We start from the raw sequence: 56,210 nt of genomic DNA, 5'->3' as shown, positions 1-56,210 counted from the left end.
AATACCTGATCGTCACTGGCTCCGCACAAACCACACGCGACTTCGACTACATCGAAAAATCGATTCCGCACGACAAGCATTGCACGCTGGTCGATGTGACGGGGCAGTATGCGGTGTTAGCGGTGATGGGGCCGCGCGCTCGCGATCTGCTGCAGAGCGTGTCGAAGGCCGACTGGAGTCACGCGGCTTTTCCGTTCGGCCAGAGCCGCGAAGTCGATATCGGTTACGCAACCGTCCGCGCGACGCGCCTGACCTATGTCGGCGAACTGGGCTGGGAACTCTACGTGCCGGTCGAATTCGCGGCCGGCGTGTACGAAACGCTGCATGCGGCAGGCAAGCCGTTTGGTCTCGTCAACGCGGGCTATTACGCGATCGATTCGCTGCGTATCGAGAAGGGATATCGCGCATGGGGCCGTGAACTCACGCCCGATTACAACCCGTTCGAAGCAGGTCTGTCGTTTGCGTGCAAGCTCAACAAGGACATCCCGTTCCGTGGTCGCGAGGCGCTATTGAAGCTGCGCGACGAACCGCTGCGGCGTCGTATGGTGGTGCTCACCGTCGACGGTGCAAGCGATCGCATGGTGTGGGGCAGCGAAGCGATCCTGCGTGACGGCAAACCGGTCGGCTTCGTGACCTCGGCTGCTTTCGGGCATACGCTCGGCTGCCCGGTAGCAATGGGCTACATTAGCAATCCGGACGGTGTCGCCGATGCCACTTACCTGAACAGCGGTCACTACACGATCGACCTCGCAGGCGAACTGCTGCCCGCAACGGTTCATCTGAAAGCGCCGTACGATCCGCGCTCCGAGCGCGTGAAAAGCTGATCGAACGGAACCCGCTCATGGCCGTGCCTGCAAACAGCTACATCCTGAAACTGTCGTGTCCGGACCAACCCGGTATCGTCAATGCCGTCTCGGCGGCGCTGCTCGAATGCGGCGCGAACATTGTCGATTCCGCGCAATTCGGCGACCGGCGCACTGCGCAATTTTTCATGCGCACGCACTTCCAGCTGCTCGCAAGCGATGCGACGTATGACGATCTATGCGCAAAGTTCGAACCGCTTGCGCAACGGTGGGGGATGCAATGGCAGATTGGCGACGCATCGCACAAGCCACGTGTGCTGCTGATGGTGTCGAGGTTCGGCCACTGTCTGAACGACCTGCTGTTTCGCTATCGCACAGGGCAGCTGAACATCGAAATTCCCGCGATCGTGTCGAATCACAAGGACTTTTATCAGCTGGCTGCGAGCTACAACATTCCCTATCATCACTTCCCGTTGTTGAAGGCGACGCCTGAATCGAAGGCTGCGCAGGAAGCAAAGATCTGGGACGTGATCCAGGACCAGGCGATCGATCTCGTGGTGCTCGCGCGCTATATGCAGGTGCTATCCGCCGATATGTGCGAGAAGCTCGCGGGCCGCGCGATCAATATTCATCATTCGTTTCTGCCGAGCTTCAAGGGGGCAGGGCCGTACCAGCAGGCCTACGATCGCGGCGTCAAGCTGATCGGCGCAACGGCCCACTACGTCACCACCGATCTCGACGAAGGACCGATCATCGAGCAGGCCGTCGAGCGCGTCGACCACGCGATGGACCCCGACGATCTGACGATGATCGGGCGCGACGTCGAATGTGTCGCGCTGTCGCGGGCGGTGAAGTGGCACCTGGAGCATCGGGTGATTATCAACGGGCACCGGACGGTGGTGTTCCGCTGATCTTCAGCATCGTGCTCAGGTCGATGGCCTCGTCGACGTGAGGCCTGTTGGCGGCCCATCTATCGCTGTCCACCCACCGTCGACCGACAACGAACTGCCGGTGATATAGCTCGCCGCGTCGGATGCAAGGAAAGCGATCGCCGCACCCGCTTCAGACGGCTGTCCCCAACGGTTGAACACGGTGTGCGCCGCATAGACGTTGTAGATGTCGGCGCGTTCCTTGATCGGCGCGGTCAGTTTCGTCTCGATGATGCTCGGCATGATTGCGTTCACGCGCACGTTGTAGGGTCCGACTTCCGCAGCAAACGCTCGCACCATCTGCGCGATGCCGCTTTTAGACGCGGCGTAGATGCCCAATCCAGGTTCGATCGTGACCGCGCGCATCGACGAACACGCGATGATGCTGCCAGAACCTTGCTGCTGCATCGGACGTCCAAAAGCGCGCAGAAAGTGGAACGTGCCTTTCAGGTTCAGCGTCATGACACGGTCGTATTCTTCTTCCGTGTAATCCATGATCAGCTTGCGGATGTTCAACGCGGGGGTGCTCACCGCAATGTCGACGACGTGGCGTGCGCGCACGACATTGGCTGCCAGCGCTTCGATCTGCTTGCCATCGGCGGCATCGATCTTGACTGCTTCTGCTTCGCTCACACTGTTGATCTCGTCCGCGGTAGCCTTCGCGCCGTCGATATCCGCATCGGCGCAAACCACATAGGCACCGAGGCTGCCTAGCGCTTCCGCAGCGGCCTTGCCGATACCGGATGCCGCACCGATCACGACCGCCGTCTTACCGCTGAGATCAAACAGTTTTCGATAGTCTTGCATGTTCGGCTCCGAGGTTGCCCGACTCGATCGGGCAATGAGGTAAGCGATGAGCGTTCACAACATCCACGCCAGTACCGGTGTGGATTGCAGATAGACCAGCGCGGCCAGGACCGCCAGTAACGCGATGCTCCAGCCGATTACTTTACGGAAGATCAGACCTTCCTGCCCGATAATGCCCACGGCCGCGGCACCCACCGCCAGACTTTGCGGCGAGATCATCTTGCCGAGTACGCCGCCTGACGCGTTGGCCGCCGCGAGCAGCGCAGCCGATAAGCCGGTTTCGTGTGCCGCTGCAGCCTGCAATGCACCGAATAGCGCGTTCGCCGAGTTGTCCGAACCTGTGACCGCGACACCGAGCCATCCGATCACTGGCGAGAGAAACGCAAATCCCGAACCGGTACCTGCCAGCCATCGTCCTAGCGTAGTCGTTTGCCCAGAATAGTTCATCACAAACGCAAGAGCCATGACACCGAGCACGGTTGGAAAAGCCCATCGCAGTTGCACGAGGGTTCGACGATAGATATCGATAGAAGCGCGCGGAGGGATTTTCAGCACGAATGCCGAGAGAATTCCCGACAACAGCAGCAGCGAGCCGGCGGCAGAAAGCGTGTTGAGTGTGAAGACCGCGCTAATCGCGGTGTCGTCCTCTGTCGTAATCGCAAGACCGGGCCACGCAAATTTCAGCGTGCCCGTCGCCAGGATTCTTTGCACGACGGGAAACTGTGCGATAGCGAAAATGACGACGATCAGGGCATACGGCACATACGCTGTCATCAACTCCTTGCGCGAATGCCTGAGCGCAACGCCGACGGGTGCCGTGGTTACCGCATTCTCGAATGCACCGGCGGGCAACCTGACAGGTGACCACGCTTTCAGAAACATCACGATGGCGCCGGCGGAAGCCAGTGCAGCGATAACGTCGGCAAGGACAATCGAAAAGTAACTGGCGCTAAGCCATTGCGTAATAGCAAACGCAAACCCGGACACGATCGCGGCCGGCCAGACCTGGCGTAAGCCGCGTTTGCCGTCCATGATCCAGATCAGCACCAGCGGCACGATCGCAGCGACGACAGGCGTCTGCCGCCCAACGTGCTTGCCGATCTCTTCGAAGGAAATGCCGGTGACCTGGGCGAGCGTCGTGATCGGTACGGCGAGCGCGCCGAATGCAACCGGTGCGGTGTCCGCTACCAGTGCAATCGTCGCGGCCTTGACCGGTTTGACACCGATCGCGACCAGCATCGCGCCGGCAATGGCAACGGGCGTACCGGCACCGGCGAGCGCCTCGATCAAGGCACCGAAGCAGAAGGCGATCAGGATGGCCTGGATGCGCGGATCGTCGCTGACAAGAGCAAAGCTATCGCGCAGGATCGCGAAGTGGCCCGACTGGACAGTGAGGTTGTACAGCCAGATCGCGTTGACGATGATCCAGCACACGGTCAGCAGACCAAAAACCGCGCCGTATGCCGCGACGTCGAGAATCGTCAATACCGGCATGCCGTAGACAAAGCCGGCAACCAGCCCACCGAACACAAGCGCAATCACCGCCGATAGATGCGGCGAGATTCTCAACCACCCGAGCATCAGGAACATCGAAGCGAGGGGCAGCGCCGCGAATAACGACGACACCAGGAGCGACCCGTAAGCGGGGTTGTAGGTTTGATGGAACATTGTCTCCTCCAGTTTTTATCGTCTTTGCCGGCGTGCTATCTCCTCATGGTCGTCGGTCCCTTGCGGCGTCGGTCATGTGCGTGGACTGCAATGAAAGTCAACGCGGTAGCGGCGCGAATTTAGCCGGCGTCATCAACTGGTTTTCCTGTGCGACCAGATAACCCGCCTGCGCACTTCTTTCCAGGTAGGCGATCCAGTCCGGATCGGCCTGAAGCTGTGCGCGACGCGCGCTGCGATCTGCCGCGTCCTGAAACACCCAGATATGCGTGTAGCAGTTCAGACGGCCGGACTCGGCAACCATATAGGCGAGCGGTTCCCCGAGATGTTTGCGCTGAATGTCGAAGCCGTGCTCGGCATAGAGCGCGAGATGCTTGTGCAGTGCGCCAGGCCTTGCGGTGTAGGTGCGAACATCGAGTAGCATGAATGAGCTCGTATCAGGGTAAACGGGAGGGCGCGAACGCCGCGGCAACGCTATCGTCGTAGACGTGAGTGCCTTCGCGCGCGCTTCGATGTGAAGAAAATGCTACTGAGCGTAGCGCTCGGCGCGGTAGGACTTAACGTACTTTCTATTGGATTTTTCTTCGCGAGACAGACATGAAAGCGGGGCGCCAACCTGAAGCTACTCCAAACTTCGAGGTCTCCGACTTTGGCGGGACGGGTAGCGACTTCCTGTTCGACCTGGTGAAGCTGGAGGGGCGCAACGAACTACCGCGAGCCTTCCTGCATCGGCATAGCTACTATCACATTCTCTGGATGTGCAATGCGCAAGGCCGGCATGTGCTCGACTTCGACAGTTACGAAATCAAGCCGTATTCGGTCTTCTTCATTTCACCGGGGCAGATCCACGGATGGACGTCGACGATCGACGCCAGTGGTTACGCGATCAATTTCAGCGCGGAGTTTTTCCTGCAACTATTTCCGCGTGCGGAAGAGCCCGCCGATTCTCCTTTCTTCCATATCGCCCACACCGACCCGGTTCTGTATCTCACGCCCGAGCAGCATGCCGAGCTGTTTCCGCTCTTGCTCGAACTCGAGAAAGAGTTCAAGAACCAGCAGCGCTGGCGCTACGATGTCGTGCGCTCGTTCTTGCAGATTCTGTTGATCCGGTTGCGTCGACTGCATCGGCCGCACGGCACGGAGTCGGTACTGCCGCGCAGCTATAGTTTGACGCGCAGCTTCAAGGTGTTGATCGAAGACCACTACCTCGAATTCGGCTCGGTGCAGGACTACGCGTCGCTGCTGTTCGTCACCGATCGAAAACTCAACGAAGCAGTCAAGGCGACGACGGGACGCACGGCGACCCAGTTGATCCACGACCGGGTGCTCATGGAAGCAAAGCGCTTGCTGGCGCAGTCGGAATTGAACGTCGCCGAAATTGCCTATCAGCTCAACTTCGACGACTTCGCGTATTTCTGCCGCTTCTTTAAAAAGAATGTGCAGTTGACGCCTAGCGAGTTCAAGAAGAAATTCTCGGTTGCGTTTTCGTGAGCGCGCATTCTTCGAGCAGCTCGGCATACTCTCGCGCAAAGCGATGCACGTCGCCAGGCCAGCGCGCCGATACATAGCGGCCGTCGCGCACGACGAAGGCGGGCCGTTCGTCGCTGTCGCTATCGCGTGCAATGCCATCGGTCTTGCTGCGATAGTCGGGGGCATCGCGTGGTACGTCGAGAAAATCTTCGGGGCGGGCCAGCTCGCGCGTCACCTCCTGCTGAACCGACATGTAGCCGGCGGGCTGACCAGGCGACTCACTGTAGGTGCGGTAATAGTCGGGATCCCAGAAGCGGGTGAATCGCGTGAGCGATGCGGCCTTGTGTTCCAGTGCCCACGTCAAGGCGGTCGTGCGCAATCCGTACAGTACCGATCGTCCGTCGGGGCGACGGCTGCGAGCGGCCAGCAGTACGCCGTGACAGATCGCAGCAATTGGCATCTCCGCAGCAAAGCACGCGGCGGTGACAGCCTGCAACTGTCCACTCTCGAGATACTCGCGCATGCCGCGCGCCCGGTGACCGCCCGCCAGCAGCAGGCCATCGAAGTCCGCGATGTCGATTGCATCCCAGCGTAGTGGGTTTTGAAACGCGGTGTCTGCGCGGAGTTGCGCGTAAGCGTCGCGTGCATCGCGCCGTGCCCGCAGTATCAAACCGACCAGCGGCAGGCACCGTAACCCCGGAATCCAGCCCCACGGGTCGAGGCCGCGGCCATTGATCATCAACGGATCGCATTCGGCAGGGCGGCCATCCGGCGTGGCGAAACTGACGCGGTGTCCACGCGCCCGCAGAATCTGCCAGCTCACGGCGACTTCGCTCGGATCGGAATCGCGGGAAGGGAGCGGCATCAGGATATGTGCCGTGGTGCATTGCGCGGCATTGGCCGTCATAAGAATTTTTCCTCTCAGGATTTTGAATGCGCCGCGCATGCCGGTAAGGCGATGGCGGCGCTACCGATCCGGGTTCGCGCGTCGGTTCTCACGCCGATTGTGCCTGAGTCTTCTGGTGGCTTACCAGTAGGCCGGCGGATCGATACGGAGTGTTCCCTGCGTTGAGTTTTGCGCGTAGGCCGGGCACGGGGCACGAGGATTGCTGATGACCGGGGAGAGCGGCGATGGGTTGCTCGAACAACGAACCGGAAGGAGGCACGTCATGTTGGGAACAATCTTGATTGTCGTATTGATACTGGTATTGATCGGTGCATTCCCGACCTGGCCGCACAGTCGTTCCTGGGGCTATGCGCCTAGCGGCACCTTAGGCGTGGTGCTGATCGTCCTGATTGTGTTGCTGCTGTTGGGGCGGATATAAGCAGACCTGGCGCGCCGCTGGGAGGTGTGATTGCGGATCTCGACGAGAGACGAGACCGCGGTCAACCGGCGGCGCGTCGTTGCGCCAGTTGATCGAGGATGCGTGCATGCGCGGACCGATCGAGCCGGTACAGCAGCATGAGCAGCACGCCGGCGATGGAAAGGAGCGCGGCGCCGGGGCCGTAGGCTAATCCGAGTACCGCGACTGTCTCCGGGCGCAACGCGACCTCGACACTCGCTTGAGCACCCGCCTGCGCCGCAGCGCCACTCGGCAATCCGCTGAACTCCAGCACCAGACCTGCTATCAACGCACCGCCACCAGTCGCGACTTTGCTGGCGAACGACCAGCCCGCAAAGTAGAGTCCTTCGCGACGGTGACCGAACAGGTACTCGTGTTCGTCGGCGGCGTCGGCGAGCATCGACGAAGCGGCAATCGCCGCAGCCGTCAGAGCGAGTCCACCGATCGCGGCATTCGCGACGAGCAGCAGCACGAGCGGCGGGCCCTCCAGCGCAAGCAACCCGACGAGTCGCAGCGTGGCAGGTAACGTCTGCGTGGCGATCAGGACGCACACACTGAGCAGCAGCATCCGTTTCTTGTCGAAGCGCGCCGCGACGAGGCCGATCAGTGGCGCACCGATCAGCAGCCCGCAAAAATACGCGACCGTGACGAGCTTGATGCTATCGGCATGAAGTCGCCAGAAATAGGTATTCGCATGCAGGCCGAGCGACATCGCGACGCCCTGCGCCGCAAAGAACAGCACCGACGCACCGAACAGGATGCGAAACGACCGGTTGCGGAAAATCTCGGCGACGCCTGCGAGCAATGCACGCAGCCAGTCCGAACGATCTTCGGTAACGACATGTGCACGATGCCGCAGCTTGAAGCTGCCCCATATCGCGACTAGCGCACCGAGCGTTGCCACGGTGGCGCACGTCAAGGCGAATGGCGAATACGCGTCACGATGCGAAAGGCCACCCGCACCCTTGAAGAAGAAACCGAAACCGATCAGCACGGCGGCGAGTGCACCGACCATGCCGAGACCCCAGCGCCACGCGGCGACCTTCGAGCGTTCCGCGTAGTCGTCGGTCAGTTCCGCGCCGAGCGCGAGGTACGGCAGATTGAACAGCGACACTGACAGCCGCAGCATCACCGACAACAGAAGCAGCATCACGAACAGCGTCGTGGCAGATACGCCGGCGGGCAGCGAGAAAATCAGCACGAACGCAATCATTGCCAGCGGCAGACCGAGCAACATGAACGGCAGGCGCCTGCCGAGCCGGGAGCGCCATCGGTCGGAAACGGAACCGATCAGCGGGTCGAGCACCGCATCGACGACCAATCCTGCCGATAATGCGAGTCCCGCGGAGCCGCCAGCCACGCCGCATACGCTAGTGAAGTAGAACAGCCCGAACACGGTCAAACCGTTGTTGGTCACCGTGTCGACAAACGAGCCTGCGCCATACGCAATTTTATGGGCGAGCGGCAGCGGAGCGTGCCGTGCCGCGGTGGAATCGAGCGTGGCGTCGACGGGGACGTTCTGGGTGGTCTCGGTGGTGCTCATGAGAAATGTCGACCCTTCACTCGATACGCAGGCGCGATGGCCCGCAGTGGCACGCAGATGGGGCGAATGTCTGTAGCAGTCGGCACGATCGGGTTAGATGCAGTGGATAGAGTCGTTTGGACGGGAGTGCTCTTCGTGACGGAATGAGACTGTCAGGCAGATCTTTTACAGTACGTTCGTGGCAAACGACACATACCTTGGCGATGATACGGATAAACCGTGAAGCGACGGAGGTTTCTCGTTTGCACTGCGCCCGCCGCTTCTTCTTTGACGCCATCACAGAGCTTTGGTCTTTAGCCAGGAACGAATAGCCTGAATGTGCTCTGCCTTGCACTCAAGGGGCAGCCAATGCCCGGCGGGCAAATCGATCACGGAGAGGTCTGTGCTGGCGGTCCGCATGGGTTCGCCCTGACGATTGCCGACGATGGTACAGATCTGGTCGAAATGACCATTGACGAAGAGCACCGGCTGCGACAGACGGCCGCCATCGGCTGCTTTGCGAGCATAGGCAATATTGGTGTCATCATTCAAGTACCACGCGCATGCGGGACGGAAGCCGTGTGCGTTGAACCGTTCGACGAGCACATCGAAGTCCGCTGGCGGCCAGATGTCCGGGTCAGGTCGAGTCGGCGGGGCACGATGCGCTGCGCCGAAGCGTCCCCCCTTTCTCGTGACTTCCGCGTTGGGCGATATCTTGCCAACGCCGTCTGGTTTTCCCTTTTGAAAAATAGAAGCCAACGATGCGACCCGGTCTGCATCGAGGTCGGCGACCGCGGCTTCGAAGTGGTTCATGTAATAGCGGTAATAGTCCCATTGACCATCCGGATACTGCTCAGTGGGATAGATCGCGCGGTCGATCAGAGGCACAACGGTGCTTAGGGCATGTCCTTCGGGTTGATAGGCGAGCGAAGTCAATACGATGCCGCGGCTACGTCGAGGCTCATGAGCGGCTAGCTCGGCGGCGACCACGCTGCCCCAATCGTGACCGACCCAGACAGCGGGCTCGCCGCCAAGGTGGTCGTGGAGCGCCACCATGTCTGCCACGATTGCCTCTATGGTGTAGGCAGTGTTTACCAAAGGAACTGACGAGCCACCATAGCCGCGCAAATCGGGCGCGATGCAGTGCCATCCATCGGCGGCGAAAGCGTCCAGCTGCGCCCGCCACATCAAGCCGATACTCGGCCAGCCGTGAAGAAAAATCATCAGCGGTCCGCTAGCCGGCCCGCACTCGAGGAAGTGCGTCGTTTGATCACTCATGCTGAACGTACGCGAAACTAGCGTGGTTCGATTCGAGTTCGTCATGGTTGAATCCTCCGGTTTAGTCGCTGCATTACACGCGCTTCGTGCCACCAATCATTAGCGCGACGCCGATCAAGGCTATCGCGCCCGAAACCAGCTTCACCAGGGTCAAAGGCTCGTGTAGCAGGACCGTCGAGAGACCCAGCGCGACCACGGGTGCGGCGTAGTTGAAGGTGTTTGCAAGGGTTGATGAAACTTCTGCATTGAGCTTGAGGAACACGGCGTAGCCAATGAGCGTGCTGGCTACGACGAGAAACGCAATCGCGGCCCACGCGGACGCTGGAACATTCGCGAGGTGAGTTGTAGCTGCGATGCCCGACACCGTGACGATTCCGCTGAGGACCACGCTGGCCGACACGAGTTGTACTGTGAGACTGAGCACGGGGTCGCGAGGCAAAGCCACGTGAGAGGCCAGCAGTGAACCTGCTGCCCATGCCGCACATGCTGTCAGTGCAAGCGCTGCGCCCATTGGGCGGAAGTCGCTGCCGGTTGCGGATGTCCAGCCCATCAGTGCGAGGCCGACAATACCGACGGCGACTCCGGCTACCTGGCGAGCCGCCAGGGGCCGATGAAAAACGGCCCATGCGAAGAGCGCCAGAAAGAGCGGTGAAGATGAGCCGAAGATCGCAGCCACGCCGGCCGGCAGAAAATGGGTTCCCCAGACGGCGAGCGCCTGACTTGCAACCAGCATCGTGATGCCGATGAGTGCGGCACCCGCCACCTCGCGTGCTGACGCAGGCACGCGCCGCCAGCGCGTAATTCCGAACGGAAGCATGATGAGCGCCGCGAACGAGAAGCGAAGCGTTGCCACCATCAAGGGATGCATGGCGTTCCCGGCGACCTTGAACGCGAGGAAGTTCGCGCCGTTGTAGAACCACTGATAGCCGACAGCGAGGGCGACCAACCCGCGATGCGTGCGCCAGTCCATCGGTGTCGTGGTCGCGAGACTCATTTCCTGCCCGCCGGCAGAGCGAAACGATGTTCGATTGTGGCGTTCGGTCGATGGGACGCGTCGCCGTGAAGGAGGGGCGTGCGATACGCGTGGACCGGGTTCATGGTTCGTCTCTTGATGCGGAGTAGATTCGATACTAGCGATCCGACAGTTATCCGGATAATGCTGAAGCGGAATACGCGTTATCCAATTTTCGGGTAATAAGGATCGAGGTTGGTCGACTCAGGACTTAGGGAGGCGGCAGTGGAATCGCAGTTCATCGAGTACTTCCTGCGTGTTGCGGAACTTGGCAGCATCAACAAGGCCGCAGCGGACTTACGACTGTCGCAGCCGGCGTTGTCGCGCCACATCGGGCAGCTTGAGCATCAGCTGCGTGCGACCCTCTTCACGCGCACCAAGGGCGGTGTCCGGCTAACCGAGGCCGGTGAATTACTGCAGGAACGCGCGCGACCGATTATTCGGCAACTGTCGTCCCTGGTTGAACAGGTGGGTGACCGCGCGGCCGGACAGCTCTCTCTAGGCGTTGCGCCGTCCTGGCGACATCTCTTCACAACGAAATTTATCCAGCGACTTGTCGCCCAATACCCGGGCGTACGATTGCGCATCCACGAGGGTGTAAGCCATGAGTTGCGTGAAGCCATGCATGCCGGAATGCTCGACCTTGCGATAGTCCCGTTTGAAGGTTCACCACCGCAGGGCTATGTTCATAAGCCACTGGTACGGGAGCCACTCATTCTTGTTGGAGCGAAAGACAGCGGCTTACGGCCAGACAAGCCCGTGCCGCTATCGCGACTCGACAATCGCAAACTCGCTCTTGCCAGCAGGCAGAACGTCATCAGAACAACCATTGAGAATTCGATGGCTCGTCGCAATCTCCAGTTCAACTTGCTGTTCGAACTGGACGCGATGCATCTGTCGATGGAGCTGGCGAGTCAAGGTATCGCGGACACGGTGTCGCCGTGCTGTGCAGTCAGTGGCAATGCATACTGGGAAGATTCGATTTCGTGGAGCCCCATTCGAGGCCTCCACATGACGTGGGCGCTCTGCGAAAATTCTGCGCGCTCACACTCGCCAGCGGTTAGTGAGGGTCGGCGGCTCGTGCTCGATGTGGTCGACGAAATTATCCAGAGCAACAGCTGGTTTGACGCCGAGCGGCTTAAGAAATTGTAGAGATGGTCAATCTCAATGGCCTGCGTGCCGCGTCCACCGCCAGATGCAGCCTGGTGCTCACTCCACCTCGGGGAAGCCTGGGCGCTGTTGTATATGTCATCACTCGACAGCGTTCGAATCATCCGGTCCAGCTCGCGCAAAACACAAGGTGTAAACGCATTCCAGAAAATGTACACCGCACCTCGTGCACATACCTCACTTCGCACGCTTAGGTTTCGCCTTTGCACCGGATGCATTGAGCGCGACCGCAGCAAGAATGAGCGCCTTGAACGCCTTCGCGTCGATCTCTTCTCCTTCATGGATATCGATCGCTCGTCTCGTGTTCCCATCGAGACTCGAGTTGAAGAGCCCGGCCGGGTCCTTCAACGAAGCGCCCTTGGCGAAGGTCAATTTGACGACCGCCTTGTAGGACTCACCGGTGCAGATGATTCCGTCGTGCGACCAGACCGGCGTGCCGCGCCATTTCCATTCTTCGACGACATCCGGGACCGCGTCTTTGATGAGCTCGCGCATCCGGCTCAAGGTCGCTCCACGCCAGTCGCCGAGCTCGACGATTTTCTGGTCGATCAGCTCAGATGCAGGTTGACTCCCGGTTGAATCCGGCTGTGTCATGTCTCCTCCTTGAAGCGTGTCAGTCGTCGCCTTTTGCCACGATTGCGCCTGCAATCCGATTACGCGCCAGCGACGCCGCGACAAACCCCGATGCTTTCATCTCTTCGACAAACCCGGACAGATACGCGGCCGCTTCTTCGCCTCTTGCCTTAGGCACGCCCATCGCCTGGCGAATCACCATGAACCGTTGATCGAGTATGCGTAACCCACCGGTCTTTGCGGCATCGCTTTCCAGCTGTTGCTTGACCCCTGCGGCCACGTCGAGATGCTGATCGAGAAATCCCTGCACCACAGCGGGCGAGAGCGGTATTCGCACGATCTTCGCGTGATGCAATTCGCGCGTGAGGAACAGATCGTACGCGCTGTCCGTGCCAACCGCGACCGTTATGCCTGGTTGATCGACCTGATCGTTGGTCGTAATCGGCGACGTGTCACGTACCAGATAAAAACCTTCGATCAACACGTACGGCTTCGTGAAACTGATTTCCTGGCCGCGCTTCGGATCGACGGCGAAGAAGCCGACGTCGGCGTTGCCTTGATTGACGTTATCGACGGACGCGCCCGCCGACTTGACCACGACGAGTTGCAGCGGCACACCGAGGCGGCTGGCGAGTTCGGTGGCAAGATCAACCGATACGCCAACCGCTTTGCCGGTTGCCGGGTCGAGACTGGCCAGTACCGGATTCCCGAGATTGATCGACGCGCGTAGCGTGCCGTGTGGCGCAAATACTTTCGTCATGGATTCACCTGCGTGCTGTGTGGTTTGTGCGAATGCGGAACTGGGCAGGGTGGTACCGACTGTCAGCGAGACGGACAGCATCGCCACGAGAGTCACCCAGCGTTTCATTGTAGAAAGCTTTGTCATCTTCGTATGCCCTCTATTTGGCGGACCCGCATGGCCTTCGGCAGGCGCCAGCCGGATCGATTGCCGTATCTTCCTTGAAAAGCGTCGCGCGTGACGACAAAGTGTCGTTGCCCGTTTCACGGGAATATCCGGCAACGAACCCGTGTCTCCTCAGGGCATGTCGTACCATACGCCGCTCCAGAGTCGGTATTCTCCCCACACGCACCGCCAGGAGGAAACGCAAGTGCAACTGATACTGCGCCGTTTGCAGCTCACCTCCGGTGTGGTGATGCTGGTCTATGTGTTTCTCCATCTGGTCAACCACGCGCTCGGCATCTGGTCGCTCGAACTTGCCGGGCAGGGTCTCACGCTTGCCATACGACTCTGGCACAGCGTGCCCGGAACGATCCTGCTGTACGGCTCAGCTGCTCTGCATTTTTCACTGGCTATGCATACGCTGTACGGGCGTCGCCACTGGACACTGCCGCTCACCGACTGGATCCGTCTTTGGGCCGGCCTCAGTCTTCCGCTTCTGCTCATTGGCCATGCGGTGTCGACGCGTCTTGCTGCCTCGCTCTATGGCTTCGAACCGAACTATGAACGGATCGTGATATCGCTGATTACGGGCGGCACGCAAGGCTTGCAACTTGCGCTGCTCGCCCCGGGCTGGGTGCATGGTTGCCTCGGACTGTGGCTGCGCTTTCGACACCACGAGACGGTGCGTCGCGCGAAGCCGATACTGCTTGCTGTACTGATTCTTCTGCCGCTATTGTCGGCAGTCGGGTTCATTCAGATGACTCGCGCGGTCGAAGCAGCGCATGTCATCCTTCCGCGGCCCGATGCGGTACTGGTCGAGCATCGACTCTCTCTCGATGCCTGGCGTCACAATCTTCTTGTACTCTACGTGTCGCTGATCATCGGTGCTGTTCTGGCCGGCCACTTGCGTAACTGGATCGAGCGTCGAGCAGCGTAGCCGCATTCAAAGACCCGATACGCCAACCTTCCCGACACTCTCCGGCTCGACCATCCGGTCGTCCTCACCCGACATCGGCCCAAAACCCGTCGGCACGACGACGAGAGGGTGCGCGGTCGCGTCATGCCTGTCGTCGTGCTTGTCGGCCAGCGCAAATGCCTCGGAAATGATCTTCTGCACGTCCTGACGCATCATGGTCACCTCAAACGGCAGATGCGCAGCAAAAGGATCCCAGTCGAAGCAGCCGACCACCGTCGATTGCCACGCATCACGCGACAGACTCGACGCGAACTGCACCAACCCTTCAAACGCGGTAATCGAATTCATCAGCAAGCCGGCGGGAAGCCGGCCCAGGCTCTCATACCGACGAGCGAGCGCAAGCCTCGCCGACGACGCGGCATAACCGAAGCATTCCACCGCATCGGCGGCTGGGCTGATGCCGCGCGCTTCGAACGCATCGCGATAGCCGGCGATACGCATATCCGTCGCGTACTCGTCGGTCACGCCGCCAAGAAAGAGCAGTTCGTCTGGCGCGTTGCCGCGCGCCTTCATCTTGTCCATCAACACGTCAGCCAGCGCACGGGCGCCGCCGCGATTGTCGGACACCACCGAAGGCGCACCCTCGCCAGGCAGATCGACGTTGATGCAGGGAATCCCCGCTGCCGAGCAGAGCGCATCGAGCGGCGTCGGATTTCGCACACCGGCGATAAACAGCAACTCCACCTGCTGCGAAATCAGCGTCTCGGTCACGCTCGCTTCCACAGCAGGATCGCGCTGAGTACTGACCACGATCGGGCACAACCCGCGGTTGCGCGCATGGTCTTCGAAAGTCTCGGCAAGCCCCGCAAAAAAACGATTGCGATAGTGCGGAAGAATCATGCCGGCCAGTCCGGAACGCGAGAGTCGCAACCCGCGCGCTTTCATGTTCACGTTGTAGCCGAGCTGCGCCGCGCTCGCGAGGATGCGCTGCGCAGTTTCCTCCTTGATGCGATAGCGCGCCCAGGTGCCGTTCAGCACCATGCTCACCGCGGATATCGAAGAACCCGTCGCCTTCGCGATGTCGTAGATCGTGGACTTGCGGTTCGTGGGGTTGCGGGCCATCGGCGGTTCACTCCAAAGATCGATCTCGTTCTTGTCCGGCAGACGGTAGCGCTTCTGCCGGATCAATCCATTTCGGGTATTCACCTGGTTGACGTACTTGCTGAATGGATACAGCATGCACTTCAGCCGATTGCTGAATGGATTCAGCAAGTTTACAGCAACGAGCTGACGGTACGTTTTCATAACCCCTACTTGGACGGCCGGCGAGCGTAGCGCGTGGTCCGTGGTCCAGCGGAGGAGACATGTCAAAGAATCTCGTGCGCATTCTGTGCGCAGGCGTCGTTGCATTTGCGACATTTGCGTTAAGCACCGGCGTGGCAAGCGCTTCGCCCGATCACCCGGTCATCGGCATCGTCGTCAAGATCGGCGGAATTCCATGGTTCAACGCGATGGAAGCGGGGATCAAGAAGCGCGCCGATCAGCTCGGCGTCAAGGCGTTCATGGTCGGGCCGACCAGTGCGGACCCGGCGTTGCAGGTGCGGGCCATTCAGGATCTGATCGCGCAACACGTCGACGTGATCGGTGTCGTGCCTAACGATGCGCAAGTGCTGGAGCCGGTCTTGCAACGTGCCCGTGCAGCCGGCATCAAGGTCATCACACACGAGTCTCCGAAGCAGCAGAACACCGACTGGGATTTCGAACTTGCGTCGGTGAAGGGCTTTGGTGAAGCGTATGGCAAGCGCCTTGCCGCTGCGTTGGGAGGCAAGGGCGAGTACGCAGTCTTCGTTGGCTCGCTGACGGTGCCGTTGCACAACGCATGGGCCGATGCCGCTATTGCGTACCTCAAGGCTAACTATCCCGACATGAAACCGGTCGGCGACCGCTATGGCGTGGCAGAAGATGTCGACGCATCGCGCAAGACCGCACTCGATCTGATGCGCGCCCATCCCGACCTGAAGGGCATTCTTGCCTTCGGCAGCCAGGGTCCGATTGGCGCGGCTCGCGCAGTGGCAGAAAACCACCAGCAAGGAAAGATCGTTGTGCTTGGGCCGTTCTCGCCGGGGCAGGGCAAGCGTCTCGTACACGATGGGGTGTTGACCGGTGGCTTTATGTGGAACCCCGAGCTGGCAGGTGAAGTGTTCGTGACGTTGGGCGTGATGGTGGCGAAGGGGCAACCGATCAAGGACGGCATGACGATCCCCGGTCTCGGCGTCGTCCATCCCGATGGTCATAACCTGATCGTCGACCAACTGGTGGAACTCAACGCGAACACCATCGACGCGCTCGCCAAGTCGGGCCTTTGATCGGGTCGCCCGAGCGGAATCAATCGATGAATTCAATAGCTTCCACGGCACCTCGCTCGTCTGAGCGAGGTCATGCGAGCGACGTACCGGCGGTGGTCGACACTGCCCCTGCTGAAGGCACCGCGTTGCTCAAGCTCGAGAACATTTCGAAGCTATTCGGCGGCGTGAAAGCGTTGCAGGACGTGAAGTTCGACGTGATGCCCGGCGAGGTGCTGTGCCTTGCCGGAGAAAACGGTTGTGGCAAGAGCACGCTGATCAAGGTGATCAGCGGCGTCTATCAACCCGAGCCCGATGCGGTGATGCTGATGGACGGCCAATCGATCGAAGGACTGGATCCGGCGAAAGCACGGGAACTCGGCATTCAGGTGATCTGGCAGGACCTCGCGTTATTTCCCGAGATGACGGTTGCCGAGAATATCGCCTTCGAACAGAACCTCGGTCCGCGTCCGCGCCTCGTTAACTACAGCCGGATGAAGATTGCGGCGCACCGCATCCTCGAGCGGCTAGGTGTCGATATAGCGCTCAACCGGTCGGTGCGCTCGTTGTCGATTGCCCAGCGCCAGGTCGTGGCGATCGCCCGCGCACTCGTTGCCGACGCGCGACTGGTCTTCATGGACGAGCCGACCGCATCGCTGAGTCACGCCGAAACTGAAGCGCTGCTCAAGATCGTCCGGCGTCTGTCCGCCGATGGCATCGCTGTCGTGTTCGTCAGTCACCGGCTCGCGGAAGTGCTCGATGTCTGTACGCGTGTGACGGTGCTGCGCAACGGCCGTTACGTCGGCACGTTCCCGACCGCGGGTATGACACAAACGCGGCTGACGGAACTCATGACCGGCCGCACCTTCGACTACGCGGTACGCACGACGGATCTGTCGGCGGCACCGGTCGTATTGCGGGTCGACAATCTGTCGCGGCGCGGCGAATACGATGCGGTGTCGCTCGATGTGAAGCGAGGCGAGATCGTCGGCGTGACGGGCCGCCTCGGCGCAGGGCGCACCGAACTCGCGATGTCGCTGTTCGGCATGACGCGGCCTGATGCGGGCACGATCGCTCTCGACGGGAAGCCGCTAGCGCTGCGCTCTAATCGCGACGCGATTCAGGCGGGCATCGCTTACGTTTCCGAGGATCGTTTGCAGCTCGGCCTGGTGCAACAGCAATCGATTGGCGACAACACCGTGGCTGCGGTACTGGACGACCTGCTCGATGCCACGCATCTGATCGCACCGCGCAAACGTGACGATCTGATTCGCGGCTGGATAGAGCGGCTGGCGATCAAGATCGGCAAACCGGACGACGCCGTGTCGACACTATCCGGCGGCAACCAGCAGCGCGTCGTGCTTGCCAAGTGGCTCGCGACCAACCCGAAGCTGTTGATCCTCGACTCGCCGACAGTCGGTGTGGACGTGGGCGCGCGGGCCGGCATCTTCGCGATCATTCACAAACTTGCGGAACAGGGCATGGCCATCCTGCTGATCTCCGACGAGATCCCCGAAGTCTATTTCAACGCCGACCGTGTGCTGCATATGCGCAATGGCCAGATCGTCGCGCACTACGCGCCGGGCGCTACGACCATCGATCAGATCGAGCGAGACGTCCATGCCTGATTTGCGCAAATGGGGGATCGGCTCAACCGAGGCTCTGCTGATTCTCGTCATCGCCGTCATGTCGATCGGACTCGGCGTTTCGACGACGACCTTCCTTACGCTGCCCAACCTGTTCGATCTGCTCAACCAGAGTGCGGTCAACCTGATCTTCGCTGTTGGGCTGCTGGTGGTGTTGATCGCCGGTGGGATCGATATTTCGTTTGCGGTGGGTGCGTCTGTGGTTCAGTACCTCACGGCGTTGACCGTTATGCATCTCGGCGGCGGCAACTGGGCGATTGGTTTTGTGGCGGCCGCCGGCTTCGGCTTTCTGCTGGGCGCGATCAACGCTACCTTCATCTATCGCTTTCGTATCGTCTCGATCGTGGTGACGATTGCCACCTTCAATGTGTTTTTCGGCGGTCTGATGTTCGTCACCGGCGGCGTGTCGATCTACGATCTGCCCGACTGGTGGATGAACCGCGTGTCGCTCGTGCAGGTGAAGACCGCCAGCGGTGTGGCGGACCTTGCGCTTCCTGTCGCAGTGATGGCCGTCATGGTCGCGGCCACGTGGTTCCTGCTTCGACGCACGACCACGGGGCGGCAACTCTACGCGATGGGCGACAACCCCGAAGCTGCGCGCCGTGTCGGGATCAACCTCGGCACGATGCACTACGTGGCCTTCGGCTGGCTCGGCATGATGGCCGGTGTGGCTGGGTTGATGCAGGCTCACTATGTGCAGGAAGTCGTGCCTAACGCGTTGTACGGACGTGAGCTCGAGGTGCTTGCAGCGGTGGTGCTCGGCGGTGCCCGACTGGGGGGCGGGCGAGGCACGATCCTCGGCGCGATTCTTGGCATTCTGCTCACCGCGATCACCGCGAACGGGCTGAACCTTCTTGGCATCTCGCCTTACGCGTTCAAGATGATCATCGGCGCCATCATCCTGATTGCGATCACCTTGTCGAGCGACGGTTTTGCGAAGCTCGCGGGATCGCGGTTCATGTCGTCGCGAGCAAAGGCATCGTCATGAGTACCTCTTCGTCGCGACGCTCCTTCGTGCCGCACGTGCCTGCGGATGTCGTCGGTTTGCTCGGCTTTCTCGTCTTCGTCGTGGTGGCGATGAGTCTTGCCTCGCCGCGCTTTTTCTCTATCGATACCTTCACCTCGGTGGCTTTTCAACTACCGGAGCTGGGGCTATTCACGCTGGCGATGTTGATGCCGCTGGTTTCCGGCGGTTTCAATTTAGCGGTGACCTTTACCGCCAACATCGCCGGTCTGGCGATGGCGTGGGTGCTGCACTCGCATGGCGGAGTGAATGCGGGCGCGGGCGCCATCGTGCTCGGCATCGCCGCTGCGCTTGCAACCGGTGCGGCTTCAGGATGGATGATGGGCGCGATCATCGCGCGGACCGGCGCAAGTCCGATTCTCGTTTCGCTATCGATGATGATCTTCCTGCGCGGCCTCGGTGAATTTCTCACGCACGGTGGCGACATTTCGGGTTTTCCGCCGTTCGTGCTGTCGCTGGGCAACGGGTTGGTGCTCGGCGTCCCGGTGCCGCTATGGATCTTCGCCGGTTGCGCAGCGCTCTGGCACGTCGTCATGACACGCACACGCCTCGGCTTCGCTACGCGAATGATCGGCTCGAATCTTGAGGCCACGCGTTACTCGGGTATTGCGACAACGCGCGCGGTCACGCGCATCTACATGCTCTCGGGTTTGATGTGTGGCATCGCCGGCGTCGTGATGCTCGGCAGCTTCAACTCGGTGCGGGTCGGCCATGGTGAGGCGTTCCTGCTGATTTCCGTACTTGCGTGTTTTCTCGGGCGCGTGGACCCGTTCGGCGGCTTCGGGCGTGTCGTGCCGGTGGTGATTGCGCTGGTCATCCTGCAGGCGATCGCGTCCGGCCTCAATTTGCTTGGTGCCAGCCAGCATCTTGCTACGGCCCTATGGGGTGTGTTTTTGCTTGCCGTGATGCTCATCCGTTGGGCGTGGGCGCACGGTTCTATTCAATTCATGGTCCGCCGACGCGTGACCGCATCAGGAGGAAAGACTCAATGAATACGCTAGGCGTGCATGCATTGGTATGGTCCGGCGATCTGACGCCGGAGTCGACGCGCAAGGTGATCAGCCAGACTAAAGCCGCGGGGTTCGATCTCGTCGAACTGTCGTTACACGGGCCGAAGGTCATGGATCTCGCGCTCACGCGCGATCTGCTGCAGGAGTACGGTCTACAGCTTGGCTGCTCGCGCGGCCTGACCTTCGATGCCGACGTATCCAGCGACGATCCCGCTTCCGTCGCACGTGGGCTGGCGTTGCTCGAAGAAGGCATCGGCATTACCGCCGAACTCGGCGGCAACTACTTCGGCGGCATTCTGTACGGCGCGATGGGGAAGTATTCCGCGCCGCTTACCGCGCAAGGGCGACGCAATGCAGTCGATGCGTTAAAGCGCGTGGCGGACTTCGCGCACAAGAGAAACGTCACGCTCGGTCTCGAAGTGGTGAACCGTTACGAGAGCAATCTGCTGAACACTGCGTCGCAAGCGCTTGCGATGCTCGATGAAGTCGGTGCACCGAACGTCGTCGTGCATCTCGACACCTATCACATGAACATCGAGGAATCCGACTTCATGCAACCGGTTCTCGCGTGCGGAAAACGCCTTGGTTATGTCCATATCGGCGAGAGCAACCGGGGCTATCTGGGTTCGGGTACCATCGACTTTACGCAGTTTTTCCATGCGCTCGCGATGATCGACTACCAGGGCGTGATCACGTTCGAGAGTTTTTCGTCGAGCGTCGTGAACGAGCAGTTGTCCAACGCGCTGGCGATCTGGCGGAACCTGTGGGACGACGGCATGGATCTGGCCACGCATGCACGGGCATTTATCGCTGGCGGCGTGAATGCTGCGGCTAAAGCGAGGGCGCACCATTAGGACGATGCGCCGGTTTTTCAACACGACACCCCATTGTCTCGATGATCGAAGATCGTTTTATTGCAAGACTGGAACAGCTTATCGCCCACGGCAAGCGCCGTATTCTTGGGCTGGTTGGCGCACCGGGTGCCGGCAAATCGACGGTGGCGCAGGCCATTCTCGAAGCTTTTCCTGATCGCGCGGTCATAGTGCCGATGGATGGGTTTCATCTTGCGAACGTCGAACTTGAACGGCTTGGCCGCGCTGCTCGTAAAGGCGCGGAAGATACCTTCGACAGTGCGGGTTATGTTGCGCTGCTGGGTCGTCTGCGCGCCCAGCGCTCCGATGAAGTGATTTACGCGCCTACGTTTCGTCGTGAGATCGAAGAGCCGATCGCCGGAGCGATTCCCGTCATGCCGGATACGCCGCTCGTGATTACCGAAGGCAACTATCTGTTGCTCGATCGCGGCCACTGGAAAGATGTTCGGCCGCTGCTCGATGAAGCGTGGTATGTCGATGTCGATCCGGAGCTGCGCAGGCAGCGGCTCGTTGAGCGTCATATGCGGTTTGGTCGCGATGAAGTTGCGGCGAGAAACTGGGTTCAGCACACTGACGAGGTTAACGCGGTGCTGATCGAGTCGACGCGGGCGCGTGCGGATCTGGTTTTTCCGTTGGCTTAGTAGAGCACGGGTAGCGTAGCGTTGCATACGATCGCCCGGGTTTAATTCCTGACCTTCAGAGGTAGACACCATGAAGAACACTGCTACCGGTCAGGTCCCTGCCGTCGATCTACCGGAATGGGCCGCGAGCGCGTGCCGTGAATTGCAGGCGGTCGTCGCAGCAGTCGCGGTAGAGGACGTCGATGCATTGTGCGGTCTGCTCGCGCAAGCGGGCGTTATCGCGCTACATGGACTCGGCAGGGAAGGGCTCATGATGCGGGCGTTCAGCATGCGGCTTTTTCATCTGGGGCTGCGCGCGACGCCTGTTGGCGATATGGCGTTGCCTGCCGTAGGGGGCGGAGACCTCTTCATCGCGAGCGCCGGTCCTGGACACTTCGACACCGTCGCTGCTTTGATGCGGATCGCACAGACCGCAGGCGCGAAGACTGTACTGTTCACCGCGGAACCTGATGCACCGTTGCGGCATTGCGCGGACCTAACGATTCTTTTGCCTGCCCGGACTATGGCGCGTCCGGTGGCGCATACGTCGGGACCGCTGGCGCTTCTGATGGGTAGTGCCTACGAAGGTGGCCTGTTCCTGCTATGTGAGTACATCGTTGCGCAGCTTGCAGGCCGTCTTGATGTCGATGAGGCGTCCATGCGTGCGCGGCATACGAATCTGGAATGATGAGTTGAATCTCTAATGCGCATCACTGTTGTGGACGCCCTGGTAGCGGTGCGATGTTCTGAGCCCACGAAAGTGCTGAGTCACACCATCCTTGTTTGAGTGCCGGGATTTCCGCGCGCTGCGCCACTGCGCCGAGTCGCAGATTGTATTGAGTGGGATTCTCGGCGGCTGACGCGTAGATTGGCGTGCCGCATTCAACGCAAAACGCCTGAGCGCGTCTCGCCCCGGATGCCGCTGTCTTGATGTAGATCTTCGGGTGGCCGCGCAGGAGATGAAAGTCTGCGGCCAAGGCGGGCACGCTTGCGCGAAACGGTGCGCCCGATAATGTCTGGCAATCGGTGCAATGGCAAAGCCCTGCTTTTTGCGGATCGACGTTGGCCTCGTAGGCGATTGCGCCGCAGTGGCAGCTACCGGTGATTTTCATGTTCTCCTCCAGGCCGTAAGACGCTTATTCATTTTATAGGCCGTCGTGCGGGCCGCTCAAGCTCGATCGCCTACCAGGGCTCTCGCCGAAGATTTTTCCTCATTTAAGAAGTCAGGTTGGGCCAATAGCACCTTTCGATTCGGCGACGTTCTAGCCGAATGGTGACAGAATCTGTCCAGCTCACCCCCTATCCTCAATACCGGACTAAATGGAGTGAACTGTCATGGTCGGTAACGAGGTAGTGCAACGATTGATTAGTATCGAAGGCGGCGACTCCGCCATACAGCGGATCCGGGTCACCATCCCGGATGAAGTGCTCACCGACCTGCAAACGCGTCTGGGCCAGACACGTTGGCCCGACGAGATCGACGGACAAGCCTGGGAGCTGGGCACCGATCTGTCCTTCCTTCGACGTCTTTGCGAACACTGGAGGGAACGCTTCGACTGGCGCGCGGCCGAGGCGCGCCTCAATGAACTGCCGCAATTCCGTGCGACGCTGGACGGCATTTGCCTGTACTTCGTGCACGCACGTGCCACAACGGGAAAGGGCGTGCCCCTGCTGCTGGTGAACGGTTGGCCGAGTTCGATCTTCGAATATCTCGATGTCATCCCCCGCCTGACGGCCGCCGGTTTCGATGTCGTTGCACCGGCGCTGCCCGGTTATGGTTTCTCAGATCGACCGCCGCGACTGGGTATGGACGCGAGGCGTACCGCGGATATGTTCGCCAGGCTCATGAGTGAGCTCGGCTATGAGCGGTTTCTGGCGCATGGCAGTGACGTCGGACAGCAGGTGATTGAAGCGTTACGTGGCAATCACAAGGAACGGCTCTTGGGTGCTCATTACAGCAACGTCTTCTGGGGTTACCCACACCCCGAGGATCCCACGCCGGAGGAGCAGGACTATTTCAGGCGCTCGCAGCATTGGCAGTTTGCCGAGGGCGGCTATGTGATGATTCAGGGCACCAAGCCTCAGACCCTGAGCTACGGGCTTAACGACAGTCCGGCAGGGCTCGCAGCCTGGATCCTCGAGAAATTCCACTGTTGGAGTGATGGGGACATCGAGAAGATCTACGGTCTGGACGGTCTGTGTGCAAACCTCATGGTCTACTGGGCAACGCAGACGTTCAATTCCTCGGCCCGGATGTACGTTGAAACCGTTCGCGACATGCGGACACCGCCGCCTGAGCGCGGCACTGTACCGGTCGGAGTGGCAATCTTTCCGTCCGACATCGTGCCTGCGCCACGGGTTCGTGCTGAGCGCTGGCTCAACATCGTCCACTGGACTGAAATGCCGCGTGGCGGGCACTTCGGTGCATGGGAAGAACCCGAGCTGTTCGTCAACGATTTGCGCGTGTTCGCCGACCGGATACTGGTGACGCGAAATAGTATCGATGGAAGTGTCTGAAGCCAGATCGGGATACAGTTGACGAATGTCCAGAAGCCATCGCCTGTTCGATCTCATGCAGATACTGCGCCGGCACCATCTGCCGGTGCCGGGGGCTCAGCTTGCTCGCGAAGCAGATGTCTCGCTGCGGACGATCCGTCGTGATATCGCAAGTCTGCAAGCGATAGGTGCGGACATCGAAGGAGAGCCCGGAGTCGGCTATGTGCTGAAACCAGGCTTCCTGCTTCCCCCCTTGATGTTTACCGAAGAAGAGCTCCACGCGCTCATGCTTGGAGCTCAATGGGTTCGTCAGCAGACCGATGGCAACCTTGCCTCGGCAGCGCAGAATTTACTCGCCAAGATTGAAGCCGTGCTTCCGTCGGAATTGCAGCGGCAACTGTACGACGACCCCTTTTACGTCAGCGACCAGCAGTCGCCGCCTGACGTGATCGATCTGGTCACGCTGCGTCAAGCCATACGTGAGCAGAAGAAATTAGCGATCTCATATCGTGACGTCAACGATGCGGATACGGGGCGAACCATCTGGCCATTCTTGCTGGGTTTTGACGGACCCAAACGTTATCTGGCTGCCTGGTGCGAGCTACGTCAGGATTTTCGCGTATTCCGCACCGATCGCATCCAGCACGCGGAATTGCTGTCAGATCGCTATCCCGGCCGCCGTCGAGATTTGTATAAACGGTGGCGTTCTCAGGTTGAAAGAGCCGAAGGGCTTCAAAGCGGATAGTTTTACGCGCATTCGCGACGACATCAAAGGTCCCATGCAAGAGGGCGCCAGACCATCACCCCCCACGCGCAAGAAACACCCGCACCTCATCAGCCAGCCAGTCCCGCAACGCGCACACCTTCGCATCATCCCGACTACCGATCCGATAAAGAAGATCATGACCGCGCTCCGCCTTGAGCCGAAACTGCGGAAAAGGCGCAACCAGATATCCCGCCGCAATATCGTCAGCCACGATCACGCTACGTCCAAGCGCGATACCTTCGCCGCGAATCGCCGCCTCGATAGCGAGACTTCCGTGACTGTAGGCCGAACCGCGATCGCTACGAATGCTGTCCACGTTCGCCAGTGCAAACCATTGCTCCCAGTTGGCCAGCATGCGGTCCTCGTGTAGCAACGTACACCGCGCAAGACTCGCGACAGAAGTCAGCCCGCCCATCTTCGCCTGATAAGCCGGGCTGCAAACCGGCGTCACGGTTTCTTCCAGAATCCGCTCGGCAAGAACCCGCGGATAGCGACCACTTCCATAACGGATAGCGACATCGACGTCGCTGTCGTTCAGATCGATATGCGTGTCGGTCACATCGAGGTGCACATCGAGTTCCGGATGAAGCGCCTTCAATCGATGCAATCGCGGCGCGAGCCACTTGTTTGCAAATGACACGCTGGCGTTGATCTTCAGGCGCGCAACATTGTCGTGGGCACGAAGGCGTTCGGATTCCTTCGTCAGTTCTCCCAGCACACGAGTCACCGCCAGCAGGAATTCGGCGCCCGCTTCGGTCAGGACGATGCGCCGCGTCAGGCGCTGGAACAACGCGGTGCCGAGATGACTTTCGAGGGTCTTGATATGCCGGCTCACCGCGCCGTGAGTGACATGCAGCTCGTCCGCTGCGAGCGTCATGCTCAACAGCCGGCCGGTTGCTTCAAAGGCGCGCAGCGTTTGCAGGGGTGGAAGTCGATCGAACACAATAGCCATATGCGTGAGTCGTACTCACGCATTGTATGACGACAAATGGTTTGTCAGCCGAAGGCGCTGTCCTCAATATCGAAGCGTAGCCACTCCGAAGCAGCTACCGACCCGCGTACGTTGCCCTACGCCGACATCCTCTGAGTTGTGCCGTCATTCATGAATCTTCTTGTTCTCAAGCTCGCTGTTACGCCGCTGTTGCTGTTGGCCGCATCCCTTGCGGTGCGTCGCTGGGGCGAAGCGATCGGTGGGTTGCTGGTGGGATTGCCGCTCACATCGGGGCCGATTTCCGTGTTCCTCGCTCTCGAGCATGGACCTGCCTTTGCAGCGCAAGCTACAGCGGGCTCGCTCGTCGCAACGGCTGCGCAAGCGGTCTTCTGTTTTGCGTACTACAGGCTGGCGCCGCGCGGATGGCTCGCGGCGCTCGCGGGCGCATGCGCGACGTTTTGCGTCGTGGCCGGTCTTCTGCAATGGAGCGCGCTGCCGCAAATGGTCCTGTTTCTGATCGCCATTCTGACCGTTACGCTCGCGCTCAACCTCATTCCCAACCACACCGTTAGAACCGTCAGGCTCGATCCACCGTGGTGGGATTTGCCTTCCCGCATGGTGCTGATCGCTGCGCTGGTGGTCGGGGTGACGTTGATCGCACCTTATGTCGGGCCTAAAACGAGCGGTGTGCTCGCGTCGTTTCCGTTCATGGTCATCATCCTCGCGGTATTCGGTCACCGCATGATCGGTCACGCAGCCGTGCGGCCGTTGATGCGCGGTGTCGTGACGGCACTGCTGGGCTTCGCCGTGTTCTTCTACGTACTAAGCCTGACGTTGACACGGCTGAATCTGCTTGCCGCTTATGGCAGTGCGATTCTTTGCGCGCTCGCCATACAGGTCTTTTCCTTGTACAGGATGCGTGTCCCGGTTGCGTTGCCTGTGGAGTAATCGCTGCGATAATCGTGCGCGCTCAATAATCTGCCGCACGATTTAATCGGTTGAAGAAACCATCCCATCGACTAGACTGGTCGATGACCTCTCGCTGCATGCATATCCAGTTTCCCGCACAAGAAGACGCAATTCCCCGTCGACCCCACGCGACATCGCGTCACAAGCCATACCGCTTTGTGCAGCCCATGAACCGGCGTCGTATCGCGGTCCATGGCACACCCCAGGAAAGGAGATCGCCGTGCAAACCGCATGCAAGCCAATGATCCGTATGCATTACGTTCACCGCACGCTAACTGCTTTCATTCTGCTCACAATCGCTGCATTCCAGCCAGCCGCAGCTCACCCGAGTTACGTTATCAAGGACCTCGGCACACTGCCCGGTAGCGACCTCAGCACGGCGGGTCCCATCAACGAGCGCGGCCAGACGGTCGGTTACTCGATTCTCGCAAGCGGGGAGCAGCACGCCACGCTGTATGAACACGGCAAGGTGATCGACCTCGGCCTGTTCGATGGCGGCACCAGCGCCGGCGCCTACGGGATTAACGAACGTGGTCAGGCGGTCGGCTACTCGTTCATCGCAACGGAGTACCCGCACGCGGCGCTATTCGACAAAGCTACCGTGACCGACCTCGGTCTGCTCCCTGGTGGCGACAACAGTACCGCTTACGGCATCAACAATCGCGGCGCGGCCGTCGGCTATTCGTTCGATTCGACCCGGGCGTCGCACGCCGTTCTGTTCGAGAAAGGTGTGGTGACCAATCTGGGCACGCTCCCCGGCGGCTTCTACAGCTCGGCTAACTCAATCAACGATCGCGGGCAGATAGTCGGCTGGTCCACGACAAGCGACAACAACCAGCACGCGTTTCTATTCGAGAAGGGCGTGATGACCAGCCTGGGCGCATTGCCCGGCGGTAACAGCAGTGCCGCTTACGCGATCAACAATCGAGGTCAGGTGGTTGGTTCGTCGTCTACTGCTGGCGGCAACGACCACGCGTTTCTGTACGAGAAGGGCGTGATGATCGACCTCGGCACGCTGCCCGGCGGCAACAGCAGTACGGCTCACTCGATCAACGAGCGCGGTCAGATAGTCGGATCGTCGTCCATCGCCAGTGGAAACTCGCACGCGTTTCTGTACGAGAGAGGCGTGATGACCGATCTGGGCACGCTTCCTGGTGGCGACGGAAGTAATGCTAGCGGGATCAACGATCTCGGCGAAATCTCGGGTTCGTCTGCAACGGCTTACTCGCCGTCGCATGCTGTTCTCTGGTCGACGGAGCGCCGATAACTGTCGATCTCTAACAGCTCGCAGTGCAGCGGGCCGAAACGTCGAGATCCGAACGCAGGGGCAGGCGCCACTTAGTCCGCATCCGCCTTGCCGATCATCTCGACGCTCCACCCACCACCCATCGCTTGATACAGCGTCACGCGTGCCGCAAGCGTATCGGCGCGCAACTGCACCACACCGAGTTCCGCCGAAAGCAGATTGCGCTGCGCATCGAGCTGATCCAGATAACCCGCGTAGCCTTCTCGATAGCGATTGGTGGCAATCCGCAACTGCTCGGACAGGGAGTCGCGTTGGGCGATGGCCAGCACCAGTTGCTCATCCAGACGCTGAACTGCTGCCAGCGCTTTCTCGGCCTCGCTGATCGCAGTCAACGCCGTGCCGCGATAGGCGAAGGCGGCCTGATCGCGCTGCGCGCCGGCCTTGTCGGCGAGCGCAGTCAGCTTGCCGCCTTCGAACAGTGGCGCAAGAATGCTCCCGCCTATCGACCAGATGTTGAACGGGTAGATCTGCTCGGTACCAAAGGAGCGACCAAACGAGGCCGCCAGATTGAACTGCGGCAGGAAGTTCTTGCGCGCCGCGGCGAGAGATTTGTCTGCGGCGGCGAGCTGATATTCAGCTGCTGCGACGTCGGGGCGCCGCCGTAATAATCCGGATGGCAAGGTCTGCGGAATGACCGGCTCGGTCAGCTTGTCGAGCGCGCCGCCGCGTGGGATATCGCCGGGGAGATCGTCGATGAGCACGCTCAACGAATTTTCGGCGCGCGTGATCGCGAGCTTGGTCTGCGGGATGAGCTGCGCGGTCGAATCGTATTCCGACTGCGCCTGTTGCAATTCCAGCCGCGACGAATAGCCGTTCGCGAATTCCGTTTTGGCGAGGCGCAGCGAATTCGCGCGCGCGGTTAGCGTGGCCTCGGCAATTTTCAACTGTGCGTCGAGGCTTAGCAGCGTGATATAGCTGCTCGCCGTCGAACTCGCGACCGACAGTCGCGTGGCGTCGCGTGCTGCCGCGCTGGCGAGGTACGCGTCACGCGCGGCGGCGCGTTGATCCGCCAGCCGGCCGAACAGATCCACCTCCCATGCAGCGTCGAGCTCCCACTGTGCGGTGTTGAGCAGGAGCGGCGTACCAAACGGGCTGACGATCTGCGAGCGCCCGGCGTTGTCGAAGCCGGCGTTGAGTGTCGGCAGCAACGCGGCACGCGCGATCCTTGCGTCTGCGCGCGCCTCGCGCACGCGGCCGACTGCCTTGCCGATGTCGCTATTGTTGGCGAGCGCTTTCTCGACGAGAGCGGTCAATACCGGATCGCCGAATTGCCGCCACCAGTCTTTGTCCAGCGACATCGTCTGCGCGGCATCGCCTTGCCATGTTGCCGGCTCGACGACAGCAGGTACGGTGGCGACTTTGACCGGTGGTCCCGCGCAGGCGGATAGCAGCAATGCAACGCCGAGGCCAGGGACGCAGCTAGAAACGCAACGAAGAACGCGGCGCTTCATTTGTCACCATCGCGCGTATCGACCGCGGTTTCGACCGACATGCCGGGCCGCAACCGCTTCGCGAGTTCCTGTCCCGGATCGACGCTGATGCGGATAGCAATGCGCTGCGCGACCTTGACGAAATTGCCGGTCGCGTTGTCGGGTTTGATCGCCGCGAACTCCGATCCCGTTGCCGGCGAAATTCTTTCGACATGACCATGCAGCTTCGCGTCGCCGAGCGCATCGACGCGGAACGTCACGGGCTGGCCGGGGCGCATGCGATGCGTCTGCGCTTCCTTGTAGTTGGCCACGATCCATACAAAGTGCGGGACCAGCGACATCATCTGCGTGCCCGCCGTGACGTAGTCGCCGTTGCGCACCCCGACTTCGGACAGCTGTCCATCGACTGGCGCGCGAATCACCGTGTTCTCCAGATCGACCTGTGCGCTGCGCAGCGCCGCCTTGGCGGAATCGATCGCCGCCTTCAATCCCGGCCGCGCGACCAGCACGGTGCGCACGTCTTCGGTACCGATCGAACGGCCCGCGACGGCCTGTTGCAGCGCGGCCTGCGCTGCGAGCAATGTGGCGCGGGTCTGGTCGTACTCGCGTTTCGAAAGCGAGCCGTCCTTGACGAGTGCATCTGCGCGGCGCATGTCGGCTTCGGCGCGGACCTGCTGTGCGCGCGCCGCGGCAATGTTCGCGTCCTGGCTGCGTGTCGCCAGTTCGCGCGAGCGTTGCGATTGCGCGGAATTATCGAATGCGGCCTGCTGCGCCTCAAGATTGGCCTGCGCTTGCGCGACTCTCGCCGCATAGATGCGGTCGTCGACGGTGACGAGAATCTGGCCGGCCTTTACTTCGAGGAAATCGTCGACCGGCACGCTCGTGACATAGCCGCTCACCTGCGAACTGATGGTCGTCACGAACCCGCGTACATAGGCGTTGTCGGTATCCTCGACAGGCCCGGCAAAGGGCGGCAGACGCCACGCGCGCAGGACCACGCCGATCGCACACAGCGCGAGTACTACGATGATGATGATCGTCAGCAGGCTTTTCTTCGGCGGATGCCAGCCGCTGGGCTCGGCCGCCGCAGCGGGCGGGGCAGCAGGTTGCGTTTGAGTGTTGCTTGCCGGCAGTTCTTTCTTAGGCTCGTTCATTCCGGGCTCTTCCTGTTAGCTTGCGCCTGTTGTGCTTTCATCACTTGCTGCTGGAGAAGGATGAGCGGCGAGACCTCGCGACGTCGCCACATCGACCACTGGATTACCACACCCCAAAGAACAGTCATGCTGGCCAGCACACCTACTAGCAAGAAAACGTCGTTGTAGGCCAGAATATTGGCTTCGCGTGCCACGCGTTGCGACAGTTGTCCGGCACCCGCGTGCATCTGCGCGGCGACCACCGGATTGCTCATGACGATCGACTGAACGAGTTCGTTCGAATGGAACCGTTCGCGAATCGTCTGAAACGTGCCGAGCAAGGTACTGCCGACAACACCCCCCACGCTCTGGCTGATGTTGAACACGACGATGAAGCTCACCAGATAATTCTGGCTGCCGCCCACGACCATTCGCGCCGCGCCGATCACCATTGCGCGCCCGAGGAACAGCAGCGAGGCAAAGCCGATCAACCCCTGGCTGAGATAGAAATTTTCCGGCCGCGACAGGTTGGTTGCGCCCGCATCCATGAAGGCGCCAATCGCAATCAGCACGGCTGCCACGGCGATCGGTTTGCCGGGATTCTTTGGATCGAGCGTCAGTGCGCTGAAGACGATGCCGGCGATCGATGCCACGAGGATGATCGTATTGAGCGTGATCATCTGGTCGTTGAGCATGCCGAACAGCGTCAGCAGACCGACCGAGCCAAAGGTTTGCTCGGAGAGCAGGATGCGGATCGCCGCTGCGATCAGCATGATGCGGGCGACTTCGCGGGTACCCAGCCAGCGCGTATTGATCAGTGGATTGGCGCGAAAGTGCTCGATGATCAGGCCCACGGTGATCAGCGCGATGCTGCCGACGAGCGCCCAGCCCAACCAGACGCGCTCGGTCCACCATTCGATCCGGCCTTCGGAGAATATCGCCACGAATAGTGCGAGCCCTGTCCCTAGCACGGCGAGAGTCAGAAAGTCGGCCGGTTCGAAGACCTTGCGACGTTCGCTGGGCGGCAAGGGCAGGGCCATCACGGCTGCCAGCGTCGCCAGCGCCATGCCCAGCTCGAACCAGTTGAGCCGATGCCAGTTGCCTGTTTCCAGCAGCCCGGGCGACAGGACGCGCGCGAGCGGCGTCGCAAGCTGAGGCACGCTGATGCCGATCAGCATCCCGAGCATCTTCTTCGGCCCTGGGAACGACTGCATCATGTAGTAAATGCCCGTCGACGAAAGGCCCGCTGCGGAGATAGCACTGACGGCCCGCACCACGACGGCCGAGGCAAATCCTCGCGTGAACACATGCAGCATCGCGAACACGACGTAGGTGACGAGCAGGGAGATGACAAAGCGCCGCAGACCGAACTGCTGGCGAAATTTCACGAGGATCAGGTTGGAGGTCGCATAGACCATGAAATAGGCGGCGGTGAGCCAGGTCGCTTCATCGCTGTAGAGGCCGAGCGTGCCCTGCGCGTAATTCAGGTTCACCGAGACCAGCCCGTTGCCGAGGCCCTGGGTGATGCAGATCAGGCAGCCGATTGCGAAGTAGGCATAGCGTCTTCCCGCCGGATGATCGGGGCTGGCAGGGCCGCCCAGTACCAACGGCCGCTCATGCGGCTTTAACGTGTAGTCGCTTTCTTCTTCGAAGCGGGGAGCGTTGTCCATCCGGTCCTGTCGATGTGTGGGGCTCTGCGCCGCGTTTCGGTTGATCGGGTGTCACTGCCTGGGGCAACGCGTGCTGCGGTCGGTCGCTTGCGACTTTCGTTCTGCGGCCTTGCCAGAATAATGCGGAACATAAAGGTCAGCTATAGGTCTGCCGCTACTTGCTCGACGGACACGGTTGTGCGACCCGGTATGGTGCCCGGTCTATGTTTTCTGATTATGTATTAAGGGATTTCCCTGGGAGTGGCGCGATGGCGCCACTCCCAGTTCATCGGTTCGGTTGCTGCCGGGATGCGTTATTGACTCGCTGCTTGAGCTGCGTTTGCCTTTTTCTCAGCGTTTTGCAGGTTCTGCGGATAGTTCGGATCGTTCTGGGCCGGGTTGTATCCGTTGCTCTCCAGCTTTTTCAGTTCGGCAGAATTCTTCGCACGAGCCTGCTTGCGGGCCGCCTTTCGCGCTGCTTTTTTCTGTGCTCTTTGCTGCGCTTTTGTAGCAGGGGCCGAGGCGGACGTGCTGTCGGTGGCGGCACTGTCGCTGGCCTGGGCTTGCGCGAGCCCGGCGAGACCCAGCATCAATGCGCCCGAGGTGAGCAGAACTGCCAGCTTTCTTGTATTCGATGACGTCATATTGTTCTCCATTTGAGTGTTGGCAAACAGAGATTACCAGCATAAAAAGTCAAACCAGAAGTGAGCCGTTTCAACACGGACGCCGATGACTGCACGGGTCATGACGATAGCGTGACCGCAGAACGACAAATGCCGACGGCGGATCAAGCCGTAAATACTTGCCGCAATGGGCCGGCAAGCCCGGCTAGTGCCGAGCTCGCGTCACGCAAGCAACTCCGGACCAACGTCCGCAAGGCGTTCGATACCGCATAGCTGCAACGTTCGCCGCAGTTCATCGGTAAGAATATCGAGCGCCCGCATGGCTCCCGCTTCACCGCCTGCGCATGCACCGTACAGGGTGGCGCGACCGACCAGCACCGCTTTTGCTCCAAGCGCCAGTGCGATCACGATGTCCGAGCCGCGACGAATGCCACCGTCGACCAGGACATCGACGCGTGTACCGGCCGCTGCGACGACACCCGGCAGTGCATCCAGTGTCGCGGGTCCCACGTCAAGCTGACGACCACCGTGATTCGATACGACAATCGCGTCCACACCGAGATCGACAGCGCGGCGTGCATCGTCGGGATGCACGATGCCTTTGACGATCAGTTTGCCCTGCCACATGCGGCGAATCTCAGCGAGATCGCGCCAGTCGAATGAAGGGTCGTAGCTGCGTCCAACCGACGACGCGAGCGACGTCGCGCCACTTTGCTTCGCGGCGATGCATTGCAGGTTCGGCATCTGCGGTACGCCACGCACGAGCATCGGTATCGACCATGCGGGCCGTGAGGCGAAGTCGAGCAGATTGCGCGCGGTGTAGCGAAACGGTATCGAGAAGTGGTTGCGCAGGTCGCGCTCGCGTTTTCCGCCCACCGGCAGATCGACGGTGATCATCAGCGCTTCATAGCCGCTCGCGGCGGCACGCTCGATCAAAGCCAGCGTCGCCGCACGGTCCTTCAGGATGTACGCCTGAAACCAACGGCGTTTCGCGACCTGGGCGATCTCTTCGATCGATGCGGTTGCCGACGTCGACAGCGCATAGGGGATATCGTGCCGCGCGGCGGCGCTGGCAATCGCGATATCGCCACCGCGCCAGCCGAAGCCGACTGCGCCCGTGGGCGCGATCGCTAACGGCAGCGCTGAGGGGGCGCCGAGTATCGATGTGTCGAGCGACGGTGCGTTGACGTCACGCAGCACGCGCGGCATCAGCACGTGCTTACCGAACGCTTCACGGTTCGCGCGTAACGCCCGTTCGTCTTCGGCGCCGCCATCGAAGAAGTCGAATACCGCACGTGGCAAACGGCGTCGGGCGAGCGCACGCAGCGCCTCGATCGAAAAGGCGTCGGCGCAGCGCGAGGTGTGTCGTGTCATACGATCGTGTGCTCAAGCACACCGACCTGAGCGACTTCAAGCCGCAATGCGTCGCCGGGCTGCAGAAAGCGCGGAGGAGAGCGGAACGCACCGATGCCCGACGGTGTGCCGGTTGCGAGCACGTCGCCGGCTTCGAGCACGCAGTACTGCGAGAGGTATTCGATCAGCACGTCCACCGGAAACAGCAAGTCGCGGGTGTTGCCGTGCTGCATCTGTTCGCCGTTCAGATGTAGCGTGAGGTCCAGCGCACAAGGGTCGTCGATTTCGTCGGGCGTGACGAGCCACGGGCCCATCGGCGCGAATCCGTCGCCGCTCTTGGCGTAGGTCGTCTGTGCGGGATTCACGTCGAACTGAAACTCGCGTGCACTGAGATCGTTGAGGACCATGTAGCCCGCGATGTGCCGTCTCGCCTGTTCGCGCGACACGCGATACGCGGGCTCGCCGATGATGACTGCGAGCTCGACTTCGAAGTCGAGCTTCGCGATGCCAGGAGGTCGTTCGATTGCCGCGCGATGTCCGCGCACCGAAGAGGCGAACTTGCTGATGATGCGCGGCTTCTCGAATGGGGCGACGCCGGTTTCCTTCGCATGATCGGCGTAGTTGCGGCCAATCGCGACGATCTTGCCCGGGTTCGGCACGGGCGCGTACAGCTGCACGTCGTCAATCGCGATGCCCGTGCGAGCGGAAAGTGTGTCGAGATGACGCGCGAGTGCTTCATACGCCGCTGTACCGCCCTGCAGCCAGCGCAGCAGGCCGCGCCCGGCGAGCGGGGCGCCGGTGACGAGACTGCGCGCACGACTCGCTTCGCCGGGCGATACGGTCGCGATCCAGTCGTCGAGGTTGACGATACGACCATCGAGCACCGCGCCACATGCGATCTCCTGGTCGCGCGTTCGATAGGTGACGAGCTTCATGCGAGCGCTCCGAATACACGATCGGCCATCACCTGGCAGCGCTTGATGAGACGCGGCTCGTCCGCGCGATAGTCGGCGACCGCGTTGTGGATCGTGCCGATGTTGTCCCACATCAGCACGTCGCCGACTTTCCAGTCGTGCGCATAGCGGTAACGCGGCTGCGTCTGATGCTCGAACAGGAACGCAAGCATGTCTTCGCTTTCGTCTTCGGACAACTCGTTGATACGCATTGCGTAACCGGGATTCGCATACAGTACCTTGTGTCCGGTCAACGGATGCGTGAGAAACACCGGATGACGAACAGGCGGTTTGGCCGCGCGTTGCGCATCGGTCAGCGGCGCTCGCGTACTACCGCGCTCACGACGCATCATTTCCCAGAACTTGTTGAAGTCGTGTGTGATCGTCATCGATGCAAGCCGCGTCTTGATGTGGTTCGGCAGATCGTCGTAGGCGGCGTGCATGTTGCAGAACTCGGTATTGCCGAGCGAGCGGCCATTGCGCTGTGGAATCTGGATGCCGTACAGGATGTTCGTGAACGCGATCGTGCTGCTGTACGACATGTCGGTGTGCCAGCTCTGACCGGCATCGGCAAGCCCCAACGGCTTGCCGTCGCGCACGATGTTCGACAGGACCATCACCTCGGGGATGCCCGGTTCCTGATAGCTGTTCGCAACGTTCACTTCGAGCGTACCGAAGCGTTCGGCGAAGCGCTTCAGATCGATGGCTTCGAGTTGCTGGTGCGGATACCAGAGCACACCGCACTGGCCGAGCGCCTGCTGAAGCGTCGCAAAGGTCGTGTCATCGAGTGGCTGCGACAAGTCGAGATCGTCGATACGGGCGCCGAGTGTCTGACCGCTGTGTGTGATTCTCATGTCGATGTCCCGAGTCGATGCAAAAAGGAACGTAAGCGCGCGAGCGATGGTGGTGGCATCAATGCGCGTCGGTCGTGCCGAACTGGAAGAGCGGTGCAATGACCTGCTCGGCGATACGCCAGCCGGCGTTGTTCCGGTCGCCGGCTTCGAAGCGTGTAGTGACGCGCGAGAGGCGCAGCGGGCCGGCGATGGTCGCGGGGCCTTCGAGTGGCCGGCCATCGTCGAAGCGATAGGCGGTCATGTATGCGCCGAGCGTGGTGTTGCCGGGCTGTTCGTCTTCGACCGCGACGTTGGTGATCACGTGGGCAACGCGTTGCGTCACGGCGCGCTGGTTGAGTGCGGCGTGCACGTCGTCGTGGCCGTCGAGCATCTTGCCTTGCCGATGCCAGCGGAAGTGCGCGTGGGTAAGTGCGAGCAGCGCCGCGTAATTGGAGCGATCAAGATGCAGGAAGAATTGCGTGAGCGTGTGCGCGAGTTCGGTTGCCGAAGGCACGACGTGCTGTACTTCGATTGACGGCGACACGGATTCTCCTTGCTGTCGGTAAGCCTTAGATTTGCACCGCCTTGTTTCCAGACTAGGAACAAACGTGGTTCGATCGGTGCAGCGCTGTTGGCAAAACATTACTGCAATTCAGGCGTGTCTCGACCGTCTTTGCGTTTCCAATGTGGAAACAACCTGTTTCGTCTTTCCGGTGCGGGTACTGCCGTTTGACCTTCTAGAATGGTGATCCATAACCCAACCACCCGATGCGCCGACGTGCGACATCGACGCTGCCATGCAGCACATGGAGGACGACACCATGCCTGACATCCGGAGGGCGCGCTGCTATTCCACGGTGCGCGTATCGACATTCGCGGGCAGTACACGAGCATGAGCGACGTCGCGCGAATCCCCTCACACGCCAACGCGTCCGATATACAGACGCCCGCCGAACCCAGTGCCGTACAGCGACGCCGCGCAATCATTGCGACGACGATCGGCAACGGCCTCGAATGGTTCGATTTCACGGTCTACACGGCGTTTGCGGTCATTCTGTCGACGCAATTCTTCCCGACCGGCAATCCACTTAGCTCGCTGCTCCTGACGGTCGGCGTGTACGGCGCCGCGTTCATCATGCGACCGCTTGGCGCGGTCGTGTTCGGCATCTACGCAGACAAGGTGGGTCGCAAGCCGGCACTGTCGCTGTCGGTGCTGATGATGGCGTTCGGCACCGCGCTGATCGGACTTGCGCCGCCATATCGCGTAGCGGGCTGGTTTGGACCGTCGATGTTGATATTCGCGCGGCTATTGCAAGGCTTTTCGGCGGGCGGCGAAATGGGCAGCGCGAGCGCCTTCCTCGTCGAATATGCGCCGCCAGGTCAGCGTGCGTTCTATACGAGCTGGATCCAGTCGAGCATCGCACTCAACATCGTGCTCGGCACGCTGATCGGTGCAATCGCAACGATCGTGCTCACACACGACCAGCTGTATGCATGGGGTTGGCGGATTCCGTTTCTTTTCGGTGTGGTCATCGGTCCAGTCGGGTTCTATATTCGCAACCGCATCGAAGAGAGTCCTCGTGGGCCGCAGCAAGAAGCGCGCTCCGCGTCACCTTTCGTCGAGGTCTTGCGCGCATTTCCGATGCAGACGTTTGCGAGCTTCGCACTGGTTGCGCTATGGACGACATGCACTTACGTGTACATGCACTACATGCCGACCTACGTCGTCACCGAACTGCATCAACCACAGAAACTCGCGTTTCTGTCGGTCACGATAGGTGGCAGTGTATTCATGGTGCTGTCGCCGGTCGTCGGGCGGTTATCCGACCGCTGGGGGCATCGGCGATTCCTGATGGGGTCCGCGGCCGTCATCTTCGTCACCGCATATCCGATGTTCTCGTACATCCTGCACACACCGACGCTCGCCGCATTGACTGCGTTCTCCGTGCTGGCGGGAATTTTCAGTGCCTGCTATACGGGGCCGCTCCTTGCGGCGCTTGCTGAACTGTTTCCATCGCGCGTACTGTCGACGGGTATTTCGGTGTCTTACAATCTGTCGGTCACGGTGTTTGGCGGCTTCGCGGCGTTTTTCATCACGTTGATGATTTCAGTGACGCATTCATCCTTGTCGCCGGCGTTCTACATGATGCTTGCAGCGGCGCTCAGTTTTATTGGAAGTTTCGCCGTCAAGACCTGATTGTGAATGATGCCGTTCACTCTGCGCGGAACCCTCGCTTATGGATCGCTTGCGCTGTATCGAAGTGTTCATCGAGGTCGCGCACACGGCGAGCTTTTCCGCCGCCGCGCAGCATCTTGGCATGTCGAAGGGCAACGTAACGAAGCATGTTGCGTGGCTCGAGGAACGCCTTGGCGCGCAACTTCTCACCCGGACTACCAAGAGCGTGAGTCTTACCGAGGCCGGACTCGCACTGCTCGAAAGCGGGCAGCGCATGCTCGAGCAGATGTCCGGGATCGAGGCGCAGATGCGCAACACCGTCGGGGAAACGCGCGGCATCCTGCGCGTGGGCACACCGCCGTCGTTCGGCGCGTATCATCTCGTGCCGGTGGTGACGGCGTTTGCCGAACGCTATCCGGACATGCAGGTCCTGCTGTATCTCGACGACGGCAGCGCCGACCTGGTCGCCGAACGGCTCGATCTGACAATCCGCATCGCGCCTGCGCTCAAGGACACGAGCTACGTGGCGTTGAAACTCGCGCGGGTGCCGCAGGTGCTGGTCGCGTCGCCCGCCTATCTCGAACAGCGAGGCGAACCGCAGAGCATTGAAGACCTGCAACAGCACGACTGCCTTGTCAACATCAACAAATCGCCGAACGGGGTGTGGATGTTCGGCGATGCGAACGGCAGCGGCTCGGTGCGCGCACGCGGCCGCGTGCGTGCGAACTTCGGCGAGGCATTGCTGCGTGCGGCAATCCTCGGGCACGGTATTTCGATGCACCCGCGCTACATGGTCGACGATCATCTGCAACGCGGTGCGCTACGCATCGTGCTGCCTCATTCATCGCCGACCGAACTGGACATCTATGCGATGTATCCGAGCCGTCGACATCTGCCGTCGCGCGTGCGCACGTTTCTCGAGTTCGTGCGCGACTGGTTCGCCGAGGGACAGGCGTGGGCGTTGCCGCGCACGCCACGCCCGCGGCGCACGTGGCCGACGTAGAACGCTTTCTGCGTTTTATCGCATCGCTAGCTACGGAACAGGCGAAGCGCGACAACGGAATGTTGCCTGCGTGAACATCATCGAGCCGGCTTGCTCGCGATCCCGGCCGCGAGCGATAGAAAAAACTGATCACAGCCTATTTGTTTTCTTGTTGGACTGACGTCCCCCGATTCTGGAAACTGCGCTGCCCGATTCAATACGCGGGAGCACGCGCTTTACGTCAACAGCGCGCTCGTCGTCCGCTGCAGGACTGACCGTCATCCCGGTCCCGCCTCAAGAAACACATGCATATGATCTGAATGCCGGTTGGCTTCGACCGGCGCGGTATGACATCACGCAGCCGCAATGTCGTGCGTGAGCGCACAACAACCTGCTGCAAACCGTTCGAAGAAAATACCCCTGGAGACGACTGACATGAGCTGGACCCGCGAACAGCGCAATGTGACGATCGCAGCCTACCTCGGCTGGACGCTCGATGCCTTCGATTTCTTCCTGATGGTGTTCGTCCTCAAGGACATCGCGACGGAATTCAATACCGGCATCCCGGCGGTCGCGTTGGCGGTGACGCTGACGCTCGCGATGCGGCCGATCGGTGCCCTGATCTTCGGTTACCTCGCGGACCGCTTCGGCCGACGTCCCACACTGATGATCAATGTCGCGTGCTTCTCGTTGCTGGAATTTGCTTCTGGCTTCGCACCGAGCCTGACCGCGCTGCTCGTGCTTCGTGCGTTGTTCGGGGTCGCGATGGGCGGCGAATGGGGCGTGGGCTCAGCACTGACAATGGAAACCGTGCCGACCCGTTCGCGCGGCCTCGTGTCGGGTATCTTGCAGGCCGGCTATCCGAGCGGTTATCTGCTTGCATCCGTTGTGTTTGGTGTTTTGTATCAACACATCGGCTGGCGCGGCATGTTCATGGTCGGCGTATTGCCTGCGTTGCTGGTCCTCTATGTGCGCTCGAACGTGCCGGAGTCGCCAGGCTGGAAGCAGATGGCCAAGCGGCCGCGCCCGAGCCTCATGTCGACACTCAAGCACAACTGGAAGCTGTCGATCTACGCGGTCGTGCTGATGACCGCGTTCAATTTCTTCTCGCACGGTACGCAGGACATGTACCCCACGTTTCTGCGTGAGCAGCATCATTTCGATCCGCATACGGTGACCTGGATCTCGATCGCGCTGAACCTCGGTGCGATCGCCGGAGGTCTTGCTTTCGGTTGGGGATCGGAAAAGATCGGTCGCCGTCGGGCGATTTTCATCGCGGCGCTGATGGCGCTGCCGGTATTGCCGCTGTGGGCGTTCTCGAGTGGCGCGGTTGCACTCGCTATCGGGGCGGTCCTGATGCAGATCTTCGAGCAGGGCGCATGGAGCGTGATACCGGTTCACCTGAACGAAATTTCTCCCGAGGAAGTCCGCGCGACGTTCCCCGGTTTCGTCTACCAGCTCGGTAATCTGCTGGCGAGCGGGAACGCCGCGCTGCAGGCGCAAATCGCGGTGAATCACGGTGGCAACTACGGTTTGGCGCTGGCACTCGTCACTGGAATCGTCGCGGTAGTTATCGCTGTGCTGATTCTGTTTAGCCCTGAACGGCGCGGCATCGATATGACGCGAACGAGCGCCGGGAACGCTGCGGCGAGTTGATCTCAGGCGTTTTTCATACGAGCCCGATACGCTCGGCCCGTTGCGAGGCGCTGTTCGGTAATGCCCCGCGCTCGCTCCGTGACAGTATCGAGAACCGCTGCCGGCGCCGTGGCGGGTGACCCCGCCTGAAACGGCGGCTTCGGATCGTAAGCCATATACAGCTGAAGCTCCTGAGCAATCGTCTCGCCACGCAGCAGCGACACGACGATCAACGAGCCGTCGATGCCGGAGGTCACGCCACCGGCGCTGATGAACTGACCGTCGATCACCACACGCTCGTCACTCGGAATCGCACCGTACAGCGGCAGTACGTTCATGGCGGTCCAGTGCGTCGTAGCACGCTTTCCTTGCAACAGCCCCGCTGCGCCGTATAGCAGCGCACCGGTACAGACCGAATACACGTAGCGTGCGCCGGCGGCCTGCCGGCGGATGAACGACAGCACGGCTTCGTCGCGCATCAGGGTTTCCTGGCCGTGCCCGCCGGGCACGAGCAGCACATCGAGCTGCGGTGCTTCGTCGATTGTCGTGTCGGGCAGCAGCTTCATGCCGGCAAGATCGCGCACCGGTTCTATCTCTTTCCAGATCGTGAAGAACGTCGAGTTCGGCACGCGTGCGAGTGCCTCGAACGGACCGGTGAAGTCGCACTGATCCATGTTCGGGAAGATGAGGGCGCCGATTTTCAGGGGGATGTCTAATGGAATAGGCATGGTGGTTACCTCTGCGTCCTGGTCGAATCAATGTTTCGGGGCGTGTGTTCCTTGAGAAGCTATGTTGGAGAAGACGCTATCGCATGTCCATTACCTGCGATGTAATCATGATGCCTCCCCCGGTAATTGCAGCATGCGCAGTAAGGGCGGCTATTACCTCGCGCGTAATTGTTGAGCCTGACGTGGCTCACTAAAGTGTGCGTGTCGTTTGATGATTCTCATCGACACACCCAACTTTCAAGGAAACGTCATGACTCAATTTCCCATCTACGCGCTCGACTCCGCGCCCGAACAATCGAAGCCCGCGCTGAATGGTCTCGCTCAGGCATTCGGCATGGTGCCTAACATCGCCGGCGCGATTGCTGGGTCACCGAGGTTGATCAACGGGCTGGTCGCGGTGTTCCAGCAGGCGCACAGCGGCATCTTCACGGAAGCGGAAGTTCAGACGCTGCTGCTGACCAATGCGGTGACAAATGCCGCAACGTGGCCGGTCGCTTTCCACTCGTTTCTCGCACTCAAGGAAGGTTTGAGCGAGGTCGACGTGCAGGCTATCCGTGAGCGTCGACTGCCGCAGGACGACAAACTCGCCGCCCTGTCACGCCTTGCACGAACGCTGATTGAAAAGCGCGGCCGTGTCAGTGATGAGGACGTTGCTGCGTTTACCGCAGCAGGCTTCGAAGCATCGCGTGTACTCGATGTGATTCTCGTGGTCGCCGCATCGACGATGACGAATTACACGGCGAGCGTCACGCAGCCGCCGCTGGAAGAACTGTTCCAGTCTCACGCGTGGCAGGACTAAGGGGTAAAAGAGCGGCCGGCCTCCACGCTTTACACCAGGCTGGCCGGCCGCTATCTTGTATCCGTGTCGCCTGGAACCAACGATGGCGCCCATTCGTACGGCGTCCGCTAGTTGCTCACCCCGATCAGTACCTTGCCACGCGCGTGTCCGGTGGCCACCTTCTCTAGCGCGGAACGCGCTTCGTCAAACGGAAAAACCGAGTCGACAATGATCTGTAGCTGGTCCGCCTCGAACAGGCGCACGGCGTCCCGCAGATACGAAGCTGCTTCCGCAAAGAACACGGACTCGCCTGCATGACCGTTTCTGGCTTGAATCCCGAACTCCACCAGAGTCGCGATACGTCCGCCCGCAGCGAGTACCGACCACGACCTTTCCAGCGTCTCGCCACCGATGGTGTCGAGTACAAGATCGATGTCGCGTATCGTCGTGAAATCCTGCGTGCGATAGTCGATGACCTCGTTCGCACCGAGACTCTTGACCAGCTCCACGTTGCGGCCCGAGGCTGTCGCAACGACGTAGGCACCCGCGTGATGGGCCAGTTGGACCGCCATGCTACCTACTCCACCGGCCGCGGCATGAATCAGTACCCGTTGCCTCGGTTGCAACTGACCGATGTCGAAAAGACTCTGGCTGGCCGTGCCGAAAGCGGTAGGTAGAGCCGCTGCCTGCTCGAAGCTCATCTCCATTGGGATGAGGCACAGCTGGGCGGCAGAGACTACGAGTGCCTTCGCAAATGCGCCGCCTGCGCCTGGCGCAGTGCGGCCAACTACACGACCACCCGGTGTGAAACCGGTCACCTGATCGCCAGCAGCCTGGACCACGCCGCTGAAATCCGTACCAGGTGTATACGGAAACGGGACGGGAAATACCTGCTGCATGTAGCCAGCGATGATCTTCAGGTCGAGCGGGTTAACGCTCGCGGCTTCGACACGGACAACAACTTCGTGGGGTTGCGGGTCGCGTAGAGTGGCTTCGCCAGGCGTGACGACGTCCGGGCCACCGAACGCGTTGATGAAGACTGTCTTCATAGTTCGTTCCAGAAAATAGTTTGATCAGGCTTGCGAAGGGAATTGGCCAAGCTGAAGGAACAGGGCGAACCAGTCTTCCATATGCCACGTGGTGGTGATGTGCTTTCCGTCGAGTGTATGAAACTCATGAAGGCGGAACTTCACTTCCTTCCCCGTCGATGCGATGCCGAATATTTCGCCGCGATGGGTACCGCTGATCTCGGCGCGAACGCCAATCCTGCCGGGCTCCTGGATCATGTCGTGAATCGCGATCTGAAGATCGGGAAACGCCTGCGTGAAACTGCGAATAATGACTTTGATGCCCTCGGGTCCCGGCTGCTGACCGGGCGCGAGCGGAATGTCGTCCCAGTCGGAAGCGAGCACTTCGTCGACGAGATCGGGATTCTTCTCGCTGAATGCGCGATAAAGGGTTTCCACCGCAGCGCGTTCCATGCGGAGCCGTGTAGAGAGGTCGGTACCTGATGCGTTCATGGTGTTGTCATCGATTGGGTGAGAGGAGAGCCCATTGTGCGAACTGCGTTAAAATCCGTCCAACAAATAACCGATATATATCTCTATTCGTTTTATGGATTTTCACGGAATCGATCTGAACCTGCTCGTCGCATTCGATGCCTTGATGGGCGAGCTGAACGTGACCCGCGCGGCGGTCCAGGTCGGCGTCAGCCAGCCGGCGATGAGCGCAGCCCTGTCGAGGCTGCGCAAACTGCTGGGCGATCCGCTTTTTCTCCGCGGTGCGGACGGGCTGCGGCCGACGCCACGTGCGCGTGATCTGGCCGGGCCGATCGCGCACGCCCTGCGCGAGATCGAGGCCACACTCGTGAGCAAGCCCGAGTTCTTGCCCGAAAGTGCATCGTTGACTTTCAGCCTTGGCATGTCGGAGTACCCGGCGTTTGTCTTGTTACCTTCTTTACTGCAGTCGCTTGAGCAAGAGGCGCCCGGTATCACGATCACCGTACATGCATTTAGCGACCGGGATCATGCGGTTGATCTGCTGGATGCGGGGACCATCGATGCCGCTATCGGCGTGCCGCCAACGCGTTCAGACGGGCGAATCAAGACACGCCCCATCCTGCGTGACGAATTCGTGACGATCATCGCCAGGCGCCATTCGTCGGCGCGCCGAGCGATGAGCATGAAAGCCTACCTGGCGCTATCGCATGTGCTTGCGTCTCCGGAAGGAGACCGGCATGGTCTTGTTGATCAGGTTCTGGCGCAGCAAGGCAAGAAGCGTCGTCTCGCACTTACGTTGCCGCACATGTTTGCGGTGCCCGGGGTCGTAGCGCGCACGAGCATGGCCGCTACCGTGATGAAGCGGGTCGCGCTGAGTTCGCCGGCCAGCCGCAACCTGGTGTTGTTTCCTCCGCCGGTTGCATTGCCGGAGATAGTGTTCGACCTCATCTGGCATCGTCGCAGCGACCATCATCCCGCGCAGATCTGGATGAGAGAGTACATAGCGCAGCAGGCTGCCTCGCTGTAGCCATTACGGTATCGACGGCATATTTGAATGTCGTTGCCAATTGATGCTGATGCGCTTCACCGCACCGCATTGTCAAGCGAGCCTGTACCTGCTCCCTGTCATGATCCTCCACCGTGACTGCAAGGCGCGGTGGAGGTGATTTCGTCGAGAGCGAACCCGAACTCGGAACGACGGCCGTGGAGAACGACCGGGAGCCCTACGGGAAGGTCCTGAATGGCGCACTCGCGGTTGACAAGGACCGTATAGCCCGTGAGCCACGAGTGAATCGACCGGTAGGATCTGGCGGTGACTTCGTCGCTTCCGTCTAGCGGGGCGATGTCGGCGTAGTAAGCGTTGGTGACTTTGCCGACGTGACGCAGCCCGGCGCGAGTCACGGTGCCGGCAATGGTCTCAGGTTTTGTGGCCACATGGAAAAGGACGACGCACGTCGCGGAATAGAGCGGAATCCCGGTGAAGAAGATCACCGGCAGCATCCCAAAGCAGTCGATGCCGATACGTTTCAGGCGATCCACGAAAGAGCGTGGTTTGCGATTTTTGAGCTGGAGCCAGAGGATTCCGGCCAGCAACATGAGGGCGCACTCCAGCAACAAAATGCGCATGATGCGAAGCTCCTGGGCACGAGAGGTGATGAGACGTGCCGCGAGATCGTCGAGCCAGAAGAAGACGTAGAAGTAACTGAGGCAAGCAGCGCCTTGGAGTAAATAGGTGAGCTGCAGCGCTCGGTTGCCTGCGCGATCCGCTTTTTTCTGCGCCTCCAGGTGCGCTTTGTGTCGCGCCATACGTTCGGGCGGAAGGGTCGCCAGAAATTGCCTGTTATAGGCCCGCTGCTGGGCACGCAGCAGTCTCGCCGCGCGCCATTGCCTCAGACCAGGCAGAGCGAGCGCGATCGTGACAAACAGGATGCCTGCCAGCAGGCTGAGGAGTAAGGCCATGGCGCATTCTAGTTGACTATGCCCCATCACCCTCACGTGTGCGGCGCTCGCGAACGGCGTCGAGCCTATCGCACCAGCGCCGAATCGTTTCATAACTGACGCTCAACCTACGCTCGAATGTGAGGCGTGGGATCTCCTCGTCTGCTCATAGAACGATCACTTATTCCAAGATCTTACCCATTCAACTTAATCGATTGACTTGGGATGGAGCGCATGCAAAATTTGTATACACGGAGATTGCAGTAGAACTAACAAATACGTAATTAATTTTAAGAATTTCAGATCGTCGGGGAGCGAGCGATATATGACACTTTGAAGCACTTTTGCAGGCATCGACATTACACCCATGAGAAGAAATCGTAAGATATTGTGCGGCCTGTCCTCGATGTTGTTCGTAGCTGGTCTGATTACCGCGCAAAGCGGACACGCACAGGTGACACTCAATTTCGTCAACGCCGACATTGACCAGGTGGCGAAAGCAATTGGTGCGGCGACTGGTAAAACGATCATTGTCGATCCACGCGTGAAGGGTCAACTCAATCTCGTTTCGGAAAACCCGGTGCCTGAAGAGCAGGCACTCAAGACATTGCAATCCGCGTTGCGGATGCAAGGGTTCTCTCTGGTTCAGGATCACGGCGTATTGAAGGTGTTGCCGGAAGCCGATGCGAAGCTGCAGGGGGTACCGACTTATGTCGGTAATGTGCCTGCTGCACGCGGCGACCAGGTGATCACGCAGGTGTTCCAACTGAAGAACGAATCGGCTAACAATCTGTTGCCCGTGCTGCGACCGTTGATCTCGCCGAACAATACGGTAGCCGCCTATCCTGCGAACAACACGCTCGTCGTGACCGACTATGCGGATAACGTGCGACGTATCGCGCAGATCATCGCGGGCATAGATTCGGCAGCGGGTCAGCAGATGGATGTTGTACCGCTGCATAACGCGAACGCACTCGACACCGCACAGTCGCTGTCGAAGATGCTCGATCCGGGTGCGATCGGTAGCACGGATACGACGTTGAAGGTTTCCGTCACGGCCGACGTCCGCACTAACTCGCTGCTATTGCGCGCGTCGAATGCGGCGCGGCTCAATGCAGCGGAGCTGCTCGCAAAAAAGCTCGATGCGCCGACCGCGCAGCCCGGCAACATTCACGTCGTACCGTTGCGCAACGCGGATGCAGTGAAACTCGCGAAGACCTTGCACGGCATGCTGGGCAAGGGCGGCGACAGCGGTTCGTCGGCCAGTTCCAACGATGCGAACTCGTTTAATCAGAACGGCAACTCGTCGTCGGGCGGCGGCAGTTTCTCGACAGGAACGTCGGGCACGCCGCCGCTGCCTTCGGGGCTGAGTAGCTCGTCGTCTTCATCGAGTGGCTCATCGAGTTCGACCACCGGCGGCGGCACGGCTGCCGCGGGGCTGCTTGGCGGCGACAAGGACAAGGGTGACGACAACCAGCAGGGTGGCATGATCCAGGCCGATGCGGCCACCAACTCGCTGATCATCACGGCGCCGGACGCGGTGTACCGCAACCTGCGGGCAGTGATCGACCAGCTCGACGCGCGGCGTCCACAGGTGTACATCGAAGCGCTGATCGTCGAACTGGCGGCGAACAACAATGCCGACCTCGGGATCCAGTGGCAGATCGGCAACAACTCTCTCGTTGCCGGCACCAATCTCTCGGCGAGCGGCACCAACAGCATCATCAATCTGACGTCGGCCGCGGCAACGGCGACCACCGGTGGTCTTGCGTCGTCGTTGGGGAGCCTGTCTCAGGGGCTCAACGTCGGTTGGGTGCACAACTTTCTCGGCGTCCAGGGGCTCGGGGCGTTGTTGCAGGCACTGTCCCAGTCCAGCGACGTCAATGTGCTGTCCACCCCTAACCTCGTCACGCTCGACAACGAAGAAGCCAAGATTGTGGTTGGCCAGAATGTGCCGATCACCACCGGGTCGTATTCGAATCTCACCAGCGGTAGCACAGCCTCGGCGTTCAACACGGTCGATCGCGTGGACGTCGGCCTGACGCTCGATATCAAACCGCAGATCACCGACGGCGGGATCCTCAAGTTGCAGCTTGCGACTGAAGACTCGTCGGTTGTGAGCGGCACGACCGATCCGACGAGCAATCCGAACGGTCCGACGTTCAACAAGCGCTCGATCCAGTCGACGGTGCTTGCCGACGATGGCGAGATCATCGTGCTCGGTGGCCTGATGCAGGACAGCTACGCGGTCAGCAACAGCAAGGTGCCGCTGCTAGGCGACATTCCGTGGGTCGGCCAGCTGTTCCGCTCGGAATCGAAGACCCGCTCGAAGACCAATCTGCTGGTGTTCCTGCGTCCGGTGATCATCAACGACAGCGCGACTGCGCGGGCGGTGACGCAGAACCGTTACGACTACATCCAGGGTGTGCAGGGCGCGTACAAGTCGGACAACAACCTGATCAAGGACAAGGACGATCCGGTCGTTCCGCCGATGCCGCTCGGTCCTGCCGAGGGCGGCTCGCCCGCCATGAATCTGTTCAACCTGGATCAGATGCGTCGTCAGCAGGCGGCGCCAAAGCTAGCGACTCCCGTTCCTGCTCCGGCAAGCGGGGTAGGTTCGACGAATATCGAATCGCCGGGAGACCATCCTTGACTGGTCTGCTCACCGTGAAGTCATGCCTGCAAGCAAGATAAAGGAAACGCCCCGTGAACGATCGATCTGGTGAAGTGATGGCAGTAATGTGGGGCTATCTCGCTCTCGCGAAGGCGCTCGACTGCAATGGAGTCTTGCCCGTTTCGGAACTGGTCAAACATCTGGAGACGGGCTACGGCTATGGCGTGGCGACCCGGCAGATTGCGCAAACCACCGAAGTCGACTCGCTTATCGAAGCGCTGCGGCAGATTGGTGATGCGCTTCATAAAGCGGGGAGCGCATAAACGGTTCGTTCCGATGCGAGAGCAGGGCATCGACATCGACACCGCCAACCCGTACCCGCGTTCCGGGCCAGGCGTCGATGCGTTCCTACTACCCGATGCGCGTTTTACGAGAGCGACGTCTACGTCGCCGCTAGCTGGACGCTTAAGACGGAAATTCGCATTGTGCGTGTTCACATGTTTGTTCAACCTACGTCTGCGGCGTCGGAAAATACACGCCAGCGCGCTGCGCCGCATTCTTGATGTGCGTCTCGATCGCCTGACCCGCAGCGGCGCCGTCGCGGGCCTTTAGCGTGTCCAGAATCTCGCGATGCTCGTGGAACGTCGAGAGCACGAGTTCGCGCCGGTAGAACGGCATGCGTTGGCTTTCCTTCATGATGTCGGCGCTGCTGCGCAGAATCGATTCGATAGACGCATTGCCGGCAATCGCGACGATGCGCATGTGGAAGTCGAAATCGAGCTGGGCTGCTTCGTCGAGCTCGTTGTTCGACAGCGCAACCTGTAGCGCGGCGAGATTCTCTTCGAGCCATTCGATGTCGGCGTCGCTGATCGCGAGTGCCGCCATCCGCGCGGCGAAGCCTTCGAGCGCAAAGCGCATCTGATAGGTGTCCGGCGGCGACGACTGCTGTGCGAAACGCCACGTGTGCGCGTTCGACACCTGCGTGCTTTGCACGTACACCCCTTTGCCGGGCCGGATTGTCAGTAGCCCAAGCGCTTCGAGCGCCGTCAGCGCTTCGCGCAACGACGCGCGGCTGATCTCCAGTTCCTCGGACAGCTGACGCTGCGCAGGCAACAGGCTGTCGACCGGATACACGCCGGCCTCGATCCGTTCTCGGATCCTTGCGACGGCGGCGTCGGTCACGGTGTGCGGGACGTTTCTCATCATCTCGATGGCCTTTACTGGTCTGACCAGTATTGTAGTGCGCATTTCCCGCAAGCCCGTTGCGCATCGCCGCAAAAAGAGCTGCGATGCGCAGTACCCTGGGTAAACACGGTGTTTTTCATCCTTGACTCGACTATATCGGCTTTCTACTATCCAGCATAACGGGTCTGGTCAGACCAGTATGAACAGATGGATCCGAAACCGGGAGAAGGCCGTGTTGAAGTTTTTCAATTCACTGTTTGGCCGGGTGGTGATCGCGCTTGTGGCGGGGATCGTAATCGGCGCGCTGTTTCCTCACTTCGCGCAATCGCTGCGGCCGCTCGGCGACGGTTTTCTGAAGCTCATCAAGATGGTGATCGGTCCGATCGTGTTCTGCGTGGTGGTGAGCGGAATCGCGCACGCCGGTGACCTGAAGAAAGTGGGGCGGGTCGGTCTGAAGGCAGTCGTGTACTTCGAGGCGATGACGACTATCGCGCTGCTGATCGGCGCCGTGCTCGCGTACGCGACGCGACCGGGTGCCGGCATGAACGTAGATCTGCATTCGCTCGACGCCGCGTCACTCGCGACCTACACCGAAAACGCGAAGAGCCTGAAAGATACCGCGGCCTTTCTGCTGAAGATCATCCCCGACACGGCTATCGATGCGTTCGCGAAGGGCGATATCCTGCAGATTCTCGTGTTTTCCGTGCTGTTCGGCTCGGCGTTGTCGTTGCTCGGTCCGAAAGCACAGCGCGTCAATCATCTGATCGACGAGCTGGCACAGGTGTTTTTCCGCGTGATGGGTTTCATCATCAAGCTCGCGCCGCTCGGCGTGCTCGGTGCGATCGCGTTCACGACGGGGACATATGGTGTCGCGTCGCTGAAGCAGCTCGGCATGCTCGTCATCGTTTTCTACGCGAGCTGCATCGTGTTCGTCGCGGTGGTGCTCGGCGTTGTGATGCGCATGGCCGGTTTCAGCGTCTTCAAACTGATCCGCTATCTGCGCGAGGAACTCTCGATCGTACTCGGTACGGCTTCATCCGATGCCGTGCTGCCGCAGATCATGCGCAAGCTCGAATGGATGGGCGTGAAGGACTCGACGGTCGGGCTCGTCATCCCCACCGGTTATTCGTTCAATCTCGACGGCTTCTCGATCTATCTGACGCTCGCGGTGATCTTCATCGCGCAGGCGACCAACACGCCGCTTTCCATTCACGATCTGATCGTGGTGGTACTGGTATCGCTGGTGACGTCGAAGGGCGCGCATGGCATTCCTGGCTCGGCGATCGTGATTCTTGCCGCGACGCTCTCCGCGATTCCGGCGATTCCCGTGCTCGGCTTGGTCCTGATCCTGCCGGTCGACTGGTTCGTCGGGATTGCGCGTGCGCTGACCAACCTGATCGGCAACTGCGTCGCGACCGTCGTGGTCGCGGTGTGGGAGAACGACATTGACGCGGTGCGCGCACGCCGCGTGCTGAACCGGGACCCTGAACTACGCTACGTGCCCGCTGGCGACGCACCGGACAACGAACCGCTCGCGGGCCGGCACGTTCCGGCGCTATAACGCTCGCCGAATACGGCCCGCTCCTTTTCACTCATCCATAGACACCATCATGGCAACTCCCACTCTCGATCCGAATGCGCCCGCCTTCACGCGTCGCTATATGAACCTCGCCGACCCACGGCTCGGTGCAAAGGCGCTCTTTGCCAGCGACGAATTTTTCGCGTCGAAGGAACGCATGCTCGACCCGCAGCCCGCGGTGTTCATCCCCGGCAAGTACGACGAACACGGCAAGTGGATGGACGGCTGGGAGACGCGCCGCAAGCGCACCACAGGACACGACCACTGCGTGGTCCGGCTCGCGCGCCCGGGCATCGTGCATGGCGTCGATCTGGATACCAGCCACTTCACCGGCAACTTCCCGCCTGCCGCATCGATCGAAGCGTGCCATACCGGCGACGACGTGCCGTCGGAGGACGCACAGTGGCACGTCATCGTGCCCGCGACTACGCTGCAGGGCAATCAGCATCACTACGTCGAAGTGAGCGATGCGCGCGCCTTCACCCATCTGCGCGTGAATCTGTATCCGGATGGCGGACTCGCGCGTCTGCGTGTATACGGTCAGCCGAAACGCGAATGGGAGAGTATTGAGCGCGGCAGTCTCGTGGATCTCGCCGCCGTCGAGAACGGTGCGTATCTTGTTGCCGCGAACAACCAGCATTTCGGGCCCGCGTCGCAGATGCTGATGCCGGGGCGCGGCGTCAATATGGGCGACGGCTGGGAAACGCGGCGCCGCCGTGAACCGGGTAACGACTGGGCGATTGTCGCGCTCGCGCGGCCGGGCACGATCCGGCGGATCGAAGTCGATACCGCGCATTTCAAGGGTAATTTTCCGGATCGCTGCTCGTTGCAGGCGGCATCGGTGGTGGGTGGCACGGACGAGTCGCTGGTGACGCAGGCGATGTTCTGGCCGGTGCTGCTCGCCGAACAGAAGCTGCAGATGGACCACGTGCATACGTTCGCGGCGGAACTTGCAGCGCTTGGGCCGGTGACGCACGTGCGCTTTAACATCTTTCCGGATGGCGGCGTGTCGCGGCTGCGTTTGTGGGGTGAGCTCGGCTAAGGGCACGCATCGATGAAGACATTACGGCTAGAACGTCTGACGCGCGAAGCTTTCGCGCCATTCGGCGACGTGATCGAACTGGCGGGCGCGCGGCATTTTCCGATCAACGGCGGAACGACCGAGCGCTATCACGATCTCGCGAACGTCGACGTTTGCGCAGACGGCGGCCGGCCGCTGATCAACCTGTTTCGCGCGCAACCGCGTGCATGGCCCATCGAGATCGCGATGATGGAGCGGCATCCGCACGGCAGCCAGGCATTCGTTCCGCTTGCGGATGTTCGCTATCTCGTCGTGGTGGCACCCGCTGGCGAATTCGATGTTGCAAGGATGTGCGCGTTCGTGAGCGACGGCTGGCAGGGCGTGAACTACGCGCGTGGCGTGTGGCATCACCCGCTGCTCGCGCTCGATCGCGTCAGCGATTTCGTCGTCGTGGATCGTGGCGGCGTGCAACCGAACTGCGACGAGATCGAACTGCCTGTCCCGTTACGACTCGCGATGGAAGCCGGGTGATGCTACGCGCGTAAGTCGATCACGCTCGGCAAATACCTGTCGCGGCTTCACTGCAGAGCAAGGACGCAGCGCGGCCAGCGTCGCCTCCTTGCTCCCGTGCTGTGAAAGTCCGCTTGTGCAGTGCTCAGTTCGGATGGGCGTTCGCGGCTTCTGTTGCTTTCTTGAGTTCGTCGCTAGCCTCGACAAGCAGCGCACGTGCCTTTCCGGCGTGTCCGCCGAGGTCCCATTCATTGGCCTTCTGTGCATCGTTGATCCGCGTACTCGCCTCTGCGACCAGACCCTGCGCGACACGCAGGTTGGGGTGTCTGTCGCCGGTACTCTTCGGTGCGGTTTGGGCAAACGTCGAGAAACTGCACAAGGTCGCTGCGAGAACCGCGGTACTCAGAACGAAGCGCTTCATATGATTTTCTCCTTTGGGGGCACATGCTAGGCGGGCGGCGATGTGCTGCCATTCCCGGGGGTATGCCGGCGAGCCGTGAGGCTGCTTACCGTGCTCCTTTCTAACGAAACCGGGTCTCTGAGCGTTGACGCGGAATGGTATGCGTTCCAGATAGGCGCGCGAACCAGATAAGGTCAGATCGATCTGCACTGCGAAATAGTGAACCTGCCGATGGCGTGACCATGACTCAAGTCCCCGCCCGCTAAGGTGCCGTCAGGCCGCTATCGATAGCCCCAGAAACATGACGGCACCGCGCCATCGAAGCTGCTATCCGCCGAAGGACCCGGTCAGATTTGCCGTTTTTTCGCTTACTAGGGGATTTCCCTGGTCATGGGGCGTTCTTCAGATAGGGGCAGCGCGCGCGAGGGGCCGGTGTCGGCTCCAGTGAGTTACGTCGGGTAGGAGTGGGGGGAGAGCATCCTGCTGTTTATAAAGGATATTTAATTGAATTCCTGCTGTTTCGATACGGTGCAGGGTGCAATTTCAAGCGAGCGAAATCCAAAGTAACGCGATTCTCGCCACCCCAACTTCACCCACTTCTTGAATTTGTCATCCCTCGTCCATATAATTGGCACTCACCGCACGAGAGTGCTAACAACATCGCCGGTTGGCCCGCCAGCCGGGTTTTCTCAGCGTTCTTCAGTCTCAATCAAGAGAGGAGTGTGTATGAACCTTCGTCCTTTGCACGATCGCGTGATCGTCAAGCGTCTGGATCAGGAAACGAAAACCGCATCGGGCATCGTGATCCCCGAAGCCGCAGCAGAAAAGCCGGATCAAGGCGAAATCCTGGCCGTCGGCCCGGGCAAGCGTGACGACAAGGGCGCACAGATCGCGCTCGACGTGAAGGTCGGTGACCGCGTCCTGTTCGGCAAGTACGCTGGCCAGACCGTCAAGGTCGACGGCAACGAACTGCTCGTGATGCGCGAAGAAGACATCATGGCTGTGGTGCAGAAGTAAGTTTCGCATCCGGTTATTTTCAAGAATTCAAGGAGTTAGAAGATGGCAGCTAAAGACGTCGTATTCGGTGATTCCGCCCGTGCCAAGATGGTTGAAGGCGTGAACATCCTCGCCAACGCTGTGAAGGTCACGCTCGGTCCCAAGGGCCGCAATGTCGTGCTCGAGCGCAGCTTCGGCGGCCCGACGATCACGAAGGACGGTGTGTCGGTCGCGAAGGAAATCGAGCTGAAGGACAAGCTCCAGAACATGGGCGCGCAAATGGTCAAGGAAGTGGCTTCCAAGACCAGCGACAACGCCGGCGACGGTACGACGACCGCAACGGTCCTCGCACAATCCATCGTTCGCGAAGGCATGAAGTACGTCGCATCGGGCATGAACCCGATGGACCTGAAGCGCGGCATCGACAAGGCTGTGAACGCAGCGATCGAAGAACTGCGCAAGATCAGCAAGCCGTGCACGACGAACAAGGAAATCGCCCAGGTCGGCGCGATCTCGGCAAACAGCGATACGTCGATCGGCGATCGCATTGCTGAAGCAATGGACAAGGTCGGCAAGGAAGGCGTCATCACCGTCGAAGACGGCAAGTCGCTGCAAGACGAGCTGGACGTTGTCGAAGGGATGCAATTCGATCGCGGCTACCTGTCGCCGTACTTCATCAACAACCCGGACAAGCAAGTTGCTGTGCTCGAAAACCCGTTCGTGCTGCTGCACGACAAGAAGGTTTCGAACATTCGCGACCTCCTCCCGGTCCTCGAGCAAGTTGCCAAGGCTGGCCGTCCGCTGCTGATCATCGCTGAAGACGTCGAAGGCGAAGCGCTGGCTACGCTGGTGGTGAACAACATCCGCGGCATTCTGAAGACCGTTGCTGTCAAGGCTCCGGGCTTCGGCGATCGTCGTAAGGCCATGCTGGAAGACATCGCGATCCTGACCGGCGGTCAAGTCATCGCTGAAGAAACCGGCCTGACGCTCGAAAAGGCAACGCTGGCCGAACTGGGTCAAGCGAAGCGTATCGAAGTGGGCAAGGAAAACACGACGATCATCGACGGTGCTGGCGAAGGCGCAAACATCGAAGCGCGCGTGAAGCAAGTGCGTACGCAGATCGAAGAAGCGACGTCGGACTACGACCGTGAAAAGCTGCAAGAACGCGTGGCCAAGCTGGCCGGCGGCGTGGCAGTGATCAAGGTCGGCGCTGCGACCGAGATGGAAATGAAGGAAAAGAAGGCACGTGTCGAAGACGCACTGCACGCAACCCGCGCAGCCGTTGAAGAAGGCATCGTGGCTGGCGGCGGTGTGGCACTGATCCGCGCGCGTTCGGCAATCGCCGGCATCAAGGGCGACAACGCCGATCAAGACGCAGGTATCAAGATCGTGCTGCGCGCGATGGAAGAGCCGCTGCGTCAGATCGTCACGAACGGCGGCGAAGAAGCCAGCGTCGTGGTGGCAGCAGTTGCAGCAGGCAAGGGCAACTACGGCTACAACGCTGCAACCGGCGAGTACGTCGATCTGGTCGATGCAGGCGTGGTCGATCCGACGAAGGTAACGCGCACGGCACTGCAAAACGCCGCTTCGGTAGCTGGCCTGCTGCTGACGACCGACGCAGCTGTCTGCGAACTGCCGAAGGAAGATGCACCGATGCCTGGTGGTGGCGGCATGGGTGGCATGGGCGGTATGGGCATGGACATGTAATTTCGGCTTCTGCCGGATTGCATGTGGGAGACGCGCCGCGAGGCGTGTCCCCCAAACGAAAAACCCGCAAGCGATTGCGGGTTTTTTTATTGCATCGATGCTTGCTTCGTTACGCGT

Annotated in this window: 55 protein-coding genes (1 of these 55 running past the window's edge); 29 read left to right on the top strand and 26 right to left on the bottom strand. The window is 60.5% G+C overall.

Annotated elements, in window-relative coordinates:
• Positions 1-824, top strand: the 3' portion of a protein-coding gene (locus tag M0D65_RS01065; RefSeq protein WP_266250470.1) for an FAD-dependent oxidoreductase. The gene continues 1,657 nt to the left of window position 1, outside the view; 824 of the gene's 2,481 nt are visible here — the last part of the coding sequence; the start codon falls outside the window, past its left edge; it ends in the stop codon at positions 822-824.
• Positions 825-841: 17 nt separating this feature from the next.
• A complete protein-coding gene (purU, locus tag M0D65_RS01060; RefSeq protein ID WP_266250469.1) occupies positions 842-1,714 on the top strand; it encodes a formyltetrahydrofolate deformylase in 873 nt (290 codons plus the stop codon).
• A gap of 15 nt (positions 1,715-1,729) precedes the next feature.
• On the opposite strand, the gene M0D65_RS01055 is transcribed toward purU, so the two are convergent.
• The 3 genes from M0D65_RS01055 to M0D65_RS01045 form a co-directional block, all read right to left on the bottom strand.
• Positions 1,730-2,539 carry an SDR family NAD(P)-dependent oxidoreductase gene (locus M0D65_RS01055; RefSeq protein WP_266250467.1) on the bottom strand — a complete coding sequence of 270 codons (810 nt, stop codon included), beginning with the start codon at positions 2,537-2,539 and terminating at the stop codon, positions 1,730-1,732.
• A gap of 54 nt (positions 2,540-2,593) precedes the next feature.
• Positions 2,594-4,207 carry an L-lactate permease gene (locus M0D65_RS01050; RefSeq protein ID WP_266250466.1) on the bottom strand — a complete coding sequence of 538 codons (1,614 nt, stop codon included), beginning with the start codon at positions 4,205-4,207 and terminating at the stop codon, positions 2,594-2,596.
• Between the two features lie 97 nt (positions 4,208-4,304).
• Positions 4,305-4,628 carry an NIPSNAP family protein gene (locus M0D65_RS01045; protein ID WP_091010561.1) on the bottom strand — a complete coding sequence of 108 codons (324 nt, stop codon included), beginning with the start codon at positions 4,626-4,628 and terminating at the stop codon, positions 4,305-4,307.
• 173 nt (positions 4,629-4,801) lie between these two features.
• On the opposite strand from M0D65_RS01045, the gene M0D65_RS01040 reads away from it, so the two are divergent.
• Entirely contained in the window at positions 4,802-5,695 is an 894-nt protein-coding gene (locus tag M0D65_RS01040) for a helix-turn-helix domain-containing protein (RefSeq protein ID WP_266250464.1), read from the top strand.
• Here the strand turns inward: M0D65_RS01040 and M0D65_RS01035 are convergent.
• Positions 5,664-6,581, bottom strand: a complete 918-nt coding sequence (locus M0D65_RS01035) for a type 1 glutamine amidotransferase domain-containing protein (protein ID WP_266250462.1) — start codon at positions 6,579-6,581, stop codon at positions 5,664-5,666. The two genes, M0D65_RS01040 and M0D65_RS01035, sit on opposite strands and share 32 nt — an antisense overlap.
• 262 nt (positions 6,582-6,843) lie before the next feature.
• Between M0D65_RS01035 and M0D65_RS01030 the strand changes: the two genes are divergently transcribed.
• The gene (locus M0D65_RS01030; protein ID WP_266250460.1) at positions 6,844-6,999 is read left to right on the top strand and encodes a DUF3309 family protein; all 156 of its coding nucleotides are present in this window, start codon (positions 6,844-6,846) and stop codon (positions 6,997-6,999) included.
• 61 nt (positions 7,000-7,060) lie between these two features.
• Here M0D65_RS01030 and M0D65_RS01025 read toward each other — a convergent pair whose 3' ends face one another.
• From M0D65_RS01025 to M0D65_RS01015, 3 genes are all read right to left on the bottom strand, one after another.
• Entirely contained in the window at positions 7,061-8,560 is a 1,500-nt protein-coding gene (locus M0D65_RS01025) for an MFS transporter (RefSeq protein ID WP_266250459.1), read from the bottom strand.
• Between the two features lie 276 nt (positions 8,561-8,836).
• Positions 8,837-9,862 carry an alpha/beta hydrolase gene (locus M0D65_RS01020; RefSeq protein WP_266250458.1) on the bottom strand — a complete coding sequence of 342 codons (1,026 nt, stop codon included), beginning with the start codon at positions 9,860-9,862 and terminating at the stop codon, positions 8,837-8,839.
• Between the two features lie 28 nt (positions 9,863-9,890).
• Positions 9,891-10,811, bottom strand: a complete 921-nt coding sequence (locus tag M0D65_RS01015; RefSeq protein ID WP_266250456.1) for a DMT family transporter — start codon at positions 10,809-10,811, stop codon at positions 9,891-9,893.
• A 243-nt stretch (positions 10,812-11,054) separates the two neighbouring features.
• Between M0D65_RS01015 and M0D65_RS01010 the strand changes: the two genes are divergently transcribed.
• Complete coding sequence (locus M0D65_RS01010; protein WP_266250455.1) at positions 11,055-11,981, top strand: LysR family transcriptional regulator; 927 nt, start codon at positions 11,055-11,057, stop codon at positions 11,979-11,981.
• A gap of 195 nt (positions 11,982-12,176) precedes the next feature.
• Here the strand turns inward: M0D65_RS01010 and M0D65_RS01005 are convergent, their stop codons facing one another.
• A complete protein-coding gene (locus M0D65_RS01005) occupies positions 12,177-12,593 on the bottom strand; it encodes a DUF1801 domain-containing protein (protein ID WP_266250453.1) in 417 nt (138 codons plus the stop codon).
• Between the two features lie 19 nt (positions 12,594-12,612).
• Entirely contained in the window at positions 12,613-13,332 is a 720-nt protein-coding gene (locus tag M0D65_RS01000) for an ABC transporter substrate-binding protein (RefSeq protein ID WP_266250451.1), read from the bottom strand.
• Between the two features lie 349 nt (positions 13,333-13,681).
• On the opposite strand from M0D65_RS01000, the gene M0D65_RS00995 reads away from it, so the two are divergent.
• The gene (locus tag M0D65_RS00995; protein WP_266250449.1) at positions 13,682-14,410 is read left to right on the top strand and encodes a hypothetical protein; all 729 of its coding nucleotides are present in this window, start codon (positions 13,682-13,684) and stop codon (positions 14,408-14,410) included.
• Between the two features lie 6 nt (positions 14,411-14,416).
• Here M0D65_RS00995 and M0D65_RS00990 read toward each other — a convergent pair whose 3' ends face one another.
• Positions 14,417-15,628 (bottom strand): LacI family DNA-binding transcriptional regulator, encoded by a 1,212-nt coding sequence (locus tag M0D65_RS00990; RefSeq protein WP_266250447.1) that lies wholly within the window; start codon positions 15,626-15,628, stop codon positions 14,417-14,419.
• Positions 15,629-15,753: 125 nt separating this feature from the next.
• On the opposite strand from M0D65_RS00990, the gene M0D65_RS00985 reads away from it, so the two are divergent.
• From M0D65_RS00985 to M0D65_RS00955, 7 genes are all read left to right on the top strand, one after another.
• Complete coding sequence (locus M0D65_RS00985) at positions 15,754-16,755, top strand: substrate-binding domain-containing protein (protein WP_266250445.1); 1,002 nt, start codon at positions 15,754-15,756, stop codon at positions 16,753-16,755.
• Between the two features lie 26 nt (positions 16,756-16,781).
• A complete protein-coding gene (locus M0D65_RS00980) occupies positions 16,782-18,359 on the top strand; it encodes a sugar ABC transporter ATP-binding protein (RefSeq protein ID WP_266250443.1) in 1,578 nt (525 codons plus the stop codon).
• Positions 18,352-19,365, top strand: coding sequence for an ABC transporter permease (locus tag M0D65_RS00975; RefSeq protein WP_266250441.1), 1,014 nt, complete (start codon positions 18,352-18,354; stop codon positions 19,363-19,365). Before M0D65_RS00980 ends, M0D65_RS00975 begins: the two co-directional genes overlap by 8 nt.
• Entirely contained in the window at positions 19,362-20,393 is a 1,032-nt protein-coding gene (locus tag M0D65_RS00970; RefSeq protein WP_266250439.1) for an ABC transporter permease, read from the top strand. Before M0D65_RS00975 ends, M0D65_RS00970 begins: the two co-directional genes overlap by 4 nt.
• The gene (locus M0D65_RS00965; RefSeq protein WP_266250437.1) at positions 20,390-21,265 is read left to right on the top strand and encodes a sugar phosphate isomerase/epimerase; all 876 of its coding nucleotides are present in this window, start codon (positions 20,390-20,392) and stop codon (positions 21,263-21,265) included. The genes M0D65_RS00970 and M0D65_RS00965 overlap by 4 nt, the downstream gene beginning before the upstream one ends.
• A gap of 41 nt (positions 21,266-21,306) precedes the next feature.
• Complete coding sequence (locus M0D65_RS00960) at positions 21,307-21,924, top strand: nucleoside/nucleotide kinase family protein (protein WP_266250435.1); 618 nt, start codon at positions 21,307-21,309, stop codon at positions 21,922-21,924.
• A gap of 70 nt (positions 21,925-21,994) precedes the next feature.
• Positions 21,995-22,591 carry a hypothetical protein gene (locus tag M0D65_RS00955; protein ID WP_266250433.1) on the top strand — a complete coding sequence of 199 codons (597 nt, stop codon included), beginning with the start codon at positions 21,995-21,997 and terminating at the stop codon, positions 22,589-22,591.
• Positions 22,592-22,613: 22 nt separating this feature from the next.
• Here the strand turns inward: M0D65_RS00955 and M0D65_RS00950 are convergent, their stop codons facing one another.
• On the bottom strand, positions 22,614-23,015 hold the full coding sequence (locus M0D65_RS00950) for a GFA family protein (RefSeq protein ID WP_266250431.1): 402 nt from the start codon (positions 23,013-23,015) through the stop codon (positions 22,614-22,616).
• 223 nt (positions 23,016-23,238) lie between these two features.
• Here M0D65_RS00950 and M0D65_RS00945 point away from each other — a divergent pair, with 223 nt between their 5' ends.
• A complete protein-coding gene (locus tag M0D65_RS00945; protein ID WP_266250429.1) occupies positions 23,239-24,420 on the top strand; it encodes an epoxide hydrolase family protein in 1,182 nt (393 codons plus the stop codon).
• 25 nt (positions 24,421-24,445) lie between these two features.
• Positions 24,446-25,144, top strand: coding sequence for a YafY family protein (locus M0D65_RS00940; protein ID WP_266250427.1), 699 nt, complete (start codon positions 24,446-24,448; stop codon positions 25,142-25,144).
• A 55-nt stretch (positions 25,145-25,199) separates the two neighbouring features.
• Here M0D65_RS00940 and gcvA read toward each other — a convergent pair whose 3' ends face one another.
• Positions 25,200-26,117 (bottom strand): transcriptional regulator GcvA, encoded by a 918-nt coding sequence (gene gcvA / locus M0D65_RS00935; protein ID WP_266250425.1) that lies wholly within the window; start codon positions 26,115-26,117, stop codon positions 25,200-25,202.
• 150 nt (positions 26,118-26,267) lie between these two features.
• On the opposite strand from gcvA, the gene M0D65_RS00930 reads away from it, so the two are divergent.
• Positions 26,268-27,044 carry a hypothetical protein gene (locus M0D65_RS00930; protein ID WP_266250423.1) on the top strand — a complete coding sequence of 259 codons (777 nt, stop codon included), beginning with the start codon at positions 26,268-26,270 and terminating at the stop codon, positions 27,042-27,044.
• 271 nt (positions 27,045-27,315) lie between these two features.
• The gene (locus M0D65_RS00925) at positions 27,316-28,332 is read left to right on the top strand and encodes an HAF repeat-containing protein (protein ID WP_266250421.1); all 1,017 of its coding nucleotides are present in this window, start codon (positions 27,316-27,318) and stop codon (positions 28,330-28,332) included.
• Positions 28,333-28,403: 71 nt separating this feature from the next.
• Here the strand turns inward: M0D65_RS00925 and M0D65_RS00920 are convergent, their stop codons facing one another.
• From M0D65_RS00920 to M0D65_RS00885, 8 genes are all read right to left on the bottom strand, one after another.
• On the bottom strand, positions 28,404-29,822 hold the full coding sequence (locus M0D65_RS00920) for an efflux transporter outer membrane subunit (protein ID WP_266250419.1): 1,419 nt from the start codon (positions 29,820-29,822) through the stop codon (positions 28,404-28,406).
• Complete coding sequence (locus M0D65_RS00915) at positions 29,819-30,955, bottom strand: HlyD family secretion protein (protein ID WP_266250417.1); 1,137 nt, start codon at positions 30,953-30,955, stop codon at positions 29,819-29,821. Before M0D65_RS00915 ends, M0D65_RS00920 begins: the two co-directional genes overlap by 4 nt.
• The gene (locus M0D65_RS00910) at positions 30,952-32,604 is read right to left on the bottom strand and encodes an MFS transporter (protein WP_266250415.1); all 1,653 of its coding nucleotides are present in this window, start codon (positions 32,602-32,604) and stop codon (positions 30,952-30,954) included. The genes M0D65_RS00915 and M0D65_RS00910 overlap by 4 nt, the downstream gene beginning before the upstream one ends.
• Before the next feature lie 293 nt (positions 32,605-32,897).
• Positions 32,898-33,227 (bottom strand): hypothetical protein, encoded by a 330-nt coding sequence (locus tag M0D65_RS00905; protein ID WP_091010610.1) that lies wholly within the window; start codon positions 33,225-33,227, stop codon positions 32,898-32,900.
• Positions 33,228-33,428: 201 nt separating this feature from the next.
• Positions 33,429-34,580 carry an alpha-hydroxy acid oxidase gene (locus tag M0D65_RS00900; RefSeq protein WP_266250413.1) on the bottom strand — a complete coding sequence of 384 codons (1,152 nt, stop codon included), beginning with the start codon at positions 34,578-34,580 and terminating at the stop codon, positions 33,429-33,431.
• Positions 34,577-35,494: a fumarylacetoacetate hydrolase family protein gene (locus M0D65_RS00895; protein ID WP_266250411.1), complete on the bottom strand. Its 918-nt coding sequence runs from the start codon at positions 35,492-35,494 to the stop codon at positions 34,577-34,579. Before M0D65_RS00895 ends, M0D65_RS00900 begins: the two co-directional genes overlap by 4 nt.
• Complete coding sequence (locus M0D65_RS00890; protein ID WP_266250410.1) at positions 35,491-36,366, bottom strand: TauD/TfdA family dioxygenase; 876 nt, start codon at positions 36,364-36,366, stop codon at positions 35,491-35,493. Before M0D65_RS00890 ends, M0D65_RS00895 begins: the two co-directional genes overlap by 4 nt.
• 58 nt (positions 36,367-36,424) lie before the next feature.
• A complete protein-coding gene (locus tag M0D65_RS00885; RefSeq protein ID WP_266250409.1) occupies positions 36,425-36,889 on the bottom strand; it encodes a hypothetical protein in 465 nt (154 codons plus the stop codon).
• Between the two features lie 348 nt (positions 36,890-37,237).
• Between M0D65_RS00885 and M0D65_RS00880 the strand changes: the two genes are divergently transcribed.
• The 3 genes from M0D65_RS00880 to M0D65_RS00870 all read left to right on the top strand — a co-directional run bounded on the left by M0D65_RS00880 (position 37,238) and on the right by M0D65_RS00870 (position 41,159).
• Positions 37,238-38,542, top strand: a complete 1,305-nt coding sequence (locus tag M0D65_RS00880; RefSeq protein ID WP_266250407.1) for an MFS transporter — start codon at positions 37,238-37,240, stop codon at positions 38,540-38,542.
• A gap of 40 nt (positions 38,543-38,582) precedes the next feature.
• Positions 38,583-39,524 carry a LysR family transcriptional regulator gene (locus tag M0D65_RS00875; protein WP_266250405.1) on the top strand — a complete coding sequence of 314 codons (942 nt, stop codon included), beginning with the start codon at positions 38,583-38,585 and terminating at the stop codon, positions 39,522-39,524.
• A 414-nt stretch (positions 39,525-39,938) separates the two neighbouring features.
• A complete protein-coding gene (locus M0D65_RS00870) occupies positions 39,939-41,159 on the top strand; it encodes an MFS transporter (RefSeq protein WP_266250403.1) in 1,221 nt (406 codons plus the stop codon).
• Between the two features lie 2 nt (positions 41,160-41,161).
• On the opposite strand, the gene M0D65_RS00865 is transcribed toward M0D65_RS00870, so the two are convergent.
• Positions 41,162-41,866, bottom strand: a complete 705-nt coding sequence (locus M0D65_RS00865; RefSeq protein WP_266250401.1) for a DJ-1/PfpI family protein — start codon at positions 41,864-41,866, stop codon at positions 41,162-41,164.
• Positions 41,867-42,116: 250 nt separating this feature from the next.
• Here M0D65_RS00865 and M0D65_RS00860 point away from each other — a divergent pair, with 250 nt between their 5' ends.
• Positions 42,117-42,665, top strand: coding sequence for a carboxymuconolactone decarboxylase family protein (locus M0D65_RS00860; protein WP_266250399.1), 549 nt, complete (start codon positions 42,117-42,119; stop codon positions 42,663-42,665).
• A gap of 107 nt (positions 42,666-42,772) precedes the next feature.
• Here M0D65_RS00860 and M0D65_RS00855 read toward each other — a convergent pair whose 3' ends face one another.
• Together M0D65_RS00855 and M0D65_RS00850 are read right to left on the bottom strand one after the other, a co-directional pair.
• Positions 42,773-43,693, bottom strand: a complete 921-nt coding sequence (locus M0D65_RS00855; RefSeq protein ID WP_266250397.1) for an NADP-dependent oxidoreductase — start codon at positions 43,691-43,693, stop codon at positions 42,773-42,775.
• Between the two features lie 24 nt (positions 43,694-43,717).
• Complete coding sequence (locus M0D65_RS00850) at positions 43,718-44,164, bottom strand: ester cyclase (protein WP_266250395.1); 447 nt, start codon at positions 44,162-44,164, stop codon at positions 43,718-43,720.
• A 94-nt stretch (positions 44,165-44,258) separates the two neighbouring features.
• Between M0D65_RS00850 and M0D65_RS00845 the strand changes: the two genes are divergently transcribed.
• Entirely contained in the window at positions 44,259-45,170 is a 912-nt protein-coding gene (locus M0D65_RS00845) for a LysR family transcriptional regulator (protein ID WP_091010625.1), read from the top strand.
• Between the two features lie 98 nt (positions 45,171-45,268).
• On the opposite strand, the gene M0D65_RS00840 is transcribed toward M0D65_RS00845, so the two are convergent.
• The gene (locus M0D65_RS00840) at positions 45,269-46,102 is read right to left on the bottom strand and encodes a hypothetical protein (RefSeq protein WP_266250393.1); all 834 of its coding nucleotides are present in this window, start codon (positions 46,100-46,102) and stop codon (positions 45,269-45,271) included.
• Positions 46,103-46,448: 346 nt separating this feature from the next.
• Here M0D65_RS00840 and gspD point away from each other — a divergent pair, with 346 nt between their 5' ends.
• Both gspD and M0D65_RS00830 read left to right on the top strand, forming a co-directional pair.
• On the top strand, positions 46,449-48,734 hold the full coding sequence (gspD, locus tag M0D65_RS00835) for a type II secretion system secretin GspD (protein ID WP_266250391.1): 2,286 nt from the start codon (positions 46,449-46,451) through the stop codon (positions 48,732-48,734).
• A gap of 53 nt (positions 48,735-48,787) precedes the next feature.
• Positions 48,788-49,018, top strand: a complete 231-nt coding sequence (locus tag M0D65_RS00830) for a hypothetical protein (RefSeq protein ID WP_266250390.1) — start codon at positions 48,788-48,790, stop codon at positions 49,016-49,018.
• 187 nt (positions 49,019-49,205) lie between these two features.
• On the opposite strand, the gene M0D65_RS00825 is transcribed toward M0D65_RS00830, so the two are convergent.
• A complete protein-coding gene (locus M0D65_RS00825) occupies positions 49,206-49,898 on the bottom strand; it encodes a FadR/GntR family transcriptional regulator (protein WP_266251165.1) in 693 nt (230 codons plus the stop codon).
• A gap of 214 nt (positions 49,899-50,112) precedes the next feature.
• On the opposite strand from M0D65_RS00825, the gene M0D65_RS00820 reads away from it, so the two are divergent.
• From M0D65_RS00820 to M0D65_RS00810, 3 genes are read left to right on the top strand one after another with little or no spacing between them, the layout of a single operon-like run.
• Positions 50,113-51,441 (top strand): C4-dicarboxylate transporter DctA, encoded by a 1,329-nt coding sequence (locus M0D65_RS00820; protein WP_266250389.1) that lies wholly within the window; start codon positions 50,113-50,115, stop codon positions 51,439-51,441.
• Between the two features lie 49 nt (positions 51,442-51,490).
• Positions 51,491-52,501 carry an allantoicase gene (gene alc / locus M0D65_RS00815; RefSeq protein WP_266250387.1) on the top strand — a complete coding sequence of 337 codons (1,011 nt, stop codon included), beginning with the start codon at positions 51,491-51,493 and terminating at the stop codon, positions 52,499-52,501.
• Positions 52,502-52,513: 12 nt separating this feature from the next.
• Entirely contained in the window at positions 52,514-53,011 is a 498-nt protein-coding gene (locus tag M0D65_RS00810; protein ID WP_266250385.1) for an ureidoglycolate lyase, read from the top strand.
• A 124-nt stretch (positions 53,012-53,135) separates the two neighbouring features.
• On the opposite strand, the gene M0D65_RS00805 is transcribed toward M0D65_RS00810, so the two are convergent.
• Entirely contained in the window at positions 53,136-53,411 is a 276-nt protein-coding gene (locus M0D65_RS00805) for a hypothetical protein (RefSeq protein ID WP_091010634.1), read from the bottom strand.
• Between the two features lie 705 nt (positions 53,412-54,116).
• Here M0D65_RS00805 and groES point away from each other — a divergent pair.
• Complete coding sequence (gene groES, locus M0D65_RS00800; protein ID WP_007178996.1) at positions 54,117-54,407, top strand: co-chaperone GroES; 291 nt, start codon at positions 54,117-54,119, stop codon at positions 54,405-54,407.
• A gap of 42 nt (positions 54,408-54,449) precedes the next feature.
• Positions 54,450-56,093, top strand: coding sequence for a chaperonin GroEL (gene groL / locus M0D65_RS00795; protein ID WP_091010636.1), 1,644 nt, complete (start codon positions 54,450-54,452; stop codon positions 56,091-56,093).
• Positions 56,094-56,210: the final 117 nt, after the last annotated feature.

It is taken from the genome of Paraburkholderia sp. CHISQ3, assembly GCF_030464945.1.
In the GTDB taxonomy this organism is placed as follows: domain Bacteria; phylum Pseudomonadota; class Gammaproteobacteria; order Burkholderiales; family Burkholderiaceae; genus Paraburkholderia; species Paraburkholderia megapolitana.
The sequence above is the reverse complement of the archived record's forward strand: the minus strand, read 5'-3'. Positions and strand labels throughout refer to the sequence as shown.

Coding starts and splice junctions, on each gene's coding strand:
- purU (WP_266250469.1), top strand. CDS start 842: ATGGCCGTGCCTGCAAACAGCTACATCCTGAAACTGTCGTGTCCGGAC.
- M0D65_RS00985 (WP_266250445.1), top strand. CDS start 15,754: ATGTCAAAGAATCTCGTGCGCATTCTGTGCGCAGGCGTCGTTGCATTT.
- M0D65_RS00855 (WP_266250397.1), bottom strand. CDS start 43,693: ATGAAGACAGTCTTCATCAACGCGTTCGGTGGCCCGGACGTCGTCACG.
- M0D65_RS00805 (WP_091010634.1), bottom strand. CDS start 53,411: ATGAAGCGCTTCGTTCTGAGTACCGCGGTTCTCGCAGCGACCTTGTGC.
- M0D65_RS00865 (WP_266250401.1), bottom strand. CDS start 41,866: ATGCCTATTCCATTAGACATCCCCCTGAAAATCGGCGCCCTCATCTTC.
- M0D65_RS01020 (WP_266250458.1), bottom strand. CDS start 9,862: ATGACGAACTCGAATCGAACCACGCTAGTTTCGCGTACGTTCAGCATG.
- M0D65_RS00980 (WP_266250443.1), top strand. CDS start 16,782: ATGAATTCAATAGCTTCCACGGCACCTCGCTCGTCTGAGCGAGGTCAT.
- M0D65_RS00965 (WP_266250437.1), top strand. CDS start 20,390: ATGAATACGCTAGGCGTGCATGCATTGGTATGGTCCGGCGATCTGACG.
- M0D65_RS01050 (WP_266250466.1), bottom strand. CDS start 4,207: ATGTTCCATCAAACCTACAACCCCGCTTACGGGTCGCTCCTGGTGTCG.
- M0D65_RS01030 (WP_266250460.1), top strand. CDS start 6,844: ATGTTGGGAACAATCTTGATTGTCGTATTGATACTGGTATTGATCGGT.
- M0D65_RS00955 (WP_266250433.1), top strand. CDS start 21,995: ATGAAGAACACTGCTACCGGTCAGGTCCCTGCCGTCGATCTACCGGAA.
- M0D65_RS01035 (WP_266250462.1), bottom strand. CDS start 6,581: ATGACGGCCAATGCCGCGCAATGCACCACGGCACATATCCTGATGCCG.
- M0D65_RS01045 (WP_091010561.1), bottom strand. CDS start 4,628: ATGCTACTCGATGTTCGCACCTACACCGCAAGGCCTGGCGCACTGCAC.
- M0D65_RS01040 (WP_266250464.1), top strand. CDS start 4,802: ATGAAAGCGGGGCGCCAACCTGAAGCTACTCCAAACTTCGAGGTCTCC.
- groES (WP_007178996.1), top strand. CDS start 54,117: ATGAACCTTCGTCCTTTGCACGATCGCGTGATCGTCAAGCGTCTGGAT.
- M0D65_RS00870 (WP_266250403.1), top strand. CDS start 39,939: ATGAGCTGGACCCGCGAACAGCGCAATGTGACGATCGCAGCCTACCTC.
- M0D65_RS01025 (WP_266250459.1), bottom strand. CDS start 8,560: ATGAGCACCACCGAGACCACCCAGAACGTCCCCGTCGACGCCACGCTC.
- M0D65_RS00900 (WP_266250413.1), bottom strand. CDS start 34,580: ATGACACGACACACCTCGCGCTGCGCCGACGCCTTTTCGATCGAGGCG.
- M0D65_RS00890 (WP_266250410.1), bottom strand. CDS start 36,366: ATGAGAATCACACACAGCGGTCAGACACTCGGCGCCCGTATCGACGAT.
- M0D65_RS00950 (WP_266250431.1), bottom strand. CDS start 23,015: ATGAAAATCACCGGTAGCTGCCACTGCGGCGCAATCGCCTACGAGGCC.
- M0D65_RS00920 (WP_266250419.1), bottom strand. CDS start 29,822: ATGAAGCGCCGCGTTCTTCGTTGCGTTTCTAGCTGCGTCCCTGGCCTC.
- M0D65_RS00945 (WP_266250429.1), top strand. CDS start 23,239: ATGGTCGGTAACGAGGTAGTGCAACGATTGATTAGTATCGAAGGCGGC.
- M0D65_RS00975 (WP_266250441.1), top strand. CDS start 18,352: ATGCCTGATTTGCGCAAATGGGGGATCGGCTCAACCGAGGCTCTGCTG.
- M0D65_RS00850 (WP_266250395.1), bottom strand. CDS start 44,164: ATGAACGCATCAGGTACCGACCTCTCTACACGGCTCCGCATGGAACGC.
- M0D65_RS00930 (WP_266250423.1), top strand. CDS start 26,268: ATGAATCTTCTTGTTCTCAAGCTCGCTGTTACGCCGCTGTTGCTGTTG.
- M0D65_RS00925 (WP_266250421.1), top strand. CDS start 27,316: ATGCATTACGTTCACCGCACGCTAACTGCTTTCATTCTGCTCACAATC.
- M0D65_RS00875 (WP_266250405.1), top strand. CDS start 38,583: ATGGATCGCTTGCGCTGTATCGAAGTGTTCATCGAGGTCGCGCACACG.
- M0D65_RS00880 (WP_266250407.1), top strand. CDS start 37,238: ATGAGCGACGTCGCGCGAATCCCCTCACACGCCAACGCGTCCGATATA.
- M0D65_RS00910 (WP_266250415.1), bottom strand. CDS start 32,604: ATGGACAACGCTCCCCGCTTCGAAGAAGAAAGCGACTACACGTTAAAG.
- gcvA (WP_266250425.1), bottom strand. CDS start 26,117: ATGGCTATTGTGTTCGATCGACTTCCACCCCTGCAAACGCTGCGCGCC.
- groL (WP_091010636.1), top strand. CDS start 54,450: ATGGCAGCTAAAGACGTCGTATTCGGTGATTCCGCCCGTGCCAAGATG.
- M0D65_RS00845 (WP_091010625.1), top strand. CDS start 44,259: ATGGATTTTCACGGAATCGATCTGAACCTGCTCGTCGCATTCGATGCC.
- M0D65_RS00860 (WP_266250399.1), top strand. CDS start 42,117: ATGACTCAATTTCCCATCTACGCGCTCGACTCCGCGCCCGAACAATCG.
- M0D65_RS00970 (WP_266250439.1), top strand. CDS start 19,362: ATGAGTACCTCTTCGTCGCGACGCTCCTTCGTGCCGCACGTGCCTGCG.
- M0D65_RS00905 (WP_091010610.1), bottom strand. CDS start 33,227: ATGACGTCATCGAATACAAGAAAGCTGGCAGTTCTGCTCACCTCGGGC.
- M0D65_RS00895 (WP_266250411.1), bottom strand. CDS start 35,494: ATGAAGCTCGTCACCTATCGAACGCGCGACCAGGAGATCGCATGTGGC.
- M0D65_RS01015 (WP_266250456.1), bottom strand. CDS start 10,811: ATGAGTCTCGCGACCACGACACCGATGGACTGGCGCACGCATCGCGGG.
- M0D65_RS00915 (WP_266250417.1), bottom strand. CDS start 30,955: ATGAACGAGCCTAAGAAAGAACTGCCGGCAAGCAACACTCAAACGCAA.
- M0D65_RS00840 (WP_266250393.1), bottom strand. CDS start 46,102: ATGGCCTTACTCCTCAGCCTGCTGGCAGGCATCCTGTTTGTCACGATC.
- M0D65_RS00825 (WP_266251165.1), bottom strand. CDS start 49,898: ATGAGAAACGTCCCGCACACCGTGACCGACGCCGCCGTCGCAAGGATC.
- M0D65_RS01005 (WP_266250453.1), bottom strand. CDS start 12,593: ATGACACAGCCGGATTCAACCGGGAGTCAACCTGCATCTGAGCTGATC.
- M0D65_RS01000 (WP_266250451.1), bottom strand. CDS start 13,332: ATGACGAAAGTATTTGCGCCACACGGCACGCTACGCGCGTCGATCAAT.
- alc (WP_266250387.1), top strand. CDS start 51,491: ATGGCAACTCCCACTCTCGATCCGAATGCGCCCGCCTTCACGCGTCGC.
- M0D65_RS00990 (WP_266250447.1), bottom strand. CDS start 15,628: ATGCTGTATCCATTCAGCAAGTACGTCAACCAGGTGAATACCCGAAAT.
- M0D65_RS01055 (WP_266250467.1), bottom strand. CDS start 2,539: ATGCAAGACTATCGAAAACTGTTTGATCTCAGCGGTAAGACGGCGGTC.
- M0D65_RS00960 (WP_266250435.1), top strand. CDS start 21,307: ATGATCGAAGATCGTTTTATTGCAAGACTGGAACAGCTTATCGCCCAC.
- gspD (WP_266250391.1), top strand. CDS start 46,449: ATGAGAAGAAATCGTAAGATATTGTGCGGCCTGTCCTCGATGTTGTTC.
- M0D65_RS00810 (WP_266250385.1), top strand. CDS start 52,514: ATGAAGACATTACGGCTAGAACGTCTGACGCGCGAAGCTTTCGCGCCA.
- M0D65_RS00940 (WP_266250427.1), top strand. CDS start 24,446: ATGTCCAGAAGCCATCGCCTGTTCGATCTCATGCAGATACTGCGCCGG.